This window comes from Mucilaginibacter arboris (assembly GCF_009754915.1).
Classification (GTDB): domain Bacteria; phylum Bacteroidota; class Bacteroidia; order Sphingobacteriales; family Sphingobacteriaceae; genus Mucilaginibacter_A; species Mucilaginibacter_A arboris.
Map to the genome: position 1 here is coordinate 115,343 of NZ_WPIK01000012.1, position 45,798 is coordinate 161,140.

35 protein-coding genes and 1 tRNA gene (1 of these 36 running past the window's edge) are annotated in these 45,798 nt (G+C 38.4%); 18 read left to right on the forward strand and 18 right to left on the reverse strand.

Features of this window, described 5'->3' with window-relative positions:
- The 5 genes from GO621_RS13940 to GO621_RS13960 form a co-directional block, all read left to right on the forward strand.
- Positions 1 to 1,501 carry the 3' portion of an AMP-dependent synthetase/ligase gene (locus tag GO621_RS13940; RefSeq protein ID WP_157568071.1) on the forward strand. 344 nt of this gene lie to the left of the window's left edge, so 1,501 of the gene's 1,845 nt are visible here — the last part of the coding sequence; its start codon lies beyond the left edge, outside the window; the stop codon is at positions 1,499 to 1,501.
- 22 nt (positions 1,502 to 1,523) lie between these two features.
- On the forward strand, positions 1,524 to 2,297 hold the full coding sequence (locus GO621_RS13945; RefSeq protein WP_157568073.1) for an enoyl-CoA hydratase/isomerase family protein: 774 nt from the start codon (positions 1,524 to 1,526) through the stop codon (positions 2,295 to 2,297).
- 132 nt (positions 2,298 to 2,429) lie between these two features.
- Complete coding sequence (locus GO621_RS13950; RefSeq protein ID WP_157568075.1) at positions 2,430 to 3,290, forward strand: SDR family oxidoreductase; 861 nt, start codon at positions 2,430 to 2,432, stop codon at positions 3,288 to 3,290.
- Positions 3,291 to 3,442: 152 nt separating this feature from the next.
- Positions 3,443 to 4,741, forward strand: a complete 1,299-nt coding sequence (locus tag GO621_RS13955) for a (Fe-S)-binding protein (RefSeq protein WP_157568077.1) — start codon at positions 3,443 to 3,445, stop codon at positions 4,739 to 4,741.
- 39 nt (positions 4,742 to 4,780) lie between these two features.
- On the forward strand, positions 4,781 to 5,602 hold the full coding sequence (locus tag GO621_RS13960) for a (Fe-S)-binding protein (RefSeq protein ID WP_157568079.1): 822 nt from the start codon (positions 4,781 to 4,783) through the stop codon (positions 5,600 to 5,602).
- Between the two features lie 201 nt (positions 5,603 to 5,803).
- Here GO621_RS13960 and GO621_RS13965 read toward each other — a convergent pair whose 3' ends face one another.
- From GO621_RS13965 to GO621_RS14010, 10 genes are all read right to left on the reverse strand, one after another.
- Positions 5,804 to 6,589 carry a tetratricopeptide repeat protein gene (locus tag GO621_RS13965; RefSeq protein ID WP_232335658.1) on the reverse strand — a complete coding sequence of 262 codons (786 nt, stop codon included), beginning with the start codon at positions 6,587 to 6,589 and terminating at the stop codon, positions 5,804 to 5,806.
- Positions 6,567 to 8,366 (reverse strand): BatD family protein, encoded by a 1,800-nt coding sequence (locus GO621_RS13970; protein ID WP_157568081.1) that lies wholly within the window; start codon positions 8,364 to 8,366, stop codon positions 6,567 to 6,569. The genes GO621_RS13965 and GO621_RS13970 overlap by 23 nt, the downstream gene beginning before the upstream one ends.
- 156 nt (positions 8,367 to 8,522) lie before the next feature.
- Entirely contained in the window at positions 8,523 to 9,290 is a 768-nt protein-coding gene (locus GO621_RS13975) for a tetratricopeptide repeat protein (RefSeq protein ID WP_157568083.1), read from the reverse strand.
- Positions 9,287 to 10,327, reverse strand: a complete 1,041-nt coding sequence (locus GO621_RS13980) for a VWA domain-containing protein (RefSeq protein WP_157568085.1) — start codon at positions 10,325 to 10,327, stop codon at positions 9,287 to 9,289. Before GO621_RS13980 ends, GO621_RS13975 begins: the two co-directional genes overlap by 4 nt.
- The gene (locus GO621_RS13985; RefSeq protein WP_157568086.1) at positions 10,327 to 11,334 is read right to left on the reverse strand and encodes a vWA domain-containing protein; all 1,008 of its coding nucleotides are present in this window, start codon (positions 11,332 to 11,334) and stop codon (positions 10,327 to 10,329) included. The genes GO621_RS13980 and GO621_RS13985 overlap by 1 nt, the downstream gene beginning before the upstream one ends.
- Positions 11,331 to 12,326, reverse strand: a complete 996-nt coding sequence (locus GO621_RS13990; protein ID WP_232335659.1) for a hypothetical protein — start codon at positions 12,324 to 12,326, stop codon at positions 11,331 to 11,333. Before GO621_RS13990 ends, GO621_RS13985 begins: the two co-directional genes overlap by 4 nt.
- Positions 12,327 to 12,450: 124 nt before the next feature.
- On the reverse strand, positions 12,451 to 13,332 hold the full coding sequence (locus GO621_RS13995) for a DUF58 domain-containing protein (protein WP_157568088.1): 882 nt from the start codon (positions 13,330 to 13,332) through the stop codon (positions 12,451 to 12,453).
- A gap of 5 nt (positions 13,333 to 13,337) precedes the next feature.
- Complete coding sequence (locus tag GO621_RS14000) at positions 13,338 to 14,393, reverse strand: AAA family ATPase (RefSeq protein WP_157568090.1); 1,056 nt, start codon at positions 14,391 to 14,393, stop codon at positions 13,338 to 13,340.
- Between the two features lie 323 nt (positions 14,394 to 14,716).
- Entirely contained in the window at positions 14,717 to 16,063 is a 1,347-nt protein-coding gene (locus GO621_RS14005; protein WP_157568092.1) for a sensor histidine kinase, read from the reverse strand.
- Positions 16,064 to 16,210: 147 nt separating this feature from the next.
- A complete protein-coding gene (locus GO621_RS14010; RefSeq protein WP_157568094.1) occupies positions 16,211 to 17,569 on the reverse strand; it encodes a sigma-54-dependent transcriptional regulator in 1,359 nt (452 codons plus the stop codon).
- A gap of 250 nt (positions 17,570 to 17,819) precedes the next feature.
- Here GO621_RS14010 and GO621_RS19315 point away from each other — a divergent pair, with 250 nt between their 5' ends.
- Entirely contained in the window at positions 17,820 to 19,076 is a 1,257-nt protein-coding gene (locus GO621_RS19315; RefSeq protein ID WP_317163450.1) for an efflux RND transporter periplasmic adaptor subunit, read from the forward strand.
- 19 nt (positions 19,077 to 19,095) lie between these two features.
- On the opposite strand, the gene GO621_RS14020 is transcribed toward GO621_RS19315, so the two are convergent.
- Positions 19,096 to 19,452, reverse strand: coding sequence for a four helix bundle protein (locus GO621_RS14020; protein ID WP_157568096.1), 357 nt, complete (start codon positions 19,450 to 19,452; stop codon positions 19,096 to 19,098).
- A 91-nt stretch (positions 19,453 to 19,543) separates the two neighbouring features.
- On the opposite strand from GO621_RS14020, the gene GO621_RS14025 reads away from it, so the two are divergent.
- The 6 genes from GO621_RS14025 (at position 19,544) to GO621_RS14050 (ending at position 30,770) form a co-directional block, all read left to right on the forward strand.
- Positions 19,544 to 20,221, forward strand: coding sequence for an ABC transporter ATP-binding protein (locus GO621_RS14025; protein ID WP_157568098.1), 678 nt, complete (start codon positions 19,544 to 19,546; stop codon positions 20,219 to 20,221).
- A gap of 127 nt (positions 20,222 to 20,348) precedes the next feature.
- On the forward strand, positions 20,349 to 22,730 hold the full coding sequence (locus tag GO621_RS14030) for an ABC transporter permease (protein WP_157568100.1): 2,382 nt from the start codon (positions 20,349 to 20,351) through the stop codon (positions 22,728 to 22,730).
- A 119-nt stretch (positions 22,731 to 22,849) separates the two neighbouring features.
- Positions 22,850 to 25,276, forward strand: coding sequence for an ABC transporter permease (locus tag GO621_RS14035; protein WP_157568102.1), 2,427 nt, complete (start codon positions 22,850 to 22,852; stop codon positions 25,274 to 25,276).
- A gap of 193 nt (positions 25,277 to 25,469) precedes the next feature.
- Positions 25,470 to 25,760, forward strand: a complete 291-nt coding sequence (locus tag GO621_RS14040) for a hypothetical protein (RefSeq protein WP_157568104.1) — start codon at positions 25,470 to 25,472, stop codon at positions 25,758 to 25,760.
- Between the two features lie 54 nt (positions 25,761 to 25,814).
- Positions 25,815 to 28,238 carry an ABC transporter permease gene (locus GO621_RS14045; protein WP_157568106.1) on the forward strand — a complete coding sequence of 808 codons (2,424 nt, stop codon included), beginning with the start codon at positions 25,815 to 25,817 and terminating at the stop codon, positions 28,236 to 28,238.
- A 138-nt stretch (positions 28,239 to 28,376) separates the two neighbouring features.
- Positions 28,377 to 30,770, forward strand: coding sequence for an ABC transporter permease (locus GO621_RS14050; RefSeq protein ID WP_157568108.1), 2,394 nt, complete (start codon positions 28,377 to 28,379; stop codon positions 30,768 to 30,770).
- 189 nt (positions 30,771 to 30,959) lie between these two features.
- Here the strand turns inward: GO621_RS14050 and GO621_RS14055 are convergent, their stop codons facing one another.
- Together GO621_RS14055 and GO621_RS14060 are read right to left on the reverse strand one after the other, a co-directional pair.
- A complete protein-coding gene (locus GO621_RS14055; protein WP_317163451.1) occupies positions 30,960 to 31,262 on the reverse strand; it encodes a putative toxin-antitoxin system toxin component, PIN family in 303 nt (100 codons plus the stop codon).
- A 96-nt stretch (positions 31,263 to 31,358) separates the two neighbouring features.
- Entirely contained in the window at positions 31,359 to 31,586 is a 228-nt protein-coding gene (locus GO621_RS14060; protein ID WP_157568110.1) for a hypothetical protein, read from the reverse strand.
- A gap of 271 nt (positions 31,587 to 31,857) precedes the next feature.
- On the opposite strand from GO621_RS14060, the gene GO621_RS14065 reads away from it, so the two are divergent.
- The 3 genes from GO621_RS14065 to GO621_RS14075 all read left to right on the forward strand — a co-directional run bounded on the left by GO621_RS14065 (position 31,858) and on the right by GO621_RS14075 (position 35,025).
- A complete protein-coding gene (locus tag GO621_RS14065) occupies positions 31,858 to 32,517 on the forward strand; it encodes an ABC transporter ATP-binding protein (protein WP_157568112.1) in 660 nt (219 codons plus the stop codon).
- Between the two features lie 117 nt (positions 32,518 to 32,634).
- Entirely contained in the window at positions 32,635 to 34,074 is a 1,440-nt protein-coding gene (locus tag GO621_RS14070; protein ID WP_198170252.1) for a TolC family protein, read from the forward strand.
- An 87-nt stretch (positions 34,075 to 34,161) separates the two neighbouring features.
- The gene (locus tag GO621_RS14075; RefSeq protein ID WP_198170253.1) at positions 34,162 to 35,025 is read left to right on the forward strand and encodes a glycoside hydrolase family 16 protein; all 864 of its coding nucleotides are present in this window, start codon (positions 34,162 to 34,164) and stop codon (positions 35,023 to 35,025) included.
- Positions 35,026 to 35,191: 166 nt separating this feature from the next.
- Here the strand turns inward: GO621_RS14075 and GO621_RS14080 are convergent, their stop codons facing one another.
- Positions 35,192 to 35,959 (reverse strand): slipin family protein, encoded by a 768-nt coding sequence (locus tag GO621_RS14080; RefSeq protein ID WP_157568116.1) that lies wholly within the window; start codon positions 35,957 to 35,959, stop codon positions 35,192 to 35,194.
- Between the two features lie 327 nt (positions 35,960 to 36,286).
- Here GO621_RS14080 and GO621_RS14085 point away from each other — a divergent pair, with 327 nt between their 5' ends.
- Both GO621_RS14085 and GO621_RS14090 read left to right on the forward strand, forming a co-directional pair.
- Entirely contained in the window at positions 36,287 to 37,510 is a 1,224-nt protein-coding gene (locus tag GO621_RS14085) for an endo-1,4-beta-xylanase (protein WP_157568118.1), read from the forward strand.
- 28 nt (positions 37,511 to 37,538) lie between these two features.
- The gene (locus GO621_RS14090; RefSeq protein WP_157568121.1) at positions 37,539 to 38,396 is read left to right on the forward strand and encodes an alpha/beta hydrolase; all 858 of its coding nucleotides are present in this window, start codon (positions 37,539 to 37,541) and stop codon (positions 38,394 to 38,396) included.
- Between the two features lie 116 nt (positions 38,397 to 38,512).
- Here GO621_RS14090 and GO621_RS14095 read toward each other — a convergent pair whose 3' ends face one another.
- The 4 genes from GO621_RS14095 to GO621_RS14110 form a co-directional block, all read right to left on the reverse strand.
- Positions 38,513 to 40,660 (reverse strand): alpha-glucuronidase family glycosyl hydrolase, encoded by a 2,148-nt coding sequence (locus GO621_RS14095; RefSeq protein WP_157568123.1) that lies wholly within the window; start codon positions 40,658 to 40,660, stop codon positions 38,513 to 38,515.
- Between the two features lie 113 nt (positions 40,661 to 40,773).
- Positions 40,774 to 41,568, reverse strand: a complete 795-nt coding sequence (locus GO621_RS14100; RefSeq protein WP_157568126.1) for an NIPSNAP family protein — start codon at positions 41,566 to 41,568, stop codon at positions 40,774 to 40,776.
- 226 nt (positions 41,569 to 41,794) lie between these two features.
- Complete coding sequence (locus GO621_RS14105; protein ID WP_157568128.1) at positions 41,795 to 43,960, reverse strand: beta-glucosidase family protein; 2,166 nt, start codon at positions 43,958 to 43,960, stop codon at positions 41,795 to 41,797.
- Positions 43,961 to 44,380: 420 nt separating this feature from the next.
- On the reverse strand, positions 44,381 to 44,911 hold the full coding sequence (locus GO621_RS14110; RefSeq protein ID WP_157568130.1) for a DUF892 family protein: 531 nt from the start codon (positions 44,909 to 44,911) through the stop codon (positions 44,381 to 44,383).
- A 695-nt stretch (positions 44,912 to 45,606) separates the two neighbouring features.
- Between GO621_RS14110 and GO621_RS14115 the strand changes: the two genes are divergently transcribed.
- Positions 45,607 to 45,680 (forward strand) — tRNA-Ile (locus tag GO621_RS14115).
- The last annotated feature ends 118 nt before the right edge of the window (positions 45,681 to 45,798 follow it).

Here is a 45,798-nt window from a genome sequence, read left to right on the forward strand (position 1 = left end):
CCTGTTTATAGGCCAGGCAGAATTGTTTGAAAAGGTAAATCTGGTAAGCGGGAAAGCTCCTTTTTTAAAATCCATTTTTTCATTTGATGAAGTCCAAGGTTGCAGCAACTGGAAATCATTACTGAAACCAGTTCAAGAAACTGAGCTGAAAAATATAGCAGCAATCAGTTCAAGGGTTAAGGAAGATGATGTTACAACCATCATTTTTACTTCCGGCACAACTGGCCGCCCGAAAGGCGTAATGCTCACCCATAAAAATATTTTGAGCAATGTGCAGGCATCCGGAAAAGTGCTGGAACAAATACCTTTAAATTATAAACGTGCCCTGAGTTTTTTGCCGCTTAACCACATCTTTGAAAAAATGGTAACTTATATTTATCTGTTTTACGGCTTTTCCATTTTTTACGCTGAAAGTATGGATACTATTGGTGCGAATATGAAGGAAGTAAAACCGGATTTGTTCACTGCTGTTCCCCGGCTCCTTGAAAAAGTTTTTGAAAAGATATTATTTGAAGGGCAAAAACTTTCCGGTGTTAAAAGAAGTATCTTTTTGTGGTCGATAAAAATTGCCGAACAATTTGAAAATTCCGGTACAAGCATTTGGTACAAAATTAAACTTGCGATTGCTGATAAGTTGGTTTACAGCAAATGGCGAAATGCAATTGGTGGAGAAGTAAAAGCAATTATCGTAGGCAGCTCTGCTTGCCCGGTACGTTTAGAAAGGATTTTTACCGCTGCAAAAATGGTTGTTTTAGAAGGATACGGACTGACGGAAACTTCGCCTGTAATTGCAGTAAATCATTATCAAAACAAAGGCCGTAAGTTTGGAACGGTTGGACAATTGCTTGAAAATGTGCAGGTAAAGATTGCTGCAGACAGCGAAATTCTTTGTAAAGGCCCAAGCATAATGCCCGGATATTATAAAAACCCGGAACTAACAGCTGAAGTTTTTACAGACGGATGGTTTCATACCGGAGATATTGGAACACTCGACCAGCATTCTTTTTTAAAAATAACCGATAGAAAAAAAGAGATCTTTAAAACTTCCGGAGGCAAATACGTTGCACCGGTGCCCATTGAAAACAGGATGAAAGAAAGTCCGTTTATCGAGCAAATGATGGTAATCGGAGCAGAAAGGAAATTTACTTCAGCCTTAATTGTTCCCTCCTATCCAAGCATCAAATTATGGTGCGATCAAAACAAGATCAGCTTTTTATCAAATCGTGAAATTATCAATGATTCTAAAGTTATCGCTTTATATCAATCCATCATCAATTCTTTTAACATGGAATTTAATCATGTGGAACAAGTTAAAAAGTTCACTTTGCTTTCAGAAGAATGGACAATTGATGGCGGCGAACTTACACCAACCGGTAAAATGAAACGTCGTGTTATCCTTGAAAAATACAAAACAGAAATAGAAGAAATGTATGCCGGCACAATTGATAATACAAAACCAGTTCATTATGAAACTTCCGCAACCATTCATTCAAAATCTTAATTAGCTGAGCAATAATTTCACCATGAAAACAATTCAGATCAGCATAAAAGATAAACTGGCAATTATTACTTTGGATAGGGGCCGGTCTAATCCAATTAATGCAGAAATGGTTTTGGAGCTCACTTTTGCTATAAAAGAGATTAAAGAAGATGATGGTTTGGAGGGTTTGATCATCACCGGAAAAGAAGGTTTTTTTTCTGCAGGAATTGATTTGATAGAAGTTTGCCATTATGATCAGGATCAAAGTAAGGAATTCTGGAGCAATTTTTTGGCACTTGAAATCAGACTGTTAACCTTCAAAAAGCCACTTGTTGCAGCAATAACCGGCCATAGTCCGGCGGGCGGATGTGTTATGGCTTTGTGTTGTGATTACCGCGTGATGGCAAAAGGCAACTTTATCATCGGCTTAAATGAAATTCCGGTTGGCATTATTGTGCCTGATGCGATATTTCACTTGTATTCATTCTGGATCGGAAAACACAAAGCTTACCAGTATTTGCTGGAAGGCAAATTGTTAAATGTTGACGAAGCTTTTCATGACGGATTGATTGACGAAATTACTGCGCCGGAAGATTTGCTGGCTGCTGCCGAACAAAAGATAAGGTTTTATATGAAACAAAATCCGATAACCTGGCAGCAAAGTAAAATGAATTTCAGAAAAGAACTTTCTGCTCATTTTCAAAAAGATCAAAGTGAAGCTTTGGATAAAATGTTGCAGCAATGGTGGTCGCCTGAAATCCGTTTATCCCTGCAAAAAACAATTGAAAAGTTAAATAAAGCAACGGTCAAAAGTTAAAATAAAATCCAAGTTAATATACAATATGATGCTTCTTTTAGCACAGTAAAATCCATGTTTGGATATTGCAAGATTAGAAATAGTACAAGTTAAAGTTTTACCTGATAAAAGAAGCATTGTAATCTAACTAATATGTTAAAAGAAGATACTTTCAAAGATAAAACCATCATTATAACTGGCGGCGGGACCGGGCTTGGAAAAGCGATGGGAACTTATTTTCTGGAATTAGGCGCTAATCTGGTAATTACAAGTCGCAAGTTAAACGTTTTGCAGGAAGCAGCCCGCGAAATGGAAGCCCAAACCGGCGGCAAAGTATTGGCGTTAGCTTGTGATGTAAGAAATTATAATGAAGTAGAAAACATTTTAAATCAGACAGTTAAAACTTTTGGAAGTGTACATGCGCTTATTAACAACGCAGCAGGCAATTTCATTTCTCCAACGGAACGTTTATCGGCCAATGCTTTTTCTACTATTATTGATATTGTGCTGAAAGGTTCCGTCAATTGTTCACTTGCTTTAGGCAAATACTGGTTGCAAGAAAAGCTTCCCGGCAATTTGCTTAACATTATTACCACTTACGCTTTCACTGGCTCCGGCTATGTTGTGCCGTCTGCCTGTGCCAAAGGCGGCGTATTGGCCATGACGCGCTCGTTAGCTGTAGAATGGGGCAGACATCAAATTCGTTGCAACGCTATTGCACCGGGGCCATTTCCAACAAAAGGTGCCTGGGACCGTTTATTACCGGGTAAAATGGCCCAAAAGTTCGACTTTAAAAACCGGGTCCCGCTAAAAAGAGTGGGCAAACATCAGGAAATAGCTAACCTTGCCGCTTTTCTGGTTTCTGATTTCTCGGGTTATATCAATGGCGAAATTATTACGATTGATGGCGGCGAATGGTTGCAAGGCGCCGGCCAGTTTAACGGTTTGGAAATGGTTACGGATGAAATGTGGAATACTATTGAACAACAAACCAGAGCTGCAAAAGGAAGTTAATGTTGATTTGATGCGATACTTCTTTTATCAATAAAAAATTTGTGCTGATATTGCAGCTTCCTTAAAAGCAACAAAAATTTGTTTTAGGGTGATAAAAGAAGCATAATATTTACGAAAAAATTAATCCTAAGCCTGATAATCCATTAATATAAATGATTGCTCAACTCCTGTTTCTAATCATACTGGCAGCTGCAATTTTCCTGTTCAGCAAAAATGCGGGAAAAATCAGGCGTAATATTTTACTGGGAAAAGATACCGGCCGAAGCGATCATCCGGCAGAACGCTGGAAAACAATGGCAAAAGTAGCTTTAGGTCAAAGTAAAATGACCAAACGGCCGGTTGCCGCGCTGCTGCATTTGTTTATTTATATGGGATTTGTAATTATCAATATTGAAGTGCTGGAGATTATGATCGACGGACTTTTTGGTTCGCACCGAATATTTTCAAAGCCTTTGGGCAGCTTATATGGTTTGTTGATCGGCAGTTTTGAAGTGCTGGCTTTACTTGTACTTTTTTCGTGCGTTGTATTTTTAGCAAGAAGAAATATCTTGAAACTGAAAAGGTTCAGCGGAAAAGAAATGACCAAGTGGCCGCGTTCAGATGCCAATTACATCCTGATTATCGAAATCCTTTTAATGTCGGCATTCCTCACCATGAATGCTGCTGACTACAAACTACAGCAATTGCATTTCGGGCATTATTTGCAGGCAGGCAGTTTTCCGGTTAGTGCATGGCTAAGTTTACTTTTACCTGCAAGTCCTCAATCTTTAGAAATAATTGAGCGTAGCTGCTGGTGGTTTCACATCATCGGAATTCTGGCTTTCTTAAATTACCTGCCTTATTCCAAGCACTTCCATATCCTGCTGGCTTTTCCGAACACTTATTATTCCAAACTCACGCCAAAAGGACAATTCAGCAACATGCCATCAGTTACCAATGAAGTAAAAGCTATGCTTGATCCGGCTTTTGTTCCGGAAACAATTGAACCCGGACGTTTTGGTGCGAAAGATGTAACTGATCTCACCTGGAAAAACCTGATGGATGCTTACACTTGTACAGAATGCGGGCGTTGTACCAGCGTTTGTCCGGCTAATATTACCGGAAAACTGCTTTCGCCGCGTAAAATTATGATGGATACGCGCGACCGGATTACCGAAGTTGGCAACAACCTGGATAAACATGGAAAGGATTACAACGATAATAAAAACTTGCTTGACGACTACATTTCCCGCGAAGAACTTTGGGCTTGCACAACTTGTAATGCCTGCACGGAAGCTTGTCCGGTAAATATTGATCCGCTTAATATCATCACTGATATGCGCCGTTACATTGTAATGGAAGAATCTCAGGCACCAGCCAGCCTGAATAATATGTTCGGAAATGTGGAGAACAACAGTGCGCCATGGAAATACGCAAGTGCCGACCGTTTAAACTGGGCAAAAACTAATTAAATTTTCTTTTACGGGAGAATTAAAATCAATTTTAATCACATGAACGAAGTAAATATAGCAGCAGATAAAATCTGGAATGGTGTAGTGCCTACAATGGCTGAAATGGCTGCTGAAGGCAAAATACCAGAGATTTTATTTTGGGTAGGCTGCGCCGGAAGCTTTGATGAACGGGCACAGCAAATCACTAAAAGCATTTGCAAAATCCTGCATTATGTAGGCATGAGCTATGCAGTTTTAGGAACTGAAGAAAGTTGTACCGGCGACCCGGCAAAACGCGCAGGAAATGAGTTTTTGTTCCAGATGCAGGCCATAACAAATATTGAAGTTTTGAATGCTTATAAAGTCAAAAAGATTGTAACTGGCTGTCCGCATTGTTTTAATACATTAAAAAATGAGTATCCGCAGCTTGGCGGAAGTTATGAAGTAATCCATCATACACAGCTCATCCAGCAGTTAATTGACGAAGGAAAGTTAAAAACGCAGGACGGCGAAAGTTTTAAAGGCAAGCGCATTACTTATCATGATGCCTGCTATCTTGGCCGCGGCAATCAAATTTATGAAGCCCCAAGAAGTGCATTACAGGTTTTAGATGCCGAACTGGTAGAAATGAAACGTTGCCGGAGCAATGGCCTGTGCTGTGGAGCAGGCGGTGCACAAATGTTTAAAGAACCCGAACCAGGCAAAAAAGAGATCAGCACTGAACGTATTGAAGATGCCATACAAGCCAAAGCGCAAATTGTAGCTTCCGCCTGCCCCTTTTGCATGACCATGCTGCGCGACGGCGTGAAACATAAAGAAAAAGAGCAGGAAATACAGGTATTGGATATTGCGGAAATTACGGCAAGAGCAAATGGATTATAGATTTATAAAAGAAGATTAAACACATGAATATTAAAAACACACGAGAGTGTAAATAAACTGTGCTGAAGTTTAATTAATTACCTTCTATGATTAGTAAGGTTCTTCTAATTATGGCAGTAGAACAACAATGGCGACACTGGAGGTTCGCCTGTTCCCGTAAGATTTATTACGATGCCAATTCGTAACAGCAGTACAAGGCAATTAAATATCCTTTACATTATCTACAGTTATCCAGCCCGAATTTCCGTTAGGAAGCTCGATCTCTATCCAGTTTCCGTTCTTTTGGTTTACATCAACCTTGGTGCCTTCATGCATTACAAAAAGCGGTTTGGCATTCACATCGGGCGAACCTTTTACAATAACAGAATTGCTGAAGATGATGGCCTGGTGATGCGAATTGAAATAATTAATTTGCCTGTTAGCCATAAAAATGGTGATAATTCCGAAAAGAATAGCTACAATACCTGTAAAAAAAGATGCTTTTTTTAGGATAAGTGAGCCTGCAAAAAGATAAGCTATTAACAATAGGAACCCGCCTAAAAAAAGCAGGTCACTTATTATGGAAAGTATGTTAGCGGGTAAAACAAGGATAAAATTGTGCCACCATCGGGCAACAAAAAAATCAGGCTGCGGCTCTATTTTGTCGGCAATTTTGAGATTGGCAAACTGGATATTGATATTGATATCTTTATCATTTGGGGCGAGCTTACGGGCCTTTTCGTAATAGAGAATAGCGGACGCCATATCGTCTAACTTGTAATAAGCGTTGCCAGTATTAAAATAAATAACGGCTGATTGGTAACCATCGTTCAATATCTGCTGGTAAGTTTGTGCGGCCTGCTGATATTGTGCTTTGGCATATAGCTGATTGCCTTTTTCAAATAAGACGTTCTCCTTGTTATCACCCAAAGAAAACATGGGTAAAAGAAGCATCAACACCAGATACAACCCACTGGTTAGCCGATTATATTTTATCTTCAATTTCATTGATCGTATTTTTTGCTTTGTCGAACACCTGCTGCTCCGATATTCCTGTCACGGGTGCAAAACGGGCCATTTCGCACAAGTCCATCGTATCAACCAAATGATTAATGGTTATTGAATTTATTGAGTGTGATTGTAGTTGTGCGGTAATATTTTCTTTATTCAAGTTGGCAACGGGAATATTTAGCTTGTCGCTTAAGTAACCATACAAGCCTTTGGCAATTGCATCGTAAAAGGCTGATCTGTTACCCGCTGTTAATTCCTTTTGTGCATTGGCTAAATGTTTTGCAGCCATTTTTCCCGCGCCTCTGCTTTTAACTTTAACCAAATCGCTGTTATATTGCCGGTTCCACTTGCGGTAAAATAATGCTGCTGCAAATAAGATTGGCCCCAGTAAAAGCAATATATAATACATTGCCGAATTATAAAAGCCTTCACCATCTTTATACAAATCAGCTGCTGTTGTTTTGATATATCTGATATCGTTACCAAGCAATTTAATATCCTGCTGATCTGAGGAATTGAAAGCAGGTGCATTAGCCTGGGCATCGCCTTTATTTACTTTAATACGGAATGCCTTTCCTGGCAGGGTTATATACTTTTTAGAAGCCGGATTAAAATAAGTGAAATTAACAGGGTTAAGCGTAAAATCGCCCTGATGGCGCGGAATTAGCAGGTAGCTGAATTTCCTGCTGCCCGAAACGCCATTTGAATCTACGGTGATCCGGTCGGTTGTTTTAGGGTCGTATTTTTCAAGATCAGCCGGTAAATTAATTTTAGGTGCGTCTATCAGATTAAGATTTCCCGTACCTGAAATTTCGACTGTATAATTAAGGGTTTCGTTTGCTTTTAATTCTTTTTTATCAGCATCAGTATAAAGGGAAAATGATCCCACAGCTCCGGTAAAATCAACAGGTTTTCCTGTAGTGGGAAGAGGAATAACATGGATAATTATGGGCTGGCTTTTTGCCTTGTACGGAACGTCCTTAAAATTATTATACATAGTGCCTAAAACGTTTATTGCAGGAAGCGGCAAACGCACACCAAAGTTCACGGTTAATGGATCGATACTAAGATCGCCGGCATGTTGAGGGAAAAGAATGCTTTGTTTGATAGTGGTTACGTTATATCTTAAACCTTTATAAACTTCACTTTTCCATGAATTACCATTTTTGTTAACCACATCCTGGTTCCAGAAGCCATTCAGTTCCGGGGCTTTATCGGGCTGTCCCCCCAGGATATCTACACGCGTATATATTTTGTAATCAACTTTAATTTGCTCGCCCACATAAGCATGTGTTTTATCAACCACAGCCCTTATAAATATTTGTTTAGAGATATCCCTGGTATCGGCTTTACTGTTATCAACGGGCGCAGCAGCGGCTTGCTGAGCCTGCTTCTGAACAGGAGGGGCTTGCCCTTTTACCGTTACTTTTAACGGGCTTGAAACCAAAGTATGCCCGTTAATTACAATAGCGGCCGCATCAATCGTAAATGTACCTTCTTTTGTGGGAACAAGAATATAGCTGTAGGTAATATTAAGGGTAGTATTGCCGTTAACAGATGTCATATCGGATGACATGTTTGGCCCGGATATTACCTGAAAGTTATTAAAATTGGGCGGTGTAAAATGAGTGCCGCCAGCATTCATTGAAAAATCAACCTCAAACTGCTCGCCTACGCCAACATTGCTTTTGCTTACTGAAGCTGTAAATTTTTGGGCAAACAGCAGTGTTGAAAACAGCAGTAAAATTGATAATATACCAAGTCTTTTTTTCATTTATATTTTAAAGGCTAAACTGCCTGTTTAAATTTTGTTTGGGCTGATTTTAGATGCTTCTTTTATCACCTAAAAATCAGCAACCTTTAATTTTTTTATCAATTTCACTTAAAATTATACGATAAAAGAAGCATCTAAACCAATCGGCCTTTTAAATTACCAGTCTTTTAAAATTCGTGCCTGGCCACCTTTTAATTTTTTATTTTTTAGCTTATCCTGCGTGCCCTGTTCCTGGTTGTTCAGCGCATCCAGCATCCGTTGGGCATCGTCTTTTGATATTTGATTGGGTTGTTGCTGATCTTGCTGATCCTTTTTGTCCTGGTCTTTTTTGTCCTGGTCCTTGTTCTGCTGGTTCGGGTCTTTATTCTGATCGTTTTTACCCTGGTTGTTTTTGTCCTGGTTTTTTTTATCCTGATCGTTTTTATTGTTCTTATTCTGATCCTTGTTCTGCTGATTTTGCTGGTTGTTATGTTGATTTTGCTTGTTTTGCTGCTGCTGTTTTTTCAGCATTTCCTGGGCATAAGCCAGGTTGTAACGTGTGGCATCATCTTTTGGATTATTAAGCAATGATTTTTTATAAGCATCGATGCTTTCCTCATACTTTTTAGTTTCCAACATAGAATTGCCCAGGTTATGATAAGCCCTTGCCTTTACAGATGAATTGGTTGCAGTTGATGCAATATCTGTAAAGTTCTTTGCTGCGTGATCAAACTTTTTTTGCTTGTATAAGGCATCACCCAAATTAAAATTTCCTGTTAAATTCTCGTTCTTTTTTTCGACTGCTTTCCGGTAATCCGCTTCAGCTTCTTTAAACTTTTTCTGCTCATAAAGCTGGTTGCCCCGGTGGATAAGACTTTTTGCATCCTGAGCTAAAAGCACGGAAACATTCAAAATCAATATAATAGTTATAACAAACTGCTTCATGGCTTTTTCACTTCAAACAATTTTAACCTGCTTAACCTTAAACTTTTCCTGCTGGAGATAAAAAACTCGATAACCAGCAACAACAAGGCGATAACCAGGAAAAACTGGAAACGATCTTCATAATCCTTAAATGATTTGCTGTCGTACGTTTTTTGCTGCATTTTGTGCACCTGGTCCATTACGATACCTAATCCGCTATTGGCATTGGTTGCCCTTATGTAAACGCCGTTTCCGGCCAAAGCAATCTCTTTACACATATCTTCGTTCAGCTTGCTGATTACGGTATGCCCTACACTATCCGTATGAAAACCGGCCTGCTTGCCATTATCATAAATAGGAATAGGTGCTCCCTGCGGTGATCCAAAGCCGATAACGTGAATAGCAACACCTTTTTCGTGTGCGTTTTTTGCTGCTGCAACCGCATCGTCTTCGTGGTTTTCTCCGTCTGTCATCAGGATCATGGCTTTGCTGGTGCCATCCTTAAAATCAAAAGATTTCATCCCCATATCAATAGCGGCACCAATTGCGGTGCCCTGAACAGGAACGATACCTGTATTAATAGTATTTAAAAACAGCTTGGCAGCCGAATAATCTGTGGTTACGGGCATTTGCACATATGCTTCCCCAGCAAAAACAATAATACCAATGCGGTCATCGTGCAAATTATTAATCAGCTGGGCTAAAGCACTTTTTGCGTTTTCCAAACGGTTCGGTGCAAAATCCTGTGATAACATACTGTTTGAAACATCCAGCAAGATCATCAAATCGGCACCTTTTTTCTTCACTTCATCTATGTGTGTACCAACCTGCGGACCAGCTAAACCAATAATCAGCAGCGTATAAGCCACAATAAAAAAGATAAATTTAAGCGTTGGCCTTGAAAAGGAAACATCGGGCATAATCCGGCTGATCACCGCTTTATCTCCAAAAGCAGCAAGTGCCTTTTTTTTCCATCTCCTGATTATGATAAATATGATAATCAGCAATGGCACAAGCAACAAAGCCCATAAAAGATATGCATTTGCGAAACGTAGCATCAGGTTAAAGCTCCTTTAAAAATGGTGTTGTTCAATAAAAATTCTATCGATAAAAACAGCAGTGCCAAAATTGCAAACGGTAAATATCGCTCTGTTTTTTTATGGTATCGGGTAACTGCTATTTTGACTTTTTCCAACTTGTCAATCTGCTCATATATCTGTGCTAATTCATTGTTATTTCTTGCCCTGAAATATTTTCCTCCGGTTATATTACTAATTTTTATTAATGTATTTTCATCTACATCAACAGGGACCATTTCGTAATGTGTATTGCCAAACTGGTCTTTAAAAGGATAACGCGCCGAGCCATTAGTCCCGATACCCACCGTATAAACCCTTATTCCAAACTGTTTGGCAATTTGAGCTGCAGTTATAGGAGGAATAGAACCTTTGTTATTCACGCCATCGGTTAACAGAATGATGACTTTGCTTTTTGCTTCGCTGTCTTTTAAGCGGTTAACAGCTGTGGCCAAACCCATACCAATGGCAGTTCCATCGTCAATCATTCCGTTTTTAATATCTCCAAAAAGATTAATAAGTACGTCATGATCGATGGTTAACGGACATTGCGTGAAGCTTTCGCCGCTAAAAATTACTAATCCAATCCGATCGTTAGGACGGTTTTTAATAAAATTAATAGCGATATTTTTACCGGCCTCCAAACGGTTTGGCGTAAAATCTTCTGCCAGCATACTGCCTGAAATATCCGTAGCGATCATAATATCAATGCCTTCGGTGGTTTCATTTTGCCAGCTAAAAGCCGATTGCGGCCGTGCCAGCGCCAGAATAAGTGCTATAAAAGCCAGGCATCTTAATACAATCCCAGTATGTCTGAAAATATGCAAGGAACTTTTGGGCGCTGATGCAAAACTTTTGGTTGTTGACAGGCCAAGCGTGCCCTGCAACTGGCGGTTGCGCCAATAATAGTACGCAATCATCAAAGGAATTAGGAGCAGCAGCCAAAAAAATCCGGGATGGGCAAATTCTATTCCGCTAAACCAGTTCATTTAGGTAAATCCTCCTTGTCGATTGGCTTAGGTTGATGCTTCGTTTGTACGATAAAATTAATGGCGTTATCCATGCTCTGCTCGTTTTCAAAAGCTGTTGGTTTTTGTTTCGCAAATTTTACCAAATCAGCAAGCGTTAGTAATTGCTTCAACGTGTTCCTGTTATCCTGCGGGATCTCTTTGTTTTTTAAGCCGTCAAAAATCTCATCCGTTGTTTGCTCGTGTGCTTTTACCTGATACCTTTTTTCTAAATATTCACGCAACACATCCGTCAATTCGCTGTAATACAGTTTTACCTCGTTCTGCTGCCATAGCTTTTTAGCGCGCAGTTCGTTCAATTTATTTATAGCGATGGTATCTGCAGAAAGAATTGGAACAGTGTTTACAATCGATGCTTCTTTTACCGGCCTTTTTTTATAGTAATATACCAATCCGGCCGTTAATAAAACAGCTGCCAATGTAATCATCACTGCTATCCAATGATCTTTCAACCAATCCCAAAACGTGTAGGAAACAGCAAGAGGTTGCTTAATATCATAAAAAGTTTTGGTAGTATCAACCGGAACTGCTTTTACCTGTAAGGTTACCGTTCCGGTTTTAAAATCACCGGTTTTAGTATGAAATGTAAATTGAGGCAACACGTAAACGCCGGCATCAAAAGAAGTAATGGCATAACTGTGCGTTATCGTTTCCTGGTTTGGATCTTTTTTATCAACCGCGGTATCAGCCTTTAAACTTTTTACGATTTGCACTTTGCCAATACTGTCTTTCAGTTCCGGAAAGGTAATATCCGTTTTAAGCGGCATCCGGACAGAAATATGCAGCAGGGTTTGATCGCCAATTGGTATCGAAACCCGATCCAGCCGCGCTTCAACCTGTACACTTTGTGCAGATGCGTTAAAGTAAACACCAGTCAGCAGGAAAATTAAAATGAAGGATAGGAACCTGTTCAAATGAATATCAGCGAAATTTATAATGCTTCTTTTACACATGGTTTTTTTGTGATTGGATTTTTATGCGATAAAAGAAGCATCATCATATTTAAACATTTTTAGGTGATAAAAGCAGTAGGTATAATAAATTGTAAACATGCTTTATTTGAAGTTTTATTGGATGCTATCGTCTGCTTTCCCGTTTTTTAAACAGCGTCATCAATGGTTTAACGTAAGATTCATGTGTGCCAATGCTGGTGAAATCAACGCCAGATTTGCTGAATGTTTCCTTTAAACGGGAGTTTCTTTCTAAGGCAGCTTTTTTGTAAGCATTGCGTACCTCTTTATTGCCCGTGTTTATCCATTGCAATTCGCCGGTTTCTTCATCAACAACTGGTATCAATCCTAAGTTCGGAAATTCTTCTTCGTGCCTGTCGTATAGTTTCAGGGCAATAATGTCATGCTTTTTATTGGCAATTTTAAGCTGATCATCAAAAGGGCCGCTGATAAAATCTGATATGATAAAAGCAGTGCTGCGTTTTTTAATCGCACTGGTAAAATAGCGTAATGCTTCTGCTACGTTGGTGCCCTTATTTTCTGGCGTAAAATCAATTAGCTCACGAATAATCATCAGAATATGGCTACGGCCTTTTTTAGGCGGAATGAATTTTTCGATCTTGTCACTAAAAAAAATCACGCCTACTTTGTCATTATTCTGGATGGCCGAGAAAGCCAGCACGGCACATAATTCTGTTGCCAGATCCTGCTTTTGCTGAATGATCGTGCCAAAGTTTTCAGATCCGCTTACATCTACCAATATCATTACCGTTAATTCGCGCTCTTCATCAAAAACCTTCACATAAGGATGGTTAAAGCGTGCGGTTACGTTCCAGTCGATCGTGCGTATTTCATCGCCGGGCTGGTATTCGCGTACCTCGTTAAAGGCCATACCGCGCCCTTTAAAAGCCGAATGATATTCGCCGGAGAATAAGTGATTGCTTAGTCCCCGGGTTTTGATTTCGATCTTCCTTACCTTTTTTAGCAGCTCTTTGGTGTCTTTGGCCATTTCAATTATGGTACTTCAATAGCGTTTAAAATGCCGGTAATGATTTCTTCCGAAGTGATATTTTCAGCTTCTGCCTCATAAGTCAGACCGATACGATGCCTTAACACATCATGACTGATCGCACGCACATCCTCCGGAATGACATAACCGCGCCTTTTAATGAATGCATAAGCCTTTGCAGCCAGAGCCAGATTAATGCTTGCCCTTGGCGACGCGCCAAAGCCAATCAAACTTTTGTATTTTTCTAATTTATATTGTTCGGGATAACGGGTGGCGAAAACAATATCGATAATGTATTGCTCAATTTTTTCGTCCATGTACACCTCGCGGACTACTTTTCGGGCTTTAATAATGTCATCAGTTTTAACAATCGGGTTAATTTTTGCAAAGCCCTGCGGAGAAATGTTAGCACGTACGATTCTTTTTTCGTCTTCCTTATTCGGATAACCGATTACTACTTTCAGCATAAAACGATCTACCTGTGCTTCAGGAAGCGGATAAGTACCTTCCTGCTCAATCGGGTTTTGAGTTGCCAGTACTAAAAATGGCTGCGGCAGCGAAAATGTATTGTCGCCAATCGTAACCTGGCGTTCCTGCATGGCTTCTAATAATGCGCTTTGCACTTTTGCGGGAGCACGGTTTATTTCATCAGCCAAAATAAAATTAGAGAAAAGCGGGCCTTTACGTACGATAAATTCTTCCTTTTTCTGGTTGTAGATCATGGTACCAATTAAATCTGCGGGCAATAAATCCGGCGTGAACTGAATGCGGCTAAAACCGGCATCAATTGCCTTAGATAAAGAATTAATGGCCAGTGTTTTTGCCAGACCAGGAACGCCTTCCAGCAGGATATGTCCATCTGCTAATAAACCGATCAGCAGGCGTTCAACCATAAACTTTTGTCCTACAATTACTTTGTCCATCTCCATTTTTAACAGATCGATAAACGCGCTTTCTCTTTGGATCATTTCATTCAGGACGCGAATATCAGTTCCGTAGGATGAACTTCCGGCTATCGAATCAGTTGTAACAGGTTGTGTACCAATATTATTCTCTTCCATTAACAGTCGTTTTTTGAGGAGCGTAAGTTAAAAATAGCTGTAGTTTTTTCAGGAGCTTTTGTGTAACAGATTTATGTTAAAAAATGTTAAATAAGCTTTAGCCATATTTAAATTTCCTAACAATGAGAGATTTAAAAAAAGCAGTAAATTTTATAGCTCTTTGTAACCTTTTCTTTAAGGAAACGGATAATTGAATTCACATTAAAAATTACATTTTTTTATTTTTAGACATAATACTTTTGTGTGCTAAAAGAAGTATACTGAATTCAAAGGCGAATGGAAGTTTTTTGAAAATAGAAACTTAAACAGGCGCTTGGTATTTTCTAAAATTGTAATAAAAAAGCAGTTCCTTCACCTTCAATTGATTGTACCTGGATTTGCGCTTTATGCAGCAGCATAATCTGTTTGCACAAACTTAAACCAATGCCGCTGCCGTTTTTTTTGGTGCTGAAAAACGGTACAAATATTTGTTCCAGTAAATCTTCGGCCATGCCGGTGCCGTTATCTGCTATTTTTAGCACTGTTTTTTTATCGTTTAACACATAACCCGATAGCACGATAATTGTGTTTTCCCGGTCTTTTACCGCTTCTATTGCGTTTACCAGCAGGTTAATCAGCACTTGCTCTATCAGCATCGGGTCAACTTCTACCGTTAATCCGGTATCTTTCAAAACAATATCCAGCTCAATATTTTTCTGTGCCAAAGTTGGTTCCATTAACGTGTTTAAACTTTCGAACAGGTCTCGTACAAAAACCTTTTTTACATTTAAAGTGGTAATTTTATTGAGGTTACGGTAAGTTTCGGCAAATTTTAACAAACCTTCGCTCCTGCTGCGAATGGTATCGATGCCTAATTCCAGATCTTCCAGTAATCCTGATGCTTTTTTTTCGGTGGTAAAAGAAGCATTGGCTTCCTGCAAACGGTTTTTTAAAGTATGGGCAAGCGAGGAAATAGGCGCAATAGAATTCATAATTTCATGCGTCATCACACTCAACAACTTTTGCCAGGCACGCGATTCAGTTTCGTCCAAAGCTTCATTTACATTTTGCAAAGCCAGCAATTTGTAACGTTTGCCTTCGGTTTGAAAACCTGTTGCCGATAACAATACTTTGATAGAAACCTGTGCATCCGGTAACGTAACTACAGTGCTCTTACTGTTTTTAAGGCTGATAATTTGCTGGTACAACTGCTCGTTACGTTTTTTTAATGCATGGATATTTTTTAAATAAGGTAAACGGAGCATGGCTTTCAGCGTTTCGTTCATCCAAACCACGTCGCCCGTTTCAGCTTCGTAAGATAAAATTCCGGTGCCAACCAGTTCCAGTATTTTTTGCAGATATTGGTATTGCGTTTCCTTGTCGCGCGAAATCGTTTTAAAAGTACTGTTGATCTCGTTAAAACCTTTGCGCAGCACTTGCAAATTTGCCGGTGCATGTTTCACCTCAAAATGGCGCGAAAAATCGTGATAATGAACCCCTTCAACAAACTGCTCCAGTTCCTGATGCGTTTTTTGCTGAAAGTGATACAGATTTTTTAGCTGTAAAAAAAGCACCGGCAAAAGCAGCAAAAGGTAATGGTACCCGAAATGAAAGGTTACATAAGCAGCAGCACTAAAAGTTAGTGGTAAAAGCAGTATCCGCCATAAAATATTCCATTGGTAAGGTTTCATTGAGTTATGTTGTGCGATGAATTAAGTGCGGAGACCGGAGAAATGTCTAAATTAATAAATAGATAGCTTGATGGATAAAATAAATAGGAAAGGTTATTTTTTTTCGGCATATTTCCCGCTCTCCGCTCTTTTAAACTTCGCTCCCACTCAAATATCATACTTACTTAACCTGCGGTACAAAGCGGTACGCGTAATGCCCAGTTCTTTAGCAGCTTTGGTAATATTGCCGCTGTTTTTTTCGATCACACGTAAAATGGTGTTTTTTTCGATAGAACTTAACCGCAGTTCATCCGGTTCGTTTATTTCCGGCACTTGTTCTATCGGCGAAAAGATCAGGTCTTTAGCTTGTAAAACAGGTTCATCAGCCATAATTACTGCCCGTTCCATGGTGTATTGCAGTTCTCTTACATTTCCCGGAAAAGCATATTGCAATAGTTTTTCTGTCGCTTTTGCATCAAAACCAGGTCCTGGTTTCATATACTTTTTGCTATAAACCTTACCGAAATATTTGGCCAGCAGTAAAATATCGCTTCCCCGCTTCCGTAAAGGCGGAACGGTAATTTCAACGGTATTGATACGGTACATCAGATCGCGGCGAAAACGGTTCTCATTCGCCAGCTCGTTTAACGGAACATTGGTGGCACAAATTAAGCGAATATCAACAGAAACGGGTTGGTTGCTGCCTAAGCGCGTAACCTGCCGGTTTTGCAGCACACTAAGCAATTTTGCCTGCTGGTGCAAAGCAATATTGCCAATTTCATCTAAAAACAATGTTCCGGTATTGGCTGCTTCAAACCTTCCGGCGCGGTCTTCCCTGGCATCGGTAAAAGCACCTTTTTTATGACCGAAAAGTTCGCTTTCAAACAGGTTTTCTGACAAAGCGCCTACATCTACTTTTACGTAAGGTTTTGCTGCGCGAAGTGATTGCTGATGGATTGCTTTAGCGATCAGGTCCTTTCCGGTTCCGTTTTCGCCTAAAATTAATATGTTGGCATCTGTTGGTGCAATCTTTTCGATCTTATAAAATATGTCCTGCATGATGGCCGATTCACCGATCAGTTCACTTCCGATGATAGAATCTTTTGTGACAGATGGTATTTGCGGGGATTTATTTTTTGCCCTTTTGGCCAATGCTTCTTTTAGCACATTAATTAATACTTCATTATGCCAGGGTTTCACCACAAAATCTGCAGCGCCTTCTTTTAAAGAACGGACAGCCAAATCGATATGTCCGTAAGCCGTAATCATAATTACAGCCGCATCCGATTTAAATTCCCTGATTTTATTCAGCCAGAACAAACCCTCGTTCCCGGTATTGATCGAGCTGTTAAAGTTCATGTCCAGCATGATCAGGTCAAAATTTTGCCGCGATAAAATCGAACGTAAATTTTCTGGATTTTTCTCGGCAACTACTTCTTTTACCTCTGTTTTTAACAATAACCGTACGGCAGTAAGCACGCCGGTATCATCATCAATCACTAAAACGGAAGCTTGTTTTAAACTCATAAAATTGGATAAATTACTTAGGTTTTGTGCTACAATTATACCATTTGCCTTAAAGCTTTGTAAATTAAAGTTTTAAAAGATGCAGTACAAATAAGCTGTATCAAAACCGTACAGTTACTGTAACAGAAGCGTACGTTCAGATGCTTCTTTTACAAGGTAAAAATCAGTATTTCAAATACTTACATCACATGGCACAGCTTTTCTATAACGAATATCAGCGAACGAAAAAAACCATCATAAAAGAAGCATTGTGGACAAAGTTATTCAGAAAAAAAAGTGGCCGGCCAAACGCATTTTAACCATTGCCGGTATTACGGCATTGGTTTTACTGATTGGCAGCAGCTATTACTTTACTTCCGGAAAATCCAAACTGAATGTAGATACAGAAAGGATCACGATCAGTGAGGTTAAAAACGGGCCGTTTCAGGAATTTATTCCGGTGAATGGTGTGGTGATGCCCATCACTACGATTTATCTGGATGCGAACGAAGGCGGACGTGTTGAACAGAAATATGTAGAAGACGGAACAATTATGAAAAAAGGCCAGCCGATTATGAAGCTGGCCAACACAGATCTGGAACTGAGTTTGGTAAACCAGGAAACTTCTGTTTTTAATTTGCTAACGCAGATGCAGATTTCGCGTAACGCGGCACAACAAAATACCATCAGCAAGTTAAACCAAATGGCCGATGTGGACAATGCGTTTAAGGAAGCCGAACGTTTATACTTGCTCAACAAGCATTTGTACGAACAGAAAGCAATCGGTTTACAGGAATTCAGGCAATCTGCCATTGCTTACGAATATCAGGTGAAACGCAAAAAGTTAACGCAGCAGATTTTAAAGCAGGATTCTGTTTCTACCAAACAGGAATTGGATCAGGCCAAGCAATCTTACGATCGTACACAAAATGCCTTAGCTGTAATGCGTCAAAAAGTTGGTGACCTGATTGTAAGGGCACCAGTTGACGGTCAGCTAACTTCGCTGGATGCCGAGATCGGACAGAACAAACACCAGGGCGAGCGTTTGGGGCAGATTGATGTTTTAAGCGGGTTTAAAGTTCGGGTAGATGTGGACGAACATTATATTTCCAGAATTTTTACTGGTTTAACAGGTGATTTTGATTTCTCGGACAAAACCTACAAATTGAAAATTAAAAAAGTTTTTACACAGGTTAATAATGGACGGTTCCAGGTTGATATGGAATTTGTTGGGAAAGTACCGGAAGGTATCCGCCGCGGCCAAACTTTACAAATCCGCTTAGCTTTAGGCGATGAAACCAAAGCTTTATTATTAGCAAAAGGAGGATTTTACCAGCAAACCGGCGGCAACTGGATTTTTAAATTAAGCGATGACGGCAAAACAGCTTATAAAGTTGATGTGCAATTAGGCCGCCAAAACCCTGATTATTATGAAGTTTTACAAGGCTTAAAACCAGGCGATAAAGTAGTGACCAGCAGCTATGAAAATTATGGAAATATGCAGGAACTTGTTTTGAAGAAGGAATGAGGTTGAGAGGTTGGAGGTATCAGGTAAGAGGCAGGGCTTTGATAAAGGCTTGGATCATTTTTCTGATTTCTACAACAGCTCCCGATAACTCTTTGTACAAAGTTTCATCAATATACTTTAAATCTTTAACTAAAAGCAACTGATACTCTAATTCAGAACTAGAACCAGAAGAAATTATGAGAAACCTTTTCATTTCAGCATTACTGTTTCTGCCGCAACCTTCAGCAATATTGGTCGGAATAGAAGAACTTGAACGACGCATTTGTGAGGTTAAACCATACATCTCTTCTTTAGGAAAGGAAGAACTTACAGAATAAACTTTTAACGTTAAATAATGACTTTTTTGCCAAACCAATAATTCAGAATAACTACGCATATTTTAAAGATAATAAATTAATTTAAAATAAAAAGTAAAAGATATACAACTGGTTCAAACCTCATACCTGATACCTCAAACCTTTCTTCCAATGATCAAAATAACCGAACTTGAAAAAATTTACCGTACCGAGGACATTGAAACTTCGGCTTTAAATAAACTATCCATCGAAGTAAAAGAAGGAGAATTTGTAGCTGTAATGGGACCTTCCGGTTGCGGTAAATCTACCCTGCTTAACATTTTAGGATTATTAGACGATCCGGATGGCGGAAGTTTTATGTTTAACGGAATTGAAGTTGCCCATTTTAATGAAAGAAAACGGGCAGATCTGCGCAAACGCAACATCGGCTTCGTTTTCCAAAGTTTTAACCTCATTGATGAGCTCACCGTTTTTGAAAACGTAGAATTACCGCTGATTTACTTAGGCGTAGATAGTGCAGAACGTAAAAAACGGGTAGAAGTAGTGCTGGACAAGATGCAGATCATGCACCGGCGTAACCATTTCCCGCAACAACTTTCGGGTGGCCAGCAACAACGCGTAGCCGTAGCACGTGCCGTAGTAAACAATCCTAAATTAATTTTAGCGGATGAGCCAACCGGTAACCTGGATTCATCAAACGGGAATGAAGTAATGCAGCTTTTAACCGAATTAAATGAGCAGGGAACTACCATTGTAATGGTAACACATTCGGAGCATGATGCCAGGTACAGCCATCGCATTATCCGCATGTTGGACGGGCAAACGGTTACAGAGAATTTATTGGTGTAAAGAAGCCAGCAATTATAAGTTATAATGCTTCATAAGTTGCTCTTATCAGCAACAAAAAGTTAGCTCTCCTGATAAGATAAAATAAAAAAGTTGAAAGCAAACCGGCGAAAGCCACAAACTCAAAAATATGATCAAGAATTATTTTAAGATAGCCTTTCGCACTTTGCTGAACCATAAGGCTTTTTCTTTTATCAATATTATAGGTTTAGCTATTGGCATGACGGCTTTCTTTCTTATTTTTCTGTATATAAAATTCGAGTTAAGCTATGATTCTTTTCACTCGAAAGCAGACAGGATTTATCGCGTTGTTTCTGATATCAAAACACCTACAGAAACTATTAATGCCAATTGTCCTTCATGGGCTGTAGCATCACACGCAAAACAAGAGTTTCCTGAAATAGAATCTTTTGTACGGGTAAGCAATGCGCGCCTGCTGGTACGAAAAGGCAATATAAAATTTCAGGAAGAAAACAGTTTATTTGCCGATTCTTCTTTTTTTCAAGTATTTGATTTTAAACTATTAAAGGGCAACCCACAAACAGCGTTAAAAGAAAAGTTTAGCATCATTCTTAGTCAAACAGCAGCAAAAAAATATTTTGGAGATACAAATCCTGTTGGTCAAACACTATCACTAACAGATCGAAACCTAAATGCTGTAGTAACTGGCCTGATGCAGGATATCCCCGAAAATTCCCAGATAAAAGCGGATGTCCTCCTAAGCATGCCTACCCTAACCAATGAATTTAATAAAGGGTTGGATGATCAGTGGGGAAATTATGGAAATAGAACTTATTTATTACTTAGGCCAGGTACAGAACCTAAAGTACTGGAGGCAAAATTTCCTGCTTTTCTTGAGAGGCGCAACGGGAAAGAAATGAAACAATCTCAGATGTACCCCACTTTATTTCTGGAGCCATTAAGAGAAGTGTACCTGTATTCAACCCGTGATGGCAGTAAAACGGGGAACATTACCAATGTGTATATTTTTATTATTGTAGCTGTATTCATTTTATTGATCGCCTGCTTCAACTTTGTAAACTTAACAACAGCACGGTCTGCAGAACGTGCAAAAGAAGTTGGCATACGTAAAGTTGTGGGCGCTGCCAGATTACAGCTGGCAAAGCAGTTTATCGGAGAAAGTATTATCATTTGTTTAATTGCTTTTGCAGTTTCAATTTTATTTTCCTCATTACTGCTTCCGTTATTTAACCAGTTATCCGGAAAAGTTATTTCCCGGCATATTTTCTCGCATTTGCTGTATCCGTTTTTACTTTTTCTGATTGCAATCAGCATAGGCATACTTGCCGGAATATATCCTGCATTAATCCTGTCATCCTTTCAGCCCATTGTTGTACTTAAAGGACGTTTTACTACTGGCACAAAAGGCCTATTAATGCGTAAAGGGTTAGTGATTATACAATTTACAGTTTCAATTGCATTAATTATTTCAACCATTATTGTATATAATCAAATGAATTATATGCGCAGTCAGGACCTGGGGTTTAATAAAGATCATAAATTAATTATTGATACCGATGGCGATTCTTCAAAATCCGCTTTTAAACAGGCTATAACTTCTTTAGCGGGAGTTACGTCAACGGCAATGGCAGGCAGTGTTCCAGGAGGCGGAAATGCCGGTGCTTATTCTCAGATTGAAAACGTAAAAGGCGATATGCAGGTTGCCAACCTTGACCTGTATTTTGTCGACTTTGACTATATACCTCAATATAAGCTAAAAATACTTGCAGGCCGTGCCTTTTCAAGGGATTTTCAAACAGATACTTCGCAAGCTATGATTGTAAATGAAGCAGCAATGAAAATGTTTGGCTACACTTTACCAAAGCAAATTATAGGTAAAAAATTTGATCAGTGGGGACGGAAAGGCGTAATAGTGGGCGTAGTAAAAGATTTTCATTTCCGCTCTTTACAGGAAGTGATAAAACCCTTAAGCATTCGTATCGAACCAAATTTTTGCAATTTGGTATCCATAAACATCAATTCTAAAAATATTCCTTCAACTATTGCTGCTATAGAAAACAAATGGAAAGAATTGATGCCAAACAGGCCATTCAGTTATTATTTCCTCGATGATTTTTTTGACAAACAGTACCGTAGTGAAGACAGGTTTGGAAGACTGTTCCTGAATTTTGCCGTATTTGCCATTTTTATTTCTTGCCTTGGTTTGCTTGGGCTTGCTTCTTACAGTACCACCCAGCGCACAAAAGAAATTGGTATCCGTAAGGTAATGGGGGCATCGGTACCAAACATTCTTAATTTATTGTCAAAAGAGTTTTTAAAACTGGTAACCCTTGCATTTTTTGTTGCAGCACCTATTGCCTGGTACTTTATGCACAAGTGGCTACAAAATTTTGCTTACCACACTACTATCAACTGGTGGGTTTTTGTTGCAGCAGGTTTTTGTGCCCTTGCAATTGCTTTAGCAACCATCAGTTTTCAGGCGATAAAAGCAGCATTAGCCAATCCGGTTAAGAGTTTACGGACGGAATAAGGTTTTCAGGTATCAGCAAAAGAAACTTTTCAAAACCTCATACCTCACAAACCCCTCCTACCCAATAATAAACCCTATAGCGCTGAAAGCCAAAAGCTGACAGCTAAAAGTTTAAAAGCATGCTTAAAAACTATTTCAAAATTGCCTGGCGGAACCTGGCCCGAAACATCCGTTTTTCTTTGATCAACATTTTTGGTTTAGCAATTGGTATTGCTACCTGTTTGCTGATCATGCTTTTTGTGCAGAATGAATTAAGTTATGACCGTTATAATGATAAAGCAGACCGAATAGTGCGTGTTGTATTTCGAGGGAAAATGAATGGCGGCGGAGAAATAAAAGAAGCTAATGTAATGCCGCCCGTAGCGCAAACGCTTAAGAAAGATTTTCCTGAAGTAACTGATGCAACACGCATCAGGGATTACGGTATGCCTCGCATTACTTATGGCAATAAAACTTTTAAAGAAGATGCTTTTGCTTTTGTAGATGCCAACTTCTTTCAGATTTTTACTATTCCGCTTATTAAAGGCAACGCGGCAACTGCCTTGCTTCAACCAAATACGGCGGTTATTTCAAAAGAAGTAGCCAAAAAATACTTTGGAAACGAAAATCCGATTGGGAAAGTACTTTTATTTAAAGATCAGAATGCTGCACTTACTGTAACCGGTCTGATAGATGAAGTACCCGCTAATTCCCACTTTCATTTTGGCGTATTCGCCTCGATGATAAGTTTGCCGGAAGCAAAAGACCAAATCTGGATGGCTTCTAATTTTTTCACCTACTTACTTCTGCAAAAAGATTATGATTACCGGAAGCTGGAAGCTAAACTTCCAAACGAAGTAGATAAATATATTGGCCCGCAATTGCAAAAATCAATGGGTGTAACCATATCGCAGTTTAGAAAAAGCGGCAATAACATCGGACTTTTTTTACAACCATTAACAGACATACATCTGCATTCTGATTTAACAGGTGATATGCAGCCGCACGGCGATATTCAGTATGTGTATATTTTTAGCGCTGTTGCCGTTTTTATGCTCCTGATTGCCTGTATTAACTTCATGAATCTTTCTACCGCTGGTGCTTCCAAGAGAGCAAAAGAAGTAGGTATCAGAAAAGTTATGGGTTCTGATAAAAAGCAATTGATAACGCAATTCTTTCTCGAATCTTTTTTGCTTACCGGTGTTGCCATGTTTATCGCACTTGGTTTGGTTTACCTGGCTTTGCCTGTGTTTAATAATATTGCCGGACAAAACTTAGGATTACAGTTAAAGAACAACATCTGGATTGTGCCCTGCCTTGTTCTGTTCAGTTTGTTTACAGGAGTTTTAGCTGGAAGTTATCCGGCATTTTTTCTTTCATCATTCAATCCAATTAATGTCCTGAAGGGAAGATTTATATCCGGTAAAAGAAGTACTGGCTTGCGAAGCGGACTCGTTGTTTTTCAGTTTTTTATTTCTATCAGCCTTATCATCGGCACGGTCATCGTTTATAAGCAGCTTTCCTACATTCAACATAAAAAATTAGGTTATAATAAGGATCAGGTTATTGTTGTGGAAGGAACATACTGGCTGGGCAAAGACCAGGAAGTGTTTAAACAGCAACTGTTGCAGGATCCGAGAGTAATAAGTGTAAGCGCATCAGGCTATCTTCCTGCAGGAAATAGCTACGGCAATAATTTTTTGATTTATGCTGATAATAACAGTGCGCAACTTGTAAATACACTTCGCTATGAAGTAGATGATAATTATATACCTACGCTTTCTATGCAATTGTTTTACGGCAGGAATTTTTCAAAACAATATGGAACAGATTCTTTAGCCATAATCATTAATGAAACGGCTGCAAAAACATTTAGCTGGAATCAAAATGCAATCGGACATACATTAACACGTCAGGATAACTATGGCAAAAAATTTACTTATCATGTTATTGGCATAGTGAAGGATTTTCATTTTAAATCATTACATGAGTTAATTACACCGCTGGTAATGACAATGAGTAATAATGATAACAGTAACATTATAATAAAAGCAAAAGGTAAAGACATGCAAGGCTTATTAAGCAGCACGAAAAATAAGTGGGATAATCTTACTACGCAATCTCCGTTTACCTATTCTTTTCTTGATGATCGTTATAATAACACCTACAAAGCAGAACAAAACACAGGCCTTATCCTGGGCATTTTTGCAGGCTTAACCATATTCGTTGCCTGTTTAGGATTATTTGGCCTCGCTACTTTTATTGCAGAACAACGAACCAAAGAAATAGGAATCCGCAAAGTATTGGGTGCAAACGTGGCAAGTGTTGTTTCTCTCTTATCAAAAGACTTTGTAAAATTAGTTTTTATTGCGTTTCTCATTGCCTCTCCTATTGCCTGGCTGGTGATGAACAAGTGGTTGCAATACTTTGCATACCGAATACAAATTAGTTGGTGGACGTTTTTTATTGCTGCTATTGGTGCCTTGCTGATAGCCTTGCTCACTATAAGTTTTAGAGCGATAAAAGCAGCATTGGCTAATCCGGTAAATAGTTTAAGAAGTGAATAAAATGCTTCTTTTATCACCTAAAATCTTGTATCGAAAAAGTACGGAAAGTGTATCGGAACCGAACGGATATCAAGGGGTTATCAAAAACAACTCATTGAAAATAAAATAGTTAGCAGAGCGGCACAGAATTAACAATAGCTTAGATAATCAATCATATTACTTCCTATCAATCAAAACATTAAAAACCCTCCTAATGAAAAAATTAGCAATGCTTCTTTTAACCGCCTTTTCTTTGGCTGCATCTGCCCAAACCAAAACTAGCACTTACAAAAAAGATAATATCAAACAATCGGTTACAGATAATGGAAAAACCTTGCACATTGTAATTAAAAGCAACAAAGCCGGGAAAGAAATCAATTACGATCATACCTTTTCTGTTGAACACTTGGACCAGAAACAAAAAGATGCGCTGGTTAAAAAGGTAACAGATTCTTTAGGAATTAATCCTCCTCCGGCACCGCCTGCCCCTCATAAAATGGGATAAAAAAGAAAATTAACAAATTATATTAACAGAAGCTGAAAGCCGAATACCGATTTTATGTTTAAAAATAATCTTAAAGTTGCCTGGCGCAACCTGCTGAAAGGCAAAGTATTTAACCTGATCAATATTGCAGGTTTAAGTGTTGCCGTTGCCTGCTGTATTTTACTTTTTTTAACGGTTGATTACGAGTTTTCTTATGACCACTTTCATCAGGACCTGAAAGATATTTATCAGGTTTATACCACAGAAAACCGTTCTTCCGGCATAGAAAAAAACACTTCCATGCCAGAACCTTTGGCCCCGGCATTAAAGGCTGCTTATCCGGCTATTAAATTTGTTTCGCGGTATGGAAACGGACAAGCTGCTGTTCGATACAAGGATAAACAAACCAATTACGGCATCAAGTTTATTGATCCTGATTTTCTGCAGATATTTACTTTTCCCTTAGCAAAAGGCAATATAAAAACAGCTTTGCAGGATTTGCACGGCTTAGTAATTACAGAAAATGTAGCGCATGCTGTTTTTAACCAGGAAAACCCTGTAGGAAAAACACTGGAATTAAACTTTAACGGCGAGCTGCAAAACTTTACAGTAAGTGGTGTTGCAAAAGATTTTCCGGATAATTCCAGTTTGGGTTTTGATATGCTGATGCGTTTTGAAAACTTCCCGAATTATGAGCAGAAAATGGATCGCTGGAATGCAGGTAACCACTCACTTTTTGTACGCTTACAGCCGGGAATAGATCAGGCTTCCCTCGAAAAACAATTTATCCCTTTTACCAGCCAGCATTTTACCGAAAGCATTAATACTATCAAACGCGATGGCTCCATACCTGATGCTTCCGGAAATGTATTTACCTTGAACCTGCTTCCTTTTGCCCAAAATCATTTCGCTGCTAATTTTTTCGGCTTGGAAGGGAACCAGGTAAGCAAAGTTTACATAATTGCACTCATGGCAATTGGTATTTTTATTTTGCTGATTGCTTCTATCAATTTTATCAACCTGAATGTTGCCCGCGCTTTTACCCGCGCACGCGAAGTTGGTGTACGGAAAACATTAGGCGCCGGACAATGGACGTTGATTATTCAGTTCTGGACAGAAACGGTTTTGGTTTGCCTGGTTGCTTTGGTTGCCGGTTTATTGATCTCGTCGTTAATCCTTCCTGGTTTTCGTACTAACTTCCGCAGTCCAGTTACTTTGGGTTTACTCCTTCAACCGGCACATTTGAGTGCTTTTTTTACCATCTTTTTTTTAGTAACCATCGTTGCCGGATTTTATCCCGCCTGGCTAATGCTACGGTACAAAACCGTGCAAGTGTTAAAAGGCACAGTAAATACAGCCAAGCCGGGGAAAGTGCGAAATGTATTATTAGTAACGCAATTTACACTTTCTACCCTTTTGATTATCTGTACTTTAATTACCTGGCAGCAAATGCGCTACATGCAAAACAAACCGCTGGGTTATAACCGGACGGAAGTAATCAGCGTTCCGTTAGGCCGGGAAATGAAAGGCAGCAAAGCCATGCAATTATTACGCGATAAATTGCAAAGCCGGTCAGAAATTGTAGCTATAAGCGGTTCTGCAAATAATTTAGGTTTAGGTACCGATGGATCTACTTCTACCCATATTGTTGGGTTTAATTATAACGGACGCGAAATCCGCACTAACTGGCAACGCGTGGATTATGATTACTTGAAAACGTTGGATATGAAACTGCTCGAAGGCCGGGTTTTTTCCAGAAGTTTTTCTACCGATAGTAATTCGATAATTATTAACGAGCAAATGGCGAAACAGTTAGGCGGGAAAAATTTGATCGGGAAATTTGTGACGATCTATGATGGTTACCCCAAAATGCAAGTGATCGGGATTATTCGTGATTTTAACTTTCGTTCGCTTCGTGATGAGATCGAACCGCTTTCGTTAAATATGGAAAATAAATCCGACATCAGTTATGCTTTTATCCGTGTAAAACCAGTGAACCTGTTATCAAGCTACGATAATTTGAAGAAGCAATGGCACCAAATTTTCCCAAATACAGAATTTAACGGCTCCTGGCTAAATGAAAACACCGAACGCCAGTACAGAAGCGAGAAACGTTTATCAAATATTTTTATCAGCGGGGCAACTATAGCGATCCTGATTTCCTGCATCGGTTTATTGGCCATGGCGATGATGACGATGGTACAACGGACAAAAGAAGTAGGCATCCGGAAAGTATTAGGTTCCTCTGTTATGCAAATTGTGGTGTTACTCTCGCAGGATTTTATCAAACTGGTTTTATTGGCCAGTGTGTTAGCTTTCCCGGTTGCCTGGTTAATCATGAACAAATGGCTGCAAAGCTTTGCTTACCGTATCGAAATCAGTTGGTGGATCTTTGGTTTGGCAACGATGATTGCTTTGGTTATCGCTGTAGCAACCGTAAGTTTTCAGGCGGTAAAAGCAGCATTGGCCAATCCGGTGAAGAGTTTGAGGAGTGAGTAGGTTTGGGCTGTGAGGTTTGGGCTGTGAGGTATGAGGTTGGAGGTATCAGCATCTTGCAAATCCTCTCAACCCGCTCCCCGCTCCTCCCACCAAAAAAGTATCGATAAAAGAAGCATCAGGTTTTAAAAATTTACAACGATGATCAGGAATTATTTCAAAACCGCTTTCAGAAATTTGCAGAAGAACAAGGTTTTTTCGCTGATTAATATTTCGGGTTTAACCATTGGCTTAACTGCTTTCTGGCTGATTGCACTTTATGTGGCTAACGAACTAAGTTTTGATACCTACCATCAAAATGCTGACCGCATTTATCGTGTGGTAGAACATGGTAGCTGGGATGGCGGAAAGTTTGATTTAACAGGAACCTCCGCTCCTTTTGCGGCTGCTTTAAAAGCTGATTATCCTGAAATTAAAGAAGCAGTCCGGTTTGACATAGAAGGCGGAGGAACGCTGACTTATCAAAACAAGCATTTGCAGGCAGATGATATCATGTTTACCGATAATTCTGTTTTTAAAATCTTTACTTATCACTTTTTGTATGGAGATGCAAAAACAGCCTTGGCAAAACCGCAATCTATCGTTTTAACCAAAACTTTAGCTAAAAATATTTTTGGCGATGCTTCCCTCGCCTTAAACAAAACTATTTACTTTGAAAATAATTACCCTAACCTGGTTACCGGTGTAATTGATGATGTTCCTGCTAACTCCCATTTTACTTTTAGCGGTTTGCGTTCCTTTCCGCAAAACTTTACAGAAGAATGGGGGCAAATTCATTTATATACTTATATTTTACTTGCAAAAGAAGCATCACTTCAAAAACTGGAAGCAAAATTACCAGCCTTTTATACCAAATATTTAAAAGCGGCATTAGGGCCGATGAATTACCGGATGGAGTTGCAGCCTTTAAAATCCATCCACTTGCATTCTAATTTAACTGCCGAGATGAGTGCTAATGGCAGCATGAGTTTGATCTACACTTTTTCTATCGTGGCCATTCTCATCCTCATTATTGCTGCCATCAATTACATGAACTTATCTACTGCCCGTGCTTCTATCCGCATTAAAGAAATCGGCGTGCGAAAAGTAACAGGTTCAAGCAAAGCGCAGCTGATCATTTTGTTTTTGTCGGAGTCTGTTTTGCTTACGCTGATTGCTTCCGTTGCAGCTGTAATTTTAATTAGCATCCTGATGCCCTGGTTTAAACAGCTGACAGGAAAACAATTGAATTTGTGGGAATTCGGCGTTTTATACACAATGCTTCTTTTATCGGTGTTTTCTTTGATTACCGGAATTGTCAGCGGAATTTATCCCGCTTTGTTCCTTTCCGGTTTTCGTATTATTCCTGCGTTAAAAGGACAAGCTGGCAGCCAGGAAGGAAACATTCTTTTCCGTAAAGTGATGGTTGCTTTTCAGTTTATCATTACCATTTGCATGATTGCCGGCTCCCTCATTATTTACCAACAACTACATTATGTTCTGAAAAAAGACCTCGGTTTTAACAAAGATCAGGTTTTAACTTTTCATGTCGAAAACAGGGAAGTCCGAAACCAAATACCAGCGCTTAAAGCCCAGCTTTTACAAAACCCTTTAATAGAAAATGTATCGGCAGCAGGCAATCCAATTGGCAACAATAATATCGGACAAACAGGATACACAGCCGAAGTTAACGGAAAGATGGATTCGAGGCCAAGAATTGCACAGGCATTTATGGTTGATGAAAGCTTTATTCCAACATTGCAGATCAAACTTTCTTCCGGACGGAATTTTTCGGAAAATATGCAAACTGATAAAGATAAAGCAGTTATCGTAAACGAAACCTTGGTAAAAGAAGTTGGATTAAAAGATCCCGTAGGAAAAAAAATTGAGACTGGCGTAGATGAAAAAGGAAATCATTTAGTATATGAAATAGTTGGCGTAGCAAAAGACTTTCATATTTATTCTCTTCAACACAAAATCGAACCTTTGATTTTGCAGTTGCCGCCACAACCAAAAGATAAGGACAATTTATATGTCAGAATAAGTAAAAGCAATGTTCCTGCCGCTATTAAATACCTTGAAGATACGTATCGAAAGTTCGATCCTGAACATCCTGTTGATTACCATTTTTTAGATCAGAATTTTGCACAACGGTACAAAGACGAACAAAAACAGGGAACAATCCTGCTTATTTTTACAATTCTGGCTATCGCCATTGCTTGTCTTGGACTTTTCGGATTGGTTACGTTTATGGCAGAGCAACGAACCAAAGAAATTGGTATCCGCAAAGTTTTAGGTGCAAGCATCAGCAGCATTGTCGGTTTACTTTCCACAGACTTCTTGAAATTAGTTTTTCTGGCGATGCTGATCGCTTCACCAATTGCCTATTACGGGATGGAAAAATGGTTGCAGGATTTTGCCTATCGCATCAATATCAGTTGGTGGATTTTTGCATTAGCCGGATTCATTGCCTTAATTATTGCTTTGTTTACCATCAGTTTTAAGTCGATAAAAGCAGCATTAGCCAATCCGGTAAAAAGTTTGAGAAGTGAGTAGATTTGGAGGTGAGAGGTTGGAGGTATGAGGGATTTGCAATGCCACCTGCCTCAAACAAAAAAAACCTCTTTAAGAGAAAAGGCTTTTACAGGGAGGATAATATAAAACTAAAAAGGTAGCACGCTTGGGTTCCTCCCCTTTGAAAGGTTAGGTGGGGCTAAAAAAAGTATCGATAAAAGAATTATGAAGCTAAAAACTATTTACAAAATCAACCGGGTTTAGAACGGGGATACCACGAAACGGGTGCAGAACAAGGAGGTCTTTATCTCCGGAAATGATACAGGAAGCATTTGCTGCTACAGCTAATTCAAGAAATTTATTGTCTTTAGGGTCTAGGCAATCTGTAATTGATTCTGATATTTCGTGCAATATTAAAAGGCCTCTTATTTCATTTAAAATCGCTAACCGGATTTTTAATGAAATATATCTATCAAATTTTGGACGTACAATAACATCGCATAACTCATTGTATGTTTCAAAACTTGTGGCTATTTACCTAACCGTTTTACTTTATTAAATGCCATGGTTGGATTGGAGTGCTCAAATAAAATAGCACTAATCAGGGTATTAGTATCTATAACAAAAAAGCTATTTATCATTCAGCAGTTGTTGAAGTATTTCTTCGGTAAGTCCATTTTTAGCTGCCTCTTCTCGTACGATTTTTAACAAATTTTCAAAGTTAGCTTCTTTCATTTTTTCAGAAAGTTCATCTATTTGTCTTTCAAAACTTTTTTCAAGCTCACTTTTAATTTTTGGAGATACGGCCCGCCATTTTTTTGCCGTAGCATCATCCACTTCAATTACTATCCGTTCCATATTATCATTATAAAAAGTATAAGTTAAAAGTACAAAAATTAAGCCTTTTCATAATTACAATTTCATATAAAACTACCTTAAATTGCCCGGTGAAATTTTTACAAGTAAGATTTTTATACAACTATTCATGCTTCAAACCGGACAGCAACTGTATCGTTACCGAACATTTTTTTAAAGCTGTATTTTATAATAGCCTCATTTTCAATTACTCGTACTTCTGGTATTAATTTATAGCAATACTGTTTTTATCCACTAAAAATCAGCATACAACATGATAGAACTTAAACATATTTACAAATGGGTTTCTACCGGCGGAAACCGTACTTTTTTATTAAAAGATATTAACCTTACCATTAACCAAGGTGAGTTTGTTTCCATTATGGGCCCTTCAGGTTCCGGGAAATCTACTTTACTGCACATTTTGGGGATGATCGATGAACCTTCCGAAGGCGAATATATTTTCCTGGACCAATCGGTTTTTAAGCTGAAGGAGAAACAGCGTTCTGCTTTGTATAAGCAACATATTGGTTTTGTTTTTCAGGCTTATCATTTAATTGATGAGTTAACGGTTTATGAAAACATTGAAACGCCGCTGATCTATCAGGATATGAAATCTTCGGAACGGAAATCGGTCGTGGCTGATATTTTGGATCATTTTCAAATTGTAGGAAAGAAAGATTTGTTTCCGAACCAGCTTTCAGGCGGGCAACAGCAATTGGTTGGTGTTGCACGGGCCTTGGCAGCAAATCCAAAAGTGATCCTGGCAGATGAACCAACAGGAAATCTCAACTCTAAACAAGCCGAAGAAATTATGGAGTTGTTTAAAACCCTGAACCAGCAAGGCGTAACGATCGTGCAGGTAACACATTCGGAAAAAAATGCAGCTTACGGTTCACGCATCATTAATTTATTAGACGGACGGATTGAGTAAAGGGATTGGCTTTTAGTTAATAGTTCATAGCTATAAAACAAACACAAGAAAAATTATCACAAGAAAGGCAAATCCTCTCCTTTGGAGAGTATTTAAATGAGGCTAAAAAAATCAAAAATGAAACTCCGAAGCTTTTGCTTATTTCTATGCTTCTTTTATACCATAAAAGTTGTTGCGCAAGACAGTACTCGTAATATAACTTCCTTAAACATTCAAAAATGTGTTGAAATAGCAATCAGCAATAACTTGAACGTTGCACAAAGCGAACTTGCTGCTAAACGGGCAAATATTGGTTTTAATCAGGCTAAATTAAACCTGCTCCCTAATTTTGGTGCAAATGTACAGCAAGGTTTAAACCAGGGCCGGAGTATTGATCCGTTTACCAATGCTTATTTAAACCAGCAGATTAATTACACCAATTATTCTGTGGGTGGAAGTATCATTTTATTTAATGGTTTTGTTCTGTGGAATACGATCAAACAAAACCTGCTTGCTTTCGAGGCAAGCAAGCAGGAGTTGCAGCAGCAAAAAGATAACCTGACCTTAAATGTGATCCTGGCTTATCTGCAAATACTGAATAACCAGGAATTGGTAAATCAGTCGCGTAATCAGGCAGCAGTTACACAGGAACAGATCCGAAGATCAGAAATATTAAACAAAGACGGCGCGATTGCGCCTTATCAATTGGCAGACCTGAAAGGACAATTAAGCAACGACAGCCTGTCGATCATCAACAACCAAAATAATTTGGAGGCAGCAAAAGTTGCCTTGGCGCAGTACATGAATGTTCCCTACCAAAAGCAGCAGTTATTTGAACCGCTGAATGCAGAGCAGCTTTCATCTTCTTACAATAATAATCCTGATGCCATTTATCATGCAGCATTAGAACAACTTTCTTTGGTAAAAGCAAGTAATTTACGGACTAAAAGTGCTGCAAAAGCAGTAAGTTCTGCACATGGTTACTTGTACCCTACGCTTTCGCTGAACGCTTATTTGTACACCAATTATTCCAGCGCCGCCAGCAAAAGTATTTTTACCGACAGCGCAAGAGTGGCAACAAACGATTATGTGAACCTGCAGAACGGAACAAGATCTTATGTAATGGCCAATCAAAACAATTACCGGCAGGAAAAAATCAGTTATCAAGACCAGTTTAAAAACAACTATAACTCAGCCATAACGCTTGGTTTACAGATCCCTATCTTTACCAACTGGGTTGCCCGAAACCGGATTGCCCTGGCAAAAATCGATTTAAAAAATGCAGAACTGGTAGAGCAAACTACACGGATTCAGCTTAAACAATCAGTAGAACAAGCATTTTTTAACATGATTGCTGCTTTTAGCCGTTATAAAACTTTGCAAAGCCAAGTGAGTTCTTACATAGAATCTTTTAAAGCTACAGAAGTAAAATTTAATGCAGGTGTTGGCACAAGCGTGGATTATACAGTTGCCAAAAATAAACTGGATGCTGCCAATATCAACCTGATTAGTGCACGGTACGATTATGTTTTACGGATGAAAATCCTGGATTACTATCAGGGAAAGCTAACCTGGTGATGCTTCTTTTACCGGTGTTTTTTCGAGATTTCTGAAACATATTTTGTTTAACTTGTTCCACCATCTGAACCAGTTAAAAATCCTGATATGAAATTTTATACTTTTTTAATGATCGCCAGTTTCGGTGTTGCTACTGCATCGGCACAAATTCATCCAGCTAAAACAGATACTATTTTTTTTGAAGATTTTAACGGAAAAAGCCTTGACCGAAGCAAGTGGAATGTAGAAGTAACAGGAAATACGGTTAACAACGAGCAACAGGCTTATGTAGATTCTATATCAACTCTTTATTTAGCACATAACAAAGAGGCAGCAGGCGCAAAAAAAGGTGCATTGGTTATAAAAGCAGTTTACCATCCGGGTTATAGCAGCAAAGAACAGCGCCATTATGATTTTTTATCCGGCCGCATCAACACCCGTTCTAAATTTGAGTTTACTTACGGAACAGCTTCTGCACGAATGAAAATGGCTGCCGGAGCTGGGGCCTGGCCTGCATTTTGGGCTTTGTCTGAAGGAAAATGGCCGGATTGCGGCGAAATTGATATAATGGAAACGGTTGGCGATTCTTCCTGGGTTAGCCACGCCTTGCACGGCCCTGGCTATTTCGGCAATACACCTCTTGCTTACCGTGCTTTTTTCCCAAAAGGCACTGATGTTACCCAATGGCATATTTATTCGGTAGATTGGTCGGCAAACGCGCTTGTTTTCAAGGTTGATGATAAAATTACCTACACCGTAACACGGGAAATGGTAGAAAAATATGGAAAATGGGCGTTCGATAACCCTAAATTTATCATCCTTAATTTTGCCCTTGGCGGCGGTTATCCAAACGGAGTTAACAAGCTAAAAGAACCTTATTTTGGTTTATCGCAAACAAGTGTTGACCGGATAAAAGCAGGACAGGCAAAAGTTTTTGTAGACTGGGTATTGGTAACACAGAGCAAACCATAAAAAAGTGCTTGTCCTTTCGAAAGTTTAGATCTTTTAAATTTAGTCCGGAATATTTTTCATGCTTCTTTTATTGCATAAAAAACGGATTTTTGTGTCTTTTTAGGTTAGGCTAAAAAAGTAAACCAATTAATTTCTGCTGGTAAAAATTAAGGAATAGTACACACCATTATTCTTCCGGCTTCTTCATACTTACCAATTCTGTAAAGCTTTTTGCAGCATTGGTAAACTCGGAAGGCATCAAAATAACCGTAGTAGTATTGTTATCAATTCCAATTTCAGAAAGCATTTGCATCCGTCTTAATTCCAATGCAATCGGGCTTCCTTCCATTTCTTTTGCACCTTGTGTTAATTTAATAGATGCTTCCAGTTCTGCTTCGGCTTTAACAATTCTTGCTCTTTTTTCCCGGATCGCTTCCGCTTCCCGTGCCATTGCCCGTTGCATTGCTTCCGGAATTTCGACATCTTTCATCTCCACCATCTCAATTTTTATTCCCCAAGGTTCTGTTGTGGTGTCCACCATTTTCTGGAGTGTTGCGTTAATTTGTTCCCTCTCCCTTAATACTTCATCTAAAGTATGCTGCCCAATAATGTTGCGCAAGGCAGTAACCGAAAACTGATAAACAGCTTTATTGTAATCGGCTACTTTAATAATGGCATCTTCCGGATTGGTTATTTTAAACCATAAAACGGCATTTACCTTAATCGTTACGCTGTCTTTGGTAATGGTTTCCTGCTGCTCCAGGTCAACTGTTTTTGTTCTGATGTCAACCCGTTGTTCCCGCTCTATAAATGGGATCAGCCAGAATAAACCAGGACCTCTGATAGATTCAAATCTTCCAAGCCGAAACACAATTGCACGCTGATATTCCTGGGCGATGCGAAGAGACCAAAAAAAGAGAACAAGAATAATTGCGATAATGATCAGAAGTGCCATATTGATTTTTTATTTGATGGTTGCTTTTTTAGGCTTGCCACCTGTGTTTAACCAAATATACATTTAATTAAACTGCTTCAGGCATTGCAGAATTTAATCTATCCGGAAAATTTGCCGGTAAAAACAGTATGGAAAATAGCTGTTACAAACACAGGATTTGGAAAAGCCTAAATTATCAAACAACACAATTGCTACAGAAGTAAATGTTAGCTTTGATCTGATAATCTCAGTCCGTACCTTTTTACAGAAAAGAATATTCAGAAAACCTGAATTAATTAATTTGAAAACAGAAGCTAAAAGTTTATTTTGGCTTATTGATCTAACCTGATGATAAATAACAACTCTTTTTTTTCAATATTCAAACGCGCTGCCTTGGTTTTTACATCGGCATTGCTTGTGGCCCAAACTAATATTCAGTGCAAGTTAAAGCATAATGCATCTGCTGCACATCATCCAACTCAAGCCGAAAATTACAAAAAGGGTTTAAAGGACTATTATAAAAACTATTTTCCGATAGGTGTGGCCGTTAATATGGCTGCTTTAAAAGGTGCAGATTCTGCTTTGATTGTGCATGAGTTTAATAGCGTTACGCCTGAGAACGATATGAAAATGGGCCCGATCCATCCAAAGGAAAACGAATACAACTGGAAAAATGCAGATGCTATTGTTGATTTTGCCGTAAAACATCATATCAAAATTCGAGGCCATAATTTATTGTGGCATAACCAGGCACCGGGCTGGATGTTTAAAAATGCGGATGGAAGCGAAGTAAGCAAAGAAGTGCTTTTAAAGCGGTTAAAAGACCACATTACAACGGTTGTCAATCATTATAAAGGAAAAATCTATGCCTGGGACGTGGTAAATGAAGCGATTGATGATGACAGCACCAAGTTTATGCGCAACAGTATGTGGTACAAAATCTGTGGTGATGATTTTATTCCGAAAGCTTTTGAATATGCTCATGCTGCTGATCCTAAAGCTGCTTTGTATTATAACGATTATAACAGCGAACATCCGGCAAAAAGAGAACACATTTATAAACTGTTAAAAAGTCTGGTTGATGCAAAGGTGCCAATTACAGGCGTTGGCATGCAGGGACATTGGAAGCTGAACGATCCTACGCCGGAACTGCTGCGTAAAGCTTTGGATGAATATTCTTCCTTGGGATTAAAAATACAGATCACAGAATTAGACATTACTATCCGTATGCCGCGGTCACGTCCTGCTAATTTAAACACGCAGGCAAATGCTGCAAATGCAAACCTTCTGCCTGTTCCTGATGCTGGTTTTACACCCGAACTAGAGCAGAAACAGGCTGCACAATACAAAATGGTATTTGATATTTTCAGGCAGTATAAAAATGTAATTACCGGTGTTACTTTCTGGAATTTGTCGGATAAGTACAGTTGGCTCGATTCGAGAGGCGGAGGATTAGCTGGCGGGGCAGCAGCAGGCCAAACATCAAGCAGAACTGTAAGGAAAGCTTATCCATTATTGTTTGATGAAAACCTGCAACGCAAAAAAGCGTACTGGTCAGTAGTTAATTTTTAAGCCGGAGAACTAATTTAAACGTATTATTATGCAAGCTAAATTTTTTGCAAAACTGATTTCTTTTGGCTTACTGGCATGCTTCTTTTATGCCACAAAAACTTGTGCCCAGCAAAAAGAGTTAGTTACTGTTCCTAATTCTGAACACCGATTAATGCACTCTAAAATTGCCGGCCACGATTATGATATTTATATTCATTTTCCCGCAGGTTATGATACAGCAAAAAGAAAGTTCCCGGTATTATTTGTAGTAGATGGTGATAACGATTTTTCGCCTTCGCTGGAATATTTAGGTTTGCTGATGGCTCAATATCATATTCCTGAACCTATTTTGGTAGCTATTGGAGATGGCGGCCTGATTGGAACACCCGGAAACAAACGCAACCGCGATTTTACGCCTACCGCAGTTAAAGCAATGCCAGGCAGCGGAGGTGCGCCAGTATTTTTAGGTTTTATAGAGAAGGAATTGATTCCGTTGATCGATGCAAAATACAAAGCAGAACCAACAGAACGTACGTTGTACGGCTACTCGATGGGCGGATTGTTTGGCACTTATGTATTGTTTACAAAGCCAGCTTTGTTTAAAAATATTTTAATCGGAAGTCCGGCTTTGGCTTATGATAACGAAAAAATATTTGATATAGAAAAAGAATACGCGGCTAAACATCAGGAACTGCCAGCACATGTTTTTATTGAAGTTGGCGAACTGGAAACAGCGGGACAAAAATTACCGAACAAAAAATTAGTGGATTTGCTTCAAGAAAGGCATTATAAAAACCTCGATCTGCATGCGGTAATTATCGAAAAAGTAACGCATTTAACAGGTAAACCTGCAACAATGCTTAAAGCTTTAGGCTGGGCTTATACCAGTCCGCATGTTATTTTTTAAATGGATCGATACTTCTTTTATCGCCTAAAAATCAGCATTGAATTTTCCTGTAAAAGGAAACAAATTTTTAGTCGGTAAAAGAAGCATCAGAACATTCCCTGCTTAATCACCATAATTTATCTGAACGGATTTAAATGCAACGTTTTATAATAAGCCAAATCGTGAGCAGGTTTTTCATACTTATCAGGAATGGGCAAATGCGAAAAAGTTTGATAATACAATAAACAGGCATCTTTCCACCAAACAGCATCTTCGTGTTGTACTGCCAGGGCGTGTTGCTCTTCCTTAAACCGTTCTGCATCAATTTTTGGTCCTATTTGGTCCCATGTGTGTTGCATTTCCTTTACCGAAGCAACACCGCTGTAATAATGATCTACCAGTTCATTCCATAAAGTCTCACCAGACTTCATCCGGTAATTCCAGGGAACATGATGAAACCATAAAAGATAAATTTCGGGCGTTGTTTTAATATTTTCAAACTCATTTCTTAAAGGCGGAAAATATTGCTCTACAGCTTTGCTTCCGGTAGCAGCAGTGCGGTCAAAACCAATACCAACAGAATCGGCTTTATTATAATAAATAGATGTCTGGTCTGCCCTTCCTCCTGTTACCCAAGGCCCGGGACCGTAATGGATGTTGCGTGACATTTGGTGATGCAGGCCAAGCGGTGTCATATAATTTACGGCAACTTCCCTGGAGTTAAGCATTATTTTTTTAATGGGATCAATAAAGCTTTCATCGTTATTAAAAGTCATTCTTAACCATTCATCTGCAATAGCTGCGGAAGTTAGATCAGGGTTCCAGGCCAGCTTTCCGTAAGCGTACCAGTTCGACTGGGCAAAAGTATTGCCGCACCAATTAATATTATTGCCAATGTTGGCAACACCGGCCATACCAGAAAGTGCGTGGTTATCGAGTTTGCCTTCTACAATTTTAGCAACGGTTGAACCTTTTCCTTTGCTGTAAGTATCAGCATCCAAACATTCTTTGTATAATGGTGCCAGAAAAACAAGGTTGCTTGCAAAACCGAGATATTCTTTGGTAACCTGAAATTCCATCATTTCCGTTGTTTTTGGCATTGCACCAAACAAGGGACTAAAAGGTTCGCGCGGCTGAAAATCAAGCGGGCCATTTTTTATCTGAACGATAACATTCGGTTTAAACAGACCATCTAAAGGCTTAAATTCTGTATAAGCTTGTTTGGTACGGTCATCCGGAACTTTCTCATCATAAACAAAAGCACGCCACATTACAATTCCTTTATGCGAAGCTAAAGCTTCGGCAAACATGTTTGCGCCGTCTACATGGTTTCGTCCGTAGTTTTGCGGTCCTGGTTGTCCTTCAGAGTTTGCTTTCACTAAAAATCCACCAAAATCAGGAATGTACTGATATATCTCGTCCGTTTTATCCTTCCACCATTTTCTAACCGTCGGATCAAGCGGATCTGCTGTTTTTAAGCCACCAATTTCTATCGGCGCGCTAAACCTTGCCGTTAAATATACTTTTACACCGTAAGGCCGAAACGTATTAGCCAGAGCAGCAACTTTTACCAGATATTCTTTTGTTAGGATGAGGGCATTGGCATTTACATTTGTTAAAACAGCACCATTAATACCAATGGAAGCATTTGCACGGGCATAATCGCGATAACGCGGATCAATGGTAGTTGGCAGGGCAGCCCAGTTCCATAATGATTTTCCTGCATAACCGCGTTCTACAGAACCATCCAGATTATCCCAATGGTTAAGCAAACGAATTTTAGTACGAGGGAAATCGCTAATAGCTAAATTTTTAATGCTTTGTTGTGTTTGCAGTAGTTTTAAGAAGTTAAAAACACCATACAAAGCGCCAATATCTGTATTAGCTGCTATAACGGTTGCCAATTTTCCGTTTACTGTTAAACTCCGGATGATGTATCCTTCCTGTCCTACTTCTTTCAATGCTTCTTTTACCGGCGAAAAATTAATCAGTTTAGATGAAGAAGGCGTGCATATAAGCAGCGCACCGTTAGCTGTTACTGTTTCTTTTTGTGGGAGATCTAATTGCAATAATCCTTTAATACCTGTGGTAATTTCGTTCTTTGCTTCGGTTAAGGTTGCGGTTTTGGCAGGAAATACAAGTTGGGTAATAGACGCGCGGTATTGAGTGTACAAGGCTTTATTATCAACCTTATCGTAACGCAGCCAAAGCCGGTAGCCATTTTCGGCATTTACTTGTACGGAAGAAAACAGGAGGAAGAAAAAATACAAAAACAGTTTTTTCATTTATAGTTTATTTTCTGGTTTAATCTCGGCTAAACTTCTTTCAAAAAGAAGACACAAATATCTATTTTATAGTACTAAAAGAAGCATATAAAGCCTTAACGTTTAGACTATTTTTAAAAATCAGAGTAAGAAGTTGGATGAAGAAAAACAATCTCGTTGTGCGAAACATTGTTTTGATACTCGCTTTTTGCAACAAGCGCTTTCCATTCCGGGTCGTTGTTAAATGTTTCCCAATGCTTGTCCCTGTCCTGCTTATTGTTAAATGTCGTCATGTACATCAGGTTAGGCATGTGGCTGCCAGCAATAACTTCAGCATAAAAAACAGCGTTAAAACCAAGCCTTTTAAAAAGGGCAACTTCATTGCCATCGTTAAACATTTTCACCTTGTTGATATTGTATTTTTCTGTAGCGCTTTCATAACTGCGCAATTCGTAAACACGCTCTGGTTTAGCTGCGGTTAATTGCGGAACGGCTGGTTCGGGCATTTTAGGAAACGCGTTCAGAATGATATTTTCAATTCGCGTAAACGGCGCATCTTTATAATTAGCTTCTATATAATCTTTTCCGTTAGCCAAATATTGCTGGTCTTTGTTCAGCTTCTCATCAATAGAAGTGAGTTCTTTTAATGAACTGAATGGAATTAAAACATAAATTTTCTGATCGGCAGTATCTTGGATAACAGGTTTAAACACACCAACAGATTTGATTCCAACTTCATGTAACGCTGGCAAATAAGCTTTCTCCAAATAATGATCCAGGCGTTCTTCCTGCAACTTGGTTTTTAAATGATATATTTTAATTTGATAATAATAACCGTGCTTAGTGTTAAAACCAAAACCCGATTTAAACAACAACAACAGCAGGAAACTGATGGAAAAAGAATGATACTTTTTAAAAGAAAATTGCATAACATTTATAGTTTAAACCTTACAAGCTTAATCATTTTCCCGGCAGTTTGTCCTATATTTTTCCGATACTTTTAAATATTCATGCTTCTTTTACCCGCTTAAAATTGGTTGTTGTTTCTATCAGTTTGATGATACTTGAAACATCAATTTTTGTGCGGTAAAAGAAGCATGATGTCTTCCTTAAAAATAAATTTAAACAAGTTTTAAAGCCTTATTCTTCTCTTCATTAATCAACTGTTACTGTAGCTGTTTGGCTGATTTCTCTGGATGAAGTGCCAACAAGTATTTTATATTTTCCCGGTTCTACAACCCATTTACTGGTTTTAACATCATAATAAGCCAGATCTTTAACAGGGATATTCAGGCTGATATTAGCTGTTTCTCCAGCCGGAATAGTTACTTTTTTAAATGCTTTTAATTCTTTTTCGGCACGCTCTACTTTTGAACCTTCTTTGCTGATATATAATTGAACAGTTTCCTTTCCGGCATATTTACCCGTATTTTTAACTTTTACATTTGCTGTGATAGATTCTGCTGACTTGTAATTGTTTTTATTAGTACTTAAACCAGTATAATTAAAATTGGTGTACGATAAACCATAACCAAAGCAATAAAGCGGTTCTATTTTTTTAGTATCAAACCAACGGTAGCCAACCAAAATACCTTCTTTATAATCCACCTGCCTGTTTTCGCCCGGATAAGCATTTAAAGCTTGTGCCGGAGAATCTTTAAGCTGGGCCGGAAAAGTAAAAGGCAACTTACCGGAAGGATTGGTTTTACCGATTAAAACATCTGCAAGAGCATTTCCATTTTCAGAACCATTATACCAGGACCAAACAATGGTATGATTGCGTTTTTTTATTTCGCCAATATCATAAGGCGCACCGCCAACTACCACCACAATTGTATTTTGGTTTGCTGCTGTAACAGCATCTACTAATTCCTGTTCTCCAAAAGGAAGGCTTAGGTCTTTACGGTCGCGGCCTTCACTTTCATAATCCCGGTTGCCGCCGACAAACAGAATAGCCATTTCAGAGCTTTTTGCAGCAGCCACTGCTTCTGCTATCATTGCAGCATCTGCACCATGAGTCGGATCGTTAACATTTTTATCAGAAGGTTTGTAAACACCAGAATATCCTTGTGCATATTTAATATTTACCGTTTTTCCTAATCTGTTTTGTAAACCTGCCAAAGCAGTTACTTCGTATTTGGCTTTAACACCTGCACCAAAACCACCTAAATGGAAAGTACGGGTAGCATTATCGCCAATTACCGCAATGCTTTTTAAAGCTGAAGTATTTAATGGCAACAGATTTTTATCATTTTTTAACAGTACAATTGATTCTGATGCAATATCATAAACTGTTTTGCTGTGTTCCGGTGTATTTAGTTTTCCTTTTGGTTGATTTTCGCTTAATGATGTTTGCATCATCACCCACAAAATACGGTGTACTTTTTCGTCAATTACCTTTGTGCTTACTTTTCCGGCTTTAACAGCAGCAAGCAACGGGTCAGCAAAATAATATTGATCATATTTTTCGCCTGAACCCATTTCCAGGTCAAGTCCGTGGTTAGCAGCATCAACAGTGCTATGCGTTCCGCCCCAGTCGCTCATCACCAAACCTTTAAATTGCCATTCGCCTTTTAATATTTTGTTCAGCAAGTAATCGTTTTCAGAGCAATAAGCGCCGCATATTTTATTATAGGCCGACATAATTGTCCAGGCTTCACCTTCTGTAATGGTAGCTTTAAAAGCAGGTAGATAAATTTCCCGAAGGGCACGTTCGTCAATACTTACATTCACAAAACCGCGTTCAACTTCCTGATTGTTTACAGCAAAATGCTTTACACAAGCTGCAACATGCTGGCTTTGTATCCCTTTTACCGATTGCACCGCCAGTCGTGAATTTAAAAAAGGGTCTTCCGAATAATATTCGTAAGTACGGCCGCAAAGAGGTGTACGGGCAATGTTAAAAGCAGGTGCAAGCATAATCATTTTTTTTCGTGCCCGCGCTTCTTCTGCCATATCATGCCCGTAACGATAAGCTAATTCCGGGTTCCAGGTAGCAGCCAAAGCTGATCCGTTCGGAAAAAAAGTAGCAGAATCTGTTGTTAAATTTGCTGATCCCCAGCCAGGTACAACATCTTCCCGGACACCTAACGGGCCATCATCGCTTATTAAATCTGGTATGCCTAATCGTTTTACACCGGCAGATGAAAATAAACCATTGGCATGAACCATGGCTATTTTTTCTTCAAACGTAAGTTTTTTAATAATTGATGCAATCTTTGCTTCGGTTTGCTGACTGCTTTTGGTTTGTGCCTGTACATTATTAAATGTCACAGCCAGTAAAACGCCGCCCAAAAAGTACTGTAGAAATTTAGTTCTCATGTTTATAAATGGTTCTGTTATTAATTGTTTGATAGAAAAAACAAAAGCCTAAACGACTTAGTGTATTTTTTACACAAAGAAAGATTAATTTTTCAACTTAAAAAGTTATTGATAAAATTTATATAAAGAATATTTTACATTTTGAAAAAAGCAATATTGGAATGATCTATCCAAGACAGATAAATTCACTTTTGATGCTTCTTTTACCCGGTTAAAAACAGTAACAGATTAAAAACCCATTACGTTTACAACCATCAATTTTTTAGGGATAAAAGAAGCATTAACATTTTTATAAAACCAGTTTTGCTGAAGCTTTTGCTGGCCCTTCCTTTGGAAGATTTTTATTGTACTTTTAAGCTAATTAAAAGTTTTAAATCAATTAATTGTGGAAATTTTAAAAACAGTTGCAGTAATAGTATTTTACTTTAAAAAACTATTAATCGTACTTTCCATATATTCTTTTGCAATAAGGGTAAATATCGTCTGGTTATCTTTGCACTCATCGCAACTAAATTGTAAATATTGTTTAATATTAACGCTATTCAAAGTATTGGCAATGGATTTAAGTATATGAAAATAATTTTTTTGAACTGATAAAACTTTCTGGATATAAAATACAATTGATAAATCTTTTGATAGGTTATCCTTATGTTCATCTACATAATCCAATATTTGCAGCATTTTAGTAGTATCATGTGTACATTTTTTACATGGAACCTCATTCAACTGAATAAAAATATCTTTAATCCTAAAAATTTGAACCTGTACTTCAGATAAAAGTTCTTCAATAGCATATTGCAAGTCACCATAATAAGTTGATTTTGCTATTTCAGGCAAACTTCCTGACAAGTAATTTAAAATTGGATATATTTGGTTTAAATTGTACAAAAACACTTTTCTAAGAGATACTTCATCCAATTTTAGATTACCTGACAAGAATGGTTTTTCCATAATTTTAACTTTACTTAAATAAAAAATGCAATAGCAAATAAGAAACAAGTTGTATTAAAGGAGCAATTAAATAAAGTATATAAAGCTAAAATCTAACAAGAGTTTTTTAGCTTTTGTACAGGTTTATTATATATAAATAGAATACTATAATAATCAAATCCAAACTGAACTTGTTTATTTTTTAGGTTTATAATACAAATAGTTAATCGTGATAATATCTATTAATATTGGCAATGTACAGAAAATATTAAAGATATGTATAATTGAGAAAGTATTTATTATTATTTTTTATAATAGGTAAAGGAAATAACATGTAGTATCAGGTTATAAAAATATAAAAAATTTGTAATTTTATAAATTTTTATTTATATACTTTATTTGTTAGTACTGTTCTTAAATGTATGATGGCTATAAAAGCCAGTAATATTTCTTCAGAGCAGCAACTATTTTAGCTGTAAAATTGAAAATAATCTATTCTGATTTATCTGTTTTCTTAACCAAAAGAAATTCATCATACATTTGAGAACATAACCTATTTGTTATTGTAGGAAACAAACACAAAAATGCATATATAAAAGAAGTGTGGATAATTTTATGAATAAAATCTTAAACAAACCCTTAAAATAACGTTGAATAATTCTTTTTTTATTGCAGAAAATTCATTGCATTTTTGTAAAATTGCAGTATAATTAACAGCGCCTATAGCTCAGTTGGTTAGAGTAGAAGACTCATAATCTTTTGGTCCCTGGTTCGAGCCCAGGTGGGCGCACTAAAATAAAAGCCGTTTTTTATAAAAAGACGGCTTTTCCGTTTTAATTCCTGCAATTTTTTATAATGAGGTTGTTTAAACTTATTTAGGGGGAAATTAGGTTTCCAATAAAAGCTGG

Coding starts and splice junctions, on each gene's coding strand:
- GO621_RS14030 (WP_157568100.1), top strand. CDS start 20,349: ATGATCAAGAATTATTTTAAGATAGCCTTTCGCACTTTGCTGAACCAT.
- GO621_RS13950 (WP_157568075.1), top strand. CDS start 2,430: ATGTTAAAAGAAGATACTTTCAAAGATAAAACCATCATTATAACTGGC.
- GO621_RS14050 (WP_157568108.1), top strand. CDS start 28,377: ATGATCAGGAATTATTTCAAAACCGCTTTCAGAAATTTGCAGAAGAAC.
- GO621_RS14090 (WP_157568121.1), top strand. CDS start 37,539: ATGCAAGCTAAATTTTTTGCAAAACTGATTTCTTTTGGCTTACTGGCA.
- GO621_RS13980 (WP_157568085.1), bottom strand. CDS start 10,327: ATGCTACGTTTCGCAAATGCATATCTTTTATGGGCTTTGTTGCTTGTG.
- GO621_RS13945 (WP_157568073.1), top strand. CDS start 1,524: ATGAAAACAATTCAGATCAGCATAAAAGATAAACTGGCAATTATTACT.
- GO621_RS13960 (WP_157568079.1), top strand. CDS start 4,781: ATGAACGAAGTAAATATAGCAGCAGATAAAATCTGGAATGGTGTAGTG.
- GO621_RS13995 (WP_157568088.1), bottom strand. CDS start 13,332: ATGGCCAAAGACACCAAAGAGCTGCTAAAAAAGGTAAGGAAGATCGAA.
- GO621_RS14105 (WP_157568128.1), bottom strand. CDS start 43,960: ATGAGAACTAAATTTCTACAGTACTTTTTGGGCGGCGTTTTACTGGCT.
- GO621_RS14025 (WP_157568098.1), top strand. CDS start 19,544: ATGATCAAAATAACCGAACTTGAAAAAATTTACCGTACCGAGGACATT.
- GO621_RS14095 (WP_157568123.1), bottom strand. CDS start 40,660: ATGAAAAAACTGTTTTTGTATTTTTTCTTCCTCCTGTTTTCTTCCGTA.
- GO621_RS13970 (WP_157568081.1), bottom strand. CDS start 8,366: ATGAAAAAAAGACTTGGTATATTATCAATTTTACTGCTGTTTTCAACA.
- GO621_RS13965 (WP_232335658.1), bottom strand. CDS start 6,589: ATGAAATTGAAGATAAAATATAATCGGCTAACCAGTGGGTTGTATCTG.
- GO621_RS14110 (WP_157568130.1), bottom strand. CDS start 44,911: ATGGAAAAACCATTCTTGTCAGGTAATCTAAAATTGGATGAAGTATCT.
- GO621_RS14020 (WP_157568096.1), bottom strand. CDS start 19,452: ATGCGTAGTTATTCTGAATTATTGGTTTGGCAAAAAAGTCATTATTTA.
- GO621_RS14100 (WP_157568126.1), bottom strand. CDS start 41,568: ATGCAATTTTCTTTTAAAAAGTATCATTCTTTTTCCATCAGTTTCCTG.
- GO621_RS14085 (WP_157568118.1), top strand. CDS start 36,287: ATGATAAATAACAACTCTTTTTTTTCAATATTCAAACGCGCTGCCTTG.
- GO621_RS13990 (WP_232335659.1), bottom strand. CDS start 12,326: ATGTGTAAAAGAAGCATTATAAATTTCGCTGATATTCATTTGAACAGG.
- GO621_RS14010 (WP_157568094.1), bottom strand. CDS start 17,569: ATGAGTTTAAAACAAGCTTCCGTTTTAGTGATTGATGATGATACCGGC.
- GO621_RS14060 (WP_157568110.1), bottom strand. CDS start 31,586: ATGGAACGGATAGTAATTGAAGTGGATGATGCTACGGCAAAAAAATGG.
- GO621_RS14035 (WP_157568102.1), top strand. CDS start 22,850: ATGCTTAAAAACTATTTCAAAATTGCCTGGCGGAACCTGGCCCGAAAC.
- GO621_RS14005 (WP_157568092.1), bottom strand. CDS start 16,063: ATGAAACCTTACCAATGGAATATTTTATGGCGGATACTGCTTTTACCA.
- GO621_RS14080 (WP_157568116.1), bottom strand. CDS start 35,959: ATGGCACTTCTGATCATTATCGCAATTATTCTTGTTCTCTTTTTTTGG.
- GO621_RS14040 (WP_157568104.1), top strand. CDS start 25,470: ATGAAAAAATTAGCAATGCTTCTTTTAACCGCCTTTTCTTTGGCTGCA.
- GO621_RS14045 (WP_157568106.1), top strand. CDS start 25,815: ATGTTTAAAAATAATCTTAAAGTTGCCTGGCGCAACCTGCTGAAAGGC.
- GO621_RS14070 (WP_198170252.1), top strand. CDS start 32,635: ATGAAACTCCGAAGCTTTTGCTTATTTCTATGCTTCTTTTATACCATA.
- GO621_RS13975 (WP_157568083.1), bottom strand. CDS start 9,290: ATGAAGCAGTTTGTTATAACTATTATATTGATTTTGAATGTTTCCGTG.
- GO621_RS13955 (WP_157568077.1), top strand. CDS start 3,443: ATGATTGCTCAACTCCTGTTTCTAATCATACTGGCAGCTGCAATTTTC.
- GO621_RS14075 (WP_198170253.1), top strand. CDS start 34,162: ATGAAATTTTATACTTTTTTAATGATCGCCAGTTTCGGTGTTGCTACT.
- GO621_RS14065 (WP_157568112.1), top strand. CDS start 31,858: ATGATAGAACTTAAACATATTTACAAATGGGTTTCTACCGGCGGAAAC.
- GO621_RS14000 (WP_157568090.1), bottom strand. CDS start 14,393: ATGGAAGAGAATAATATTGGTACACAACCTGTTACAACTGATTCGATA.
- GO621_RS13985 (WP_157568086.1), bottom strand. CDS start 11,334: ATGAACTGGTTTAGCGGAATAGAATTTGCCCATCCCGGATTTTTTTGG.